This window comes from Streptomyces sp. NPDC008079 (assembly GCF_042957385.1).
Classification (GTDB): Bacteria; Actinomycetota; Actinomycetes; order Streptomycetales; family Streptomycetaceae; genus Actinacidiphila.
The window spans coordinates 57,110-114,780 of sequence record NZ_JBIBIC010000018.1 but is presented as its reverse complement, the minus strand read 5'-3'; the positions used below and the strand labels follow the sequence as shown (position 1 = coordinate 114,780).

50 protein-coding genes, 4 tRNA genes and 1 pseudogene (2 of these 55 running past the window's edge) are annotated in these 57,671 nt (G+C 70.0%); 14 read left to right on the top strand and 41 right to left on the bottom strand.

The annotated features are described in order from the left end of the window. Nucleotides 1–1,061 carry the 3' portion of a hypothetical protein gene (locus ACFZAM_RS29480; RefSeq protein WP_391050420.1) on the top strand. It extends 718 nt beyond the left edge of the window, so the window shows 1,061 of its 1,779 coding nt (coding positions 719–1,779); its start codon lies off the left edge, out of view; its stop codon occupies nt 1,059–1,061. Between the two features lie 206 nt (nt 1,062–1,267). Continuing rightward, complete coding sequence (locus ACFZAM_RS29475) at nt 1,268–3,130, top strand: PIG-L family deacetylase (RefSeq protein ID WP_391050419.1); 1,863 nt, start codon at nt 1,268–1,270, stop codon at nt 3,128–3,130. Between the two features lie 87 nt (nt 3,131–3,217). Here ACFZAM_RS29475 and tuf read toward each other — a convergent pair whose 3' ends face one another. The 14 genes from tuf to ACFZAM_RS29405 all read right to left on the bottom strand — a co-directional run bounded on the left by tuf (nt 3,218) and on the right by ACFZAM_RS29405 (nt 20,756). Then, nucleotides 3,218–4,411: an elongation factor Tu gene (gene tuf, locus ACFZAM_RS29470; protein ID WP_355340236.1), complete on the bottom strand. Its 1,194-nt coding sequence runs from the start codon at nt 4,409–4,411 to the stop codon at nt 3,218–3,220. Nucleotides 4,412–4,595: 184 nt separating this feature from the next. Further along, nucleotides 4,596–6,725 (bottom strand): elongation factor G, encoded by a 2,130-nt coding sequence (gene fusA / locus ACFZAM_RS29465; protein ID WP_355340239.1) that lies wholly within the window; start codon nt 6,723–6,725, stop codon nt 4,596–4,598. A gap of 38 nt (nt 6,726–6,763) precedes the next feature. Further along, complete coding sequence (gene rpsG / locus ACFZAM_RS29460) at nt 6,764–7,234, bottom strand: 30S ribosomal protein S7 (RefSeq protein ID WP_093713199.1); 471 nt, start codon at nt 7,232–7,234, stop codon at nt 6,764–6,766. Between the two features lie 2 nt (nt 7,235–7,236). After that, entirely contained in the window at nt 7,237–7,608 is a 372-nt protein-coding gene (rpsL, locus tag ACFZAM_RS29455; protein ID WP_014144289.1) for a 30S ribosomal protein S12, read from the bottom strand. A gap of 250 nt (nt 7,609–7,858) precedes the next feature. Next, nucleotides 7,859–8,323, bottom strand: coding sequence for a DUF1707 and DUF4190 domain-containing protein (locus tag ACFZAM_RS29450; protein ID WP_366823801.1), 465 nt, complete (start codon nt 8,321–8,323; stop codon nt 7,859–7,861). 72 nt (nt 8,324–8,395) lie between these two features. Further along, on the bottom strand, nt 8,396–12,295 hold the full coding sequence (locus ACFZAM_RS29445; protein WP_355340247.1) for a DNA-directed RNA polymerase subunit beta': 3,900 nt from the start codon (nt 12,293–12,295) through the stop codon (nt 8,396–8,398). 125 nt (nt 12,296–12,420) lie between these two features. Continuing rightward, on the bottom strand, nt 12,421–15,906 hold the full coding sequence (gene rpoB, locus ACFZAM_RS29440; protein WP_355340250.1) for a DNA-directed RNA polymerase subunit beta: 3,486 nt from the start codon (nt 15,904–15,906) through the stop codon (nt 12,421–12,423). Nucleotides 15,907–16,490: 584 nt separating this feature from the next. Next, nucleotides 16,491–16,874, bottom strand: a complete 384-nt coding sequence (gene rplL / locus ACFZAM_RS29435; protein WP_355340253.1) for a 50S ribosomal protein L7/L12 — start codon at nt 16,872–16,874, stop codon at nt 16,491–16,493. An 84-nt stretch (nt 16,875–16,958) separates the two neighbouring features. Next, nucleotides 16,959–17,525, bottom strand: a complete 567-nt coding sequence (gene rplJ / locus ACFZAM_RS29430; protein ID WP_355340256.1) for a 50S ribosomal protein L10 — start codon at nt 17,523–17,525, stop codon at nt 16,959–16,961. A gap of 353 nt (nt 17,526–17,878) precedes the next feature. Next, nucleotides 17,879–18,604, bottom strand: a complete 726-nt coding sequence (gene rplA / locus ACFZAM_RS29425) for a 50S ribosomal protein L1 (RefSeq protein WP_355340259.1) — start codon at nt 18,602–18,604, stop codon at nt 17,879–17,881. 101 nt (nt 18,605–18,705) lie between these two features. Then, nucleotides 18,706–19,140 carry a 50S ribosomal protein L11 gene (rplK, locus tag ACFZAM_RS29420; protein ID WP_355340262.1) on the bottom strand — a complete coding sequence of 145 codons (435 nt, stop codon included), beginning with the start codon at nt 19,138–19,140 and terminating at the stop codon, nt 18,706–18,708. A 160-nt stretch (nt 19,141–19,300) separates the two neighbouring features. Then, complete coding sequence (nusG, locus tag ACFZAM_RS29415) at nt 19,301–20,224, bottom strand: transcription termination/antitermination protein NusG (protein WP_391050418.1); 924 nt, start codon at nt 20,222–20,224, stop codon at nt 19,301–19,303. A 74-nt stretch (nt 20,225–20,298) separates the two neighbouring features. Continuing rightward, nucleotides 20,299–20,577: a preprotein translocase subunit SecE gene (gene secE, locus ACFZAM_RS29410; RefSeq protein WP_391050448.1), complete on the bottom strand. Its 279-nt coding sequence runs from the start codon at nt 20,575–20,577 to the stop codon at nt 20,299–20,301. Between the two features lie 106 nt (nt 20,578–20,683). Further along, nucleotides 20,684–20,756 (bottom strand) — tRNA-Trp (locus ACFZAM_RS29405). 344 nt (nt 20,757–21,100) lie between these two features. Here ACFZAM_RS29405 and ACFZAM_RS29400 point away from each other — a divergent pair. Both ACFZAM_RS29400 and ACFZAM_RS29395 read left to right on the top strand, forming a co-directional pair. Then, complete coding sequence (locus ACFZAM_RS29400) at nt 21,101–22,339, top strand: pyridoxal phosphate-dependent aminotransferase (RefSeq protein WP_355340268.1); 1,239 nt, start codon at nt 21,101–21,103, stop codon at nt 22,337–22,339. A 100-nt stretch (nt 22,340–22,439) separates the two neighbouring features. Continuing rightward, nucleotides 22,440–23,561: an adenosine deaminase gene (locus ACFZAM_RS29395; protein WP_391050417.1), complete on the top strand. Its 1,122-nt coding sequence runs from the start codon at nt 22,440–22,442 to the stop codon at nt 23,559–23,561. Here ACFZAM_RS29395 and ACFZAM_RS29390 read toward each other — a convergent pair. The 8 genes from ACFZAM_RS29390 to ACFZAM_RS29355 all read right to left on the bottom strand — a co-directional run bounded on the left by ACFZAM_RS29390 (nt 23,551) and on the right by ACFZAM_RS29355 (nt 29,358). After that, nucleotides 23,551–24,606, bottom strand: a complete 1,056-nt coding sequence (locus ACFZAM_RS29390; RefSeq protein ID WP_391050447.1) for a UDP-N-acetylmuramate dehydrogenase — start codon at nt 24,604–24,606, stop codon at nt 23,551–23,553. The two genes, ACFZAM_RS29395 and ACFZAM_RS29390, sit on opposite strands and share 11 nt — an antisense overlap. Before the next feature lie 952 nt (nt 24,607–25,558). Further along, nucleotides 25,559–27,004 carry an MFS transporter gene (locus ACFZAM_RS29385; protein WP_355340274.1) on the bottom strand — a complete coding sequence of 482 codons (1,446 nt, stop codon included), beginning with the start codon at nt 27,002–27,004 and terminating at the stop codon, nt 25,559–25,561. A gap of 116 nt (nt 27,005–27,120) precedes the next feature. Beyond that, nucleotides 27,121–27,678, bottom strand: a complete 558-nt coding sequence (locus ACFZAM_RS29380; RefSeq protein ID WP_355340277.1) for a helix-turn-helix domain-containing protein — start codon at nt 27,676–27,678, stop codon at nt 27,121–27,123. Between the two features lie 110 nt (nt 27,679–27,788). Continuing rightward, entirely contained in the window at nt 27,789–28,217 is a 429-nt protein-coding gene (locus tag ACFZAM_RS29375) for a MaoC family dehydratase (protein WP_355340280.1), read from the bottom strand. Continuing rightward, on the bottom strand, nt 28,214–28,726 hold the full coding sequence (locus ACFZAM_RS29370; protein ID WP_391050416.1) for a MaoC family dehydratase N-terminal domain-containing protein: 513 nt from the start codon (nt 28,724–28,726) through the stop codon (nt 28,214–28,216). The genes ACFZAM_RS29375 and ACFZAM_RS29370 overlap by 4 nt, the downstream gene beginning before the upstream one ends. A gap of 190 nt (nt 28,727–28,916) precedes the next feature. Further along, nucleotides 28,917–29,081 (bottom strand): 50S ribosomal protein L33, encoded by a 165-nt coding sequence (rpmG, locus tag ACFZAM_RS29365; RefSeq protein ID WP_004571794.1) that lies wholly within the window; start codon nt 29,079–29,081, stop codon nt 28,917–28,919. 86 nt (nt 29,082–29,167) lie between these two features. Then, a tRNA-Met gene (locus tag ACFZAM_RS29360) sits at nt 29,168–29,240 on the bottom strand. Nucleotides 29,241–29,285: 45 nt separating this feature from the next. After that, nucleotides 29,286–29,358 (bottom strand) — tRNA-Thr (locus ACFZAM_RS29355). A 541-nt stretch (nt 29,359–29,899) separates the two neighbouring features. On the opposite strand from ACFZAM_RS29355, the gene ACFZAM_RS29350 reads away from it, so the two are divergent. From ACFZAM_RS29350 to ACFZAM_RS29340, 3 genes are all read left to right on the top strand, one after another. After that, nucleotides 29,900–31,177 carry an amidohydrolase family protein gene (locus tag ACFZAM_RS29350; RefSeq protein WP_391050415.1) on the top strand — a complete coding sequence of 426 codons (1,278 nt, stop codon included), beginning with the start codon at nt 29,900–29,902 and terminating at the stop codon, nt 31,175–31,177. Between the two features lie 10 nt (nt 31,178–31,187). Then, nucleotides 31,188–31,847, top strand: coding sequence for an NAD(P)H-binding protein (locus tag ACFZAM_RS29345; protein ID WP_391050414.1), 660 nt, complete (start codon nt 31,188–31,190; stop codon nt 31,845–31,847). 491 nt (nt 31,848–32,338) lie between these two features. Beyond that, nucleotides 32,339–33,232 carry an HNH endonuclease gene (locus ACFZAM_RS29340; protein ID WP_391050413.1) on the top strand — a complete coding sequence of 298 codons (894 nt, stop codon included), beginning with the start codon at nt 32,339–32,341 and terminating at the stop codon, nt 33,230–33,232. 94 nt (nt 33,233–33,326) lie between these two features. Here ACFZAM_RS29340 and ACFZAM_RS29335 read toward each other — a convergent pair whose 3' ends face one another. Continuing rightward, on the bottom strand, nt 33,327–34,541 hold the full coding sequence (locus ACFZAM_RS29335) for a restriction endonuclease (RefSeq protein WP_391050412.1): 1,215 nt from the start codon (nt 34,539–34,541) through the stop codon (nt 33,327–33,329). Nucleotides 34,542–35,374: 833 nt separating this feature from the next. Here ACFZAM_RS29335 and ACFZAM_RS29330 point away from each other — a divergent pair. After that, nucleotides 35,375–35,668 (top strand): annotated as a pseudogene (locus tag ACFZAM_RS29330) (site-specific integrase); the annotation flags it as partial. A gap of 17 nt (nt 35,669–35,685) precedes the next feature. On the opposite strand, the gene ACFZAM_RS29325 reads toward ACFZAM_RS29330, so the two are convergent. Next, on the bottom strand, nt 35,686–35,874 hold the full coding sequence (locus ACFZAM_RS29325) for a hypothetical protein (protein ID WP_355340298.1): 189 nt from the start codon (nt 35,872–35,874) through the stop codon (nt 35,686–35,688). A gap of 105 nt (nt 35,875–35,979) precedes the next feature. Beyond that, nucleotides 35,980–36,061: transfer RNA gene (locus ACFZAM_RS29320), tRNA-Tyr, on the bottom strand. 248 nt (nt 36,062–36,309) lie between these two features. Here ACFZAM_RS29320 and ACFZAM_RS29315 point away from each other — a divergent pair. The 4 genes from ACFZAM_RS29315 to ACFZAM_RS29300 all read left to right on the top strand — a co-directional run bounded on the left by ACFZAM_RS29315 (nt 36,310) and on the right by ACFZAM_RS29300 (nt 39,504). Next, a complete protein-coding gene (locus tag ACFZAM_RS29315; RefSeq protein ID WP_188284013.1) occupies nt 36,310–36,798 on the top strand; it encodes a YajQ family cyclic di-GMP-binding protein in 489 nt (162 codons plus the stop codon). Between the two features lie 175 nt (nt 36,799–36,973). Next, the gene (locus ACFZAM_RS29310) at nt 36,974–37,288 is read left to right on the top strand and encodes a hypothetical protein (protein ID WP_355340301.1); all 315 of its coding nucleotides are present in this window, start codon (nt 36,974–36,976) and stop codon (nt 37,286–37,288) included. Then, nucleotides 37,285–38,019, top strand: a complete 735-nt coding sequence (locus tag ACFZAM_RS29305) for a hypothetical protein (protein WP_391050411.1) — start codon at nt 37,285–37,287, stop codon at nt 38,017–38,019. Before ACFZAM_RS29310 ends, ACFZAM_RS29305 begins: the two co-directional genes overlap by 4 nt. Before the next feature lie 3 nt (nt 38,020–38,022). Further along, entirely contained in the window at nt 38,023–39,504 is a 1,482-nt protein-coding gene (locus tag ACFZAM_RS29300) for a putative T7SS-secreted protein (RefSeq protein WP_391050410.1), read from the top strand. 120 nt (nt 39,505–39,624) lie between these two features. Here the strand turns inward: ACFZAM_RS29300 and ACFZAM_RS29295 are convergent, their stop codons facing one another. From ACFZAM_RS29295 to ACFZAM_RS29220, 16 genes are all read right to left on the bottom strand, one after another. After that, entirely contained in the window at nt 39,625–40,344 is a 720-nt protein-coding gene (locus ACFZAM_RS29295) for a hypothetical protein (RefSeq protein ID WP_391050409.1), read from the bottom strand. 182 nt (nt 40,345–40,526) lie between these two features. After that, complete coding sequence (locus ACFZAM_RS29290; protein ID WP_355340313.1) at nt 40,527–41,192, bottom strand: hemerythrin domain-containing protein; 666 nt, start codon at nt 41,190–41,192, stop codon at nt 40,527–40,529. A gap of 134 nt (nt 41,193–41,326) precedes the next feature. Then, entirely contained in the window at nt 41,327–41,782 is a 456-nt protein-coding gene (locus ACFZAM_RS29285; RefSeq protein ID WP_355340316.1) for a peroxiredoxin, read from the bottom strand. 166 nt (nt 41,783–41,948) lie between these two features. After that, nucleotides 41,949–42,854, bottom strand: a complete 906-nt coding sequence (locus ACFZAM_RS29280; protein WP_355340319.1) for a MarR family transcriptional regulator — start codon at nt 42,852–42,854, stop codon at nt 41,949–41,951. 146 nt (nt 42,855–43,000) lie between these two features. Further along, nucleotides 43,001–43,393, bottom strand: coding sequence for a YccF domain-containing protein (locus tag ACFZAM_RS29275; RefSeq protein ID WP_355340322.1), 393 nt, complete (start codon nt 43,391–43,393; stop codon nt 43,001–43,003). Beyond that, the gene (htpX, locus tag ACFZAM_RS29270; RefSeq protein ID WP_188284004.1) at nt 43,390–44,247 is read right to left on the bottom strand and encodes a zinc metalloprotease HtpX; all 858 of its coding nucleotides are present in this window, start codon (nt 44,245–44,247) and stop codon (nt 43,390–43,392) included. Before htpX ends, ACFZAM_RS29275 begins: the two co-directional genes overlap by 4 nt. Nucleotides 44,248–44,443: 196 nt before the next feature. After that, on the bottom strand, nt 44,444–46,048 hold the full coding sequence (locus ACFZAM_RS29265; RefSeq protein ID WP_391050408.1) for a proton-conducting transporter membrane subunit: 1,605 nt from the start codon (nt 46,046–46,048) through the stop codon (nt 44,444–44,446). Continuing rightward, nucleotides 46,048–47,613: an NADH-quinone oxidoreductase subunit M gene (locus ACFZAM_RS29260; protein ID WP_355340330.1), complete on the bottom strand. Its 1,566-nt coding sequence runs from the start codon at nt 47,611–47,613 to the stop codon at nt 46,048–46,050. The genes ACFZAM_RS29265 and ACFZAM_RS29260 overlap by 1 nt, the downstream gene beginning before the upstream one ends. Nucleotides 47,614–47,620: 7 nt before the next feature. Beyond that, nucleotides 47,621–49,615: an NADH-quinone oxidoreductase subunit L gene (locus ACFZAM_RS29255; protein WP_391050407.1), complete on the bottom strand. Its 1,995-nt coding sequence runs from the start codon at nt 49,613–49,615 to the stop codon at nt 47,621–47,623. Beyond that, on the bottom strand, nt 49,612–50,028 hold the full coding sequence (gene nuoK / locus ACFZAM_RS29250; protein ID WP_391050406.1) for an NADH-quinone oxidoreductase subunit NuoK: 417 nt from the start codon (nt 50,026–50,028) through the stop codon (nt 49,612–49,614). Before nuoK ends, ACFZAM_RS29255 begins: the two co-directional genes overlap by 4 nt. Continuing rightward, nucleotides 50,028–50,705, bottom strand: a complete 678-nt coding sequence (locus tag ACFZAM_RS29245; protein WP_391050446.1) for an NADH-quinone oxidoreductase subunit J — start codon at nt 50,703–50,705, stop codon at nt 50,028–50,030. Before ACFZAM_RS29245 ends, nuoK begins: the two co-directional genes overlap by 1 nt. After that, nucleotides 50,705–51,361 (bottom strand): 4Fe-4S binding protein, encoded by a 657-nt coding sequence (locus tag ACFZAM_RS29240; protein ID WP_391050405.1) that lies wholly within the window; start codon nt 51,359–51,361, stop codon nt 50,705–50,707. Before ACFZAM_RS29240 ends, ACFZAM_RS29245 begins: the two co-directional genes overlap by 1 nt. Nucleotide 51,362: 1 nt before the next feature. Further along, the gene (locus tag ACFZAM_RS29235; protein ID WP_355340345.1) at nt 51,363–52,325 is read right to left on the bottom strand and encodes a complex I subunit 1 family protein; all 963 of its coding nucleotides are present in this window, start codon (nt 52,323–52,325) and stop codon (nt 51,363–51,365) included. Continuing rightward, nucleotides 52,318–54,249: an NADH-quinone oxidoreductase subunit C gene (locus ACFZAM_RS29230; protein ID WP_391050445.1), complete on the bottom strand. Its 1,932-nt coding sequence runs from the start codon at nt 54,247–54,249 to the stop codon at nt 52,318–52,320. Before ACFZAM_RS29230 ends, ACFZAM_RS29235 begins: the two co-directional genes overlap by 8 nt. Before the next feature lie 83 nt (nt 54,250–54,332). Then, nucleotides 54,333–54,941, bottom strand: a complete 609-nt coding sequence (locus ACFZAM_RS29225; protein WP_355340351.1) for an NADH-quinone oxidoreductase subunit B family protein — start codon at nt 54,939–54,941, stop codon at nt 54,333–54,335. Next, nucleotides 54,932–55,321, bottom strand: coding sequence for an NADH-quinone oxidoreductase subunit A (locus ACFZAM_RS29220; protein ID WP_188283994.1), 390 nt, complete (start codon nt 55,319–55,321; stop codon nt 54,932–54,934). The genes ACFZAM_RS29225 and ACFZAM_RS29220 overlap by 10 nt, the downstream gene beginning before the upstream one ends. 227 nt (nt 55,322–55,548) lie before the next feature. On the opposite strand from ACFZAM_RS29220, the gene ACFZAM_RS29215 reads away from it, so the two are divergent. Both ACFZAM_RS29215 and ACFZAM_RS29210 read left to right on the top strand, forming a co-directional pair. Continuing rightward, a complete protein-coding gene (locus tag ACFZAM_RS29215) occupies nt 55,549–56,745 on the top strand; it encodes a sensor domain-containing protein (RefSeq protein ID WP_355340354.1) in 1,197 nt (398 codons plus the stop codon). Between the two features lie 167 nt (nt 56,746–56,912). Next, on the top strand, nt 56,913–57,671 hold the 5' portion of the coding sequence (locus ACFZAM_RS29210; protein ID WP_391050404.1) for a sensor domain-containing protein. It continues 573 nt past the right edge of the window; the window shows 759 of its 1,332 coding nt (coding positions 1–759); the start codon lies at nt 56,913–56,915; its stop codon lies beyond the right edge, outside the window.

Genomic DNA, 57,671 nt, shown 5'->3' with positions numbered 1-57,671 from the left:
CCGTCCTGCTGCTGGGCGCGCTGACCGCCCAGACCGTCCTGGCCGCGACCGGCCACCGCTCGTCGGTCCTGGAGTGGATCGAGCTGTGGTCGGGGCCGTGGGGCTGGGCCGCGCAGCCGGTCGTACGGGCCACCGGCGGCTCGGTGCCCGGCTGGCCCGCCGCGGTCGTGCTGCTGGTGGCGCTCACCGCCGTCGCCACCGTCCGCGCGTACGGGGACGCGGCCCGCGTGCCGACCACGCAGCTCAGGGAGCGGGCGGCGACGGCCACCACCGTGTCCTCCGTGATGTGGTCGATGGAGCTGCGCGCCGCCAAGCTGGCGATCATGGAGGCGGGCGGCGCGTCCACCGCCCGCGGGCTGCGGCTGCGTCCGCCGCGCGGGCGACTCGGCCGGCACTTCGTCGTCGAGTGGCGCGACCTGCTAGCGCTGCTGCGGGCCCCCGGGCGGCTCGGCAAGGCCGCCGTCTGGACCGCGTGCGGCGCCGCTACCGCGGGGCTCGGCGTGGACCTCGGCGGGGAGCGGCGAGTCGTCGGCCTCGTCCTCGGCCTGCTCTTCGGCTACATGGCGGTCGGCGCGCTCGCCGAGGCCGCGCGGCTGGAGACCGACGATGTGCGGCGGGCCGCCTGGGCGCCGTTCCGCTTCCGCACGCTGATGCTGCACCACGCCGTCGTGCCCGCCGTCCTCGGCGCGCTCCTCGGCCTGCTCGCCGCGGTCCCCTTCGCCGTAACCGGCACCCCCTCGGCGCTGCTGCTCATGCCCCTGTGCGCCCCGCCCTTCACCGCCGCCGCACTCTTCTCCGCGTGCCGCGGCCCCGCCCGCACCCAGCTCCTCTTCCTCGGCGGCGGCTCCCCCGTCGGCGGGCCCGGCCCGCTGATCTTCCTCGCCTGGTACGCCGCCGGGCCCCTCGTCTCCGTCACCGCCCTCGCCCTCCTCCTCGACCCGCCCCTCGTCCACGGCCTCCACCCCGGCTCCGCCGCCCAGCTCCTCCTCCCCACCGCCCTCCTCACCGCCCTCCTTCTCCTCCTCACCACCCGCGCCGCCGACCGCCTCATCCGCCACTGACCCCTCCGGGGGGTTCCCCAAAAAAGCCGGCGCCCTCGCGCAGGGCCAGGTCTTCAGGGGCGCGAGGAACTGCGCGCTCAGCCACGACGCTCCCGCACGTCACCACCCGCCCCAGCGGGGCAGACCGGTTGTCCCCGGACCACCGGCCCGGTGGGGCCGGGCCGCGCAGTTCCCCGCGCCCCTGACGAGGCACCGTCCTGCGCGAGGTGTCGGCGGAGGAGGGAGGCAACCTGATCGCCGCGAAGCGGCTCTTAGCGGGCGTGAAGGACCACCACAGCCCAGACCACCCCTCCCGCCGCTCCCTGCTGACGGCAGCGGTGGCGACGGCGGGAGCGACGGCCGCGGCAGCGGCCCTGAGCGGCTGCACCTCCCAGGCCCAGGACACCGCCCCGCGCCGGCTCCCGGCCCCGGCGGACCCGCTGGCGACGCAGCCGTACCGCCCGCAGGGCGACCCGCTGGTGCTCCAGGTGATGGCGCACCCGGACGACGACCTGTTCTTCATGAACCCGGACACGCTGCACTCGTTCCAGGCGGGCACGCCCGTGGTGTCGGTGTACGTGACGGCGGGCGAGTCGACAGGCGTCAACCACGAACCGTTCGGCCCGCGCAGGCGCCACCGCAGGGACCAGGCCGCGTACTCCTCCTCCCGCCACCAGGGCCTGCGGCAGGCGTACGCGACGATGCTGGGGCTGCCGCACTTCACCCGGTGGACCACCGACGTGATCGACGTCGGCGGCGGTCTGCACGCGGAGGTGGACGAGCTGCGGCACGGCGCGATGCACGCGCGCCTGGTGTTCCTCCAGGTGTCGATGCACGAGCTGAGCTCCAGCGCGAGCCTGCCGATGATGTGGGAGGTGCCGGGCACCGTACTGTCGTACGTGGTGGCGCAGAACGCGCCCGCGCCCGCCAACGGCCGCGGCACGTACACCCACCAGAAGCTGGTGGACGTCCTGGCCGGGCTGATGGAACGTTTCCGCCCGACGGAGATCAGGACGCTCGACCCGGACCCCGACATCCAGGTGCACGACAAGCGGCATCCGGCCGCCAGTGAGCAGCCCGGCTTCTCCGACCACCGGGACCACACCGCGACGGCGCTGTTCACCTGGAAGGCGATGGCGCAGTGGGTGTCGGAGTCGGCGAACGGCCCCGGCCGGGCGGTGCCCGCCTTCAGCACCACCGCGTACCGCGGCTACTACAACCACCACTGGCCGTACAACCTGCCGCCCGCGACCGTGGCGCTCAAGGCGCGCTTCCTCTTCCAGTACGGCGGCAACCAGGCGTGGCGCTGCGGGAATCCGGGCGGCTGCGGTGACTACGGCCAGGGCGAGAACGAGCCGCTGGCCAACCCCAAGGGGTGGATCCGCTCGACGCACCGCCGCTATCCGGGGGCGCGCCGGATCGTGGTCGGCGGGGCCGCGTACGAAGTGCTCGGTACGCGGGCAGTGCGGCGCGAGGAGACCCGGCCGGGCAGCGGGGTCTGGGGGCCGCCCCAGGATCTCGGCGGCGGGACGCTGGCCCCGGCGCTGTCCTGCGTGCGGACCCGCGACGGCGGCACCCTGCTGTTCGCGCTGCGCTTCGCCGTCCTGGAGGGGCACGGCGGGCCGAACACCCGCGACATCGTGATGTGGCGCGACGGGGGCTGGTCCTCGCTCGGCAGTCCCGAGACGCACCCGGACCGTACGCGCAGGACCGGTGCGCCGGTCGCCGTCGCGGCCCCTGACGGCACCGTGCACCTCTTCGCGCGCAACGCGGCCAAGGGGGTCAGCACCCGGGTGCTGACCGCCGGCGTCTGGAGCCCCTGGCGCGATCTCGGCGGCGCCGAGGTCCAGGACGGGCTGGCCGTCGTCACCGACCGCCGTGGCCGTATCCACGTCTTCGCCTCCGGCCACACCACCGTCCACCACTGGGCCCAGCCCAAGCCGGGCGGCGCCGTCGCCTACGCCCCCCTCCCGGCCCTCCCCGCCCCCGGCGGCCTCCCCTCCGCCGCCCTCACCCCCTCCGGCCCCCTGTCACTCCGCTACACCCTCCCCGCCACCCCCCGCGTCTTCCACCAGTCCCTCGCCCTCTAGGGCCTGACGGGGCGCAACGCAAAGGTGCCCCGGATCGCGGGAAGCGATCCGGGGCACCCTCGTTGGCTCAGAGCGAGCCGCAAGCCACTACTTGTTGATCTTCGTGACCTGACCGGCACCCACCGTGCGCCCACCCTCACGGATGGCGAACTTCAGGCCCTCTTCCATGGCGATCGGCTGGATGAGCTGGACGCTCATGGCCGTGTTGTCGCCCGGCATGACCATCTCGGTGCCCTCGGGGAGGGTCACGACGCCGGTCACGTCCGTGGTGCGGAAGTAGAACTGCGGACGGTAGTTGTTGAAGAAGGGGGTGTGACGGCCACCCTCGTCCTTCGACAGGATGTAGGCCTGGGCCTCGAACTCGGTGTGCGGGGTGACCGAACCGGGCTTGATGATGACCTGGCCGCGCTCGACATCCTCGCGCTTGATGCCACGGAGGAGCAGACCGACGTTCTCACCGGCCTGGCCCTCGTCGAGCAGCTTGCGGAACATCTCGATGCCGGTGACCGTGGTGGTGGTCTTGTCCTGCTTGATGCCGATGATGTCAACGGTCTCGTTGACCTTCAGCACACCACGCTCGATGCGGCCGGTGACGACGGTGCCACGACCGGTGATCGTGAAGACGTCCTCGATCGGCATCAGGAACGGCTTGTCGACGTCACGCTCGGGGGTCGGGATCGCGGTGTCCACGGCCTCCATGAGGCCGAGGAGCTTCTCGCCCCACTCCTTGTCGCCCTCAAGCGCCTTGAGCGCGGAGACGCGCACGACCGGCAGGTCGTCGCCCGGGAACTCGTACTCGGAGAGCAGCTCACGGACCTCGAGCTCGACGAGCTCCAGGATCTCCTCGTCGTCCACCATGTCGGCCTTGTTCAGGGCGACGACGATGTACGGCACGCCGACCTGGCGGGCCAGGAGCACGTGCTCCTTGGTCTGCGGCATCGGGCCGTCGGTCGCGGCGACCACCAGGATGGCGCCGTCCATCTGCGCCGCACCGGTGATCATGTTCTTGATGTAGTCCGCGTGACCGGGGCAGTCGACGTGCGCGTAGTGACGCGACTCGGTCTGGTACTCGACGTGCGCGATCGAGATGGTGATACCGCGCTGGCGCTCCTCAGGAGCCTTGTCGATCTGGTCGAAGGCCGAGGCCTCGTTCAGGTTCGGGTACGCGTCGTGCAGCACCTTGGTGATCGCCGCGGTAAGGGTCGTCTTACCGTGGTCGATGTGACCGATGGTGCCGATGTTGACGTGCGGCTTAGTCCGCTCGAACTTCGCCTTCGCCACTGGGGTCCTCCTGGGGAGTGGATCTGTACGCCTTGCTTCATCGGCGCCAGGTGATCTTTGCTGGAATGCGGACTGCCGGGGCACCCGCCGCGCACCGTCCGGTACACACCTTCCGGTTTGCGGCGGATTGCCCCGAAGCCTGCTGTCAAGCCTAAAGGGTGAAACGCGCTGAGGATTTCAGGCGTTACTCGCCCTTGGCCTTCGCGATGATCTCCTCGGCGACGTTCCGCGGAACCTCGGCGTAGGAGTCGAACTGCATGGAGTAGCTGGCCCGGCCCGAGGTCTTGGACCGCAGGTCACCGACGTAGCCGAACATCTCCGACAGCGGAACCAGGCCCTTGACGACACGGGCGCCGCTGCGCTCCTCCATGGCCTGGATCTGGCCACGGCGGGAGTTGAGGTCGCCGATGACATCGCCCATGTAGTCCTCGGGCGTGGTGACCTCGACGGCCATCATCGGTTCGAGGAGCACGGGGCTCGCCTTGCGGGCACCCTCCTTGAACGCCTGCGAACCGGCGATCTTGAATGCCAGTTCGGAGGAGTCGACCTCGTGGTAGCCGCCGTCGATCAGGGTGACGCGGACGCCCACCATCTCGTAACCGGCCAGGATGCCGAACTTCATGGCCTCCTGCGCACCGGCGTCCACCGACGGGATGTACTCGCGGGGGATGCGGCCACCGGTGACCTTGTTGACGAACTCGTAGGTCGCGTCGCCGCCTTCCAGCGGCTCCAGCATGATCTGCACCTTCGCGAACTGACCGGTACCACCGGTCTGCTTCTTGTGGGTGTAGTCAATGCGCTCGACCGTCTTGCGAATGGTCTCGCGGTACGCGACCTGCGGCTTGCCGACGTTGGCCTCGACCTTGAACTCGCGCCGCATACGGTCGACCAGCACCTCGAGGTGCAGTTCGCCCATACCGCCGATGATGGTCTGGCCGGTCTCCTCGTCCGAGTGGACCTGGAAGGAGGGGTCCTCCTCCGAGAGCCGCTGGATGGCGACACCCAGCTTCTCCTGGTCACCCTTGGACTTGGGCTCGATCGCGACCTGGATCACCGGCGCCGGGAAGTCCATGGACTCCAGGATCACCGGGCTCTTGTCGTCGCACAGCGTCTCACCGGTGGTGGTCTGCTTCAGGCCCATGACGGCGATGATGTCGCCCGCGCCCACCGACTCGATCTCCTCACGCTTGTTCGCGTGCATGCGGTAGATCTTGCCGATGCGCTCCTTCTTGCCCTTGACGGAGTTCAGCACAGCCGAACCCGCGTTCAGGCGGCCCGAGTAGACCCGGACGAAGGTGAGCTTGCCCAGGTGCGGGTCGCTCATGATCTTGAACGCGAGGCCGGAGAACGGCTCCTCGTCCGACGGCCGGCGCTTGATGATCTCGTCGGCGTTGCCGACGGCGTGGCCCTCGATGGCCTCGACGTCCAGCGGCGACGGGAGGTAGCGCACGACCGCGTCGAGCAGGGGCTGAACGCCCTTGTTCTTGAACGCGGTGCCGCAGAACACGGGGGTGACGGTGACGGAGTCCTTGGTCCCCTTGGAGGCCAGGGTGATCCGGCGGATGGCCGCGATCAACTGGTCCTGGTCGGGCTCCTGGCCCTCCAGGTACAGCTCCATCATGGCGTCGTCGTGCTCGGCGACGGCCTCGAGCAACTTGCCGCGCCACTCGTCGGCCGCTTCGACGTGGGTGTCCGGGATGTCGACGGTGTCGTACATCTCGCCCTTGGTCGCTTCCGCGGACCAGACCAGCGCCTTCATCTGGACGAGGTCGACCACGCCCTTGAAGTCGGCTTCCGCGCCGATCGGGAGCTGCATGACCAGCGGCACCGCGCCGAGGCGGTCCACGATCATGTCGACGCAGCGGTGGAACTCCGCGCCGGTGCGGTCGAGCTTGTTGACGAAGCAGATGCGGGGCACGCCGTAACGGTCGGCCTGACGCCACACCGTCTCGGACTGCGGCTCCACACCGGCGACACCGTCGAACACCGTGACGGCGCCGTCGAGGACGCGGAGCGAACGCTCCACCTCGACGGTGAAGTCGACGTGACCGGGGGTGTCGATGATGTTGATGGTGTGGTCGACATCATCGAGCGGCCAGTGACAGGTCGTCGCGGCCGACGTGATCGTGATGCCGCGCTCCTGCTCCTGCTCCATCCAGTCCATGGTGGCTGCGCCGTCGTGGACTTCACCGATCTTGTAGGAAACACCGGTGTAGAACAGGATCCGCTCGGTGGTCGTCGTCTTGCCCGCGTCGATGTGGGCCATGATCCCGATGTTGCGGACCCTGGCCAGGTCAAGCGAAGTGGTGGCCATGTGGCTCAGTCTTCTCTCGGTTTCGATGTGGGTGGTGACTACCAGCGGTAGTGCGCGAAGGCCTTGTTGGACTCGGCCATCTTGTGCGTGTCCTCGCGGCGCTTCACGGAAGCACCCAGGCCATTGCTGGCGTCGAGGATCTCGTTCATCAGACGCTCGGTCATCGTCTTCTCGCGACGGGCGCGGGAGTAACCGACGAGCCAGCGCAGCGCCAGCGTGTTCTGACGGCCCGGACGGACCTCGACCGGCACCTGGTAGGTCGCACCGCCGACGCGGCGGGACTTGACCTCAAGGGTCGGCTTGATGTTCTCCAGCGCGCGCTTCAGCGTGATGACCGGGTCGTTGCCCGACTTCTCACGAAGGCCCTCAAGGGCGCCGTACACGATGCGCTCAGCGGTGGAGCGCTTGCCGTGCAGGAGGATCTTGTTGACGAGCGACGTCACCAGCGGGGAGCCGTAAACCGGGTCGATGATGACCGGGCGCTTCGGGGCGGGGCCCTTACGAGGCATGCTTACTTCTCCTTCTTGGCGCCGTAGCGGCTACGAGCCTGCTTACGGTTCTTGACGCCCTGCGTGTCGAGGGAACCGCGGATGATCTTGTAACGAACACCCGGAAGGTCCTTCACACGACCGCCGCGCACGAGCACGATCGAGTGCTCCTGGAGGTTGTGGCCCTCACCCGGGATGTAAGCCGTGACCTCGATACCGCTGGTCAGCCGTACGCGCGCGACCTTGCGCAGCGCCGAGTTCGGCTTCTTCGGGGTGGTCGTGTACACACGCGTGCAAACGCCACGACGCTGCGGGGAACCCTTCAGCGCGGGCGTCTTGTTCTTCTCGACCTTGTCCTGCCGGCCCTTTCGGACCAACTGCTGGATCGTAGGCACCGTTTCTCCGGTTTCTGTGTGCCGATCTCGATAAATCTAACCTGGGGACCGACCCACGCGGTCGGGTGTGTCGCGGACCCCACACGAATCCGAACCAACGGAGAAGTGCGTATGTCGGGTGACGCGGCCTCGGTGCCCTCTCGCGGTCGCATGGCACGCGCGAGGACCCGGGCACACCCCAGGCACAAGGTCAGAGCGTACCTACCGCATCGGCTGCGGTCAAAACAAATGCAAACGCGCAGGCCGGTGACTACTCGAAGATTGCCACCACCCAGATCAGCGCCCAGAAAGCCAGCCCGAGATAACCGATCACCAACCCGGCGGTCGCCATCCCGTCACCCTGCTCACCGCGCTCGCGGATCTGCCGCTTCGCGGTGTGCCCGAGCACGACCGCGCCGATCGACGCCATCCCGAAGATCGGCGACCCGACCAATGAGCACACCAGTGCCCCGATCGCCGCCCCGTTCGTCTTCGGCACGGGCGCCACCGGCGGCGCGTACCGGAACGGCTGCGGCGCCCCGAACGTCGGAGGCACCGGATACGGCGAGGACGGCCGCGGAATGTCCGCTGTCAGCCGGTCCAAGTCCCCGTACGTACGCGCCGCGTAGGCACGCCCCAACCGGTCCTCGTACTCTTCCTGCTTCAACCGCCCCTCGGTGAACGCCTCGTTCAGCACGTTCACCGCGCGCTCTCTGTCCGCATCCCCGGCAAGCATGTATCCATAATGCCGCAGAGCGGCCATCCCCGAGAGGGATGGCCGCCCTGTGTGACAGCAACGGGACGAAACTCAGCCGTTGTACGGACCGTAGTCGTAGTCCTCCAGCGGAACGGCCTGGCCGGAGCCGGTGCCGAACGGGCTGTAGTCGATGTCGTCGTAGCCGACGGCCGAGTACATCGCGGCCTTGGCCTCCTCGGTCGGCTCCACCCGGATGTTGCGGTAGCGGGCGAGGCCCGTACCGGCCGGGATCAGCTTGCCGATGATGACGTTCTCCTTCAGGCCCAGCAGCGAGTCCGACTTGGCGTGGATCGCCGCGTCGGTCAGCACCCGGGTCGTCTCCTGGAAGGAGGCGGCCGACAGCCAGGACTCCGTGGCCAGCGAGGCCTTGGTGATACCCATGAGCTGCGGACGACCCGAGGCCGGGTGACCGCCCTCGGAGACCACACGCCGGTTCTCGGTCTCGAACCGGCCGCGCTCGACCAGCTCGCCGGGCAGCAGCTCCGCGTCGCCGGACTCGATGATCGTCACCCGGCGCAGCATCTGCCGGATGATGATCTCGATGTGCTTGTCGTGGATCGACACGCCCTGCGAGTTGTAGACCTTCTGGACTTCCTGCACCAGGTGGATCTGCACCTGGCGCTGGCCCAGAATGCGCAGCACGTCGTGCGGGTTGGTGGCACCGAAGGTCAGCTTCTGGCCGACCTCGACGTGGTCGCCCTCGCCCACCAGGAGCTTGGCGCGCTTGGAGATCGGGTAGGCGATCTCCTCGGCACCGTCGTCCGGGGTGACGACGAGCTTCTTCGTCTTCTCGGTCTCCTCGATCCGCACCCGGCCGGACGCCTCGGAGATCGGGGCGACACCCTTCGGGACACGGGCCTCGAACAGCTCGACGACACGCGGCAGACCCTGTGTGATGTCGTCACCGGCCACACCACCGGTGTGGAAGGTACGCATCGTGAGCTGGGTGCCGGGCTCACCGATCGACTGGGCCGCGATGATACCGACGGCCTCGCCGATGTCGACGAGCTTGCCGGTGGCCAGCGAACGGCCGTAGCAGTACGCGCAGGTGCCGACGGTCGACTCGCAGGTGAGGATCGAGCGGGTCTTGACCTCCTCGACACCGTGCCGCACGAGCTGGTCGATCAGCACGTCACCGAGGTCGACGTTGGCGGGCGCGATGACCTTGCCGTCCACCACGACGTCCTCGGCGAGCATGCGGGCGTACACGCTGGTCTCGACGTCGTCCGTCTTGCGCAGCGAACCGTCCGCGCCGCGCTCGGCGATCCGCAGCTTCAGACCGCGCTCGGTGCCGCAGTCCTCCTCGCGGATGATCACGTCCTGCGAGACGTCCACCAGACGACGGGTCAGGTAACCCGAGTCGGCGGTACGCAGCGCGGTGTCGGCCAGACCCTTACGGGCACCGTGGGTGGAGATGAAGTACTCCAGCACGGACAGGCCCTCACGGAAGGACGCCTTGATCGGACGGGCGATCGTCTCGTTCTTGGCGTTCGACACCAGGCCACGCATACCCGCGATCTGACGCATCTGCATCATGTTTCCGCGGGCCCCGGAGTCCACCATCATGAAGATGGGGTTGGTCTTCGGGAAGTTCGCGTTCATCGCCACGGCGACCTCGTTGGTCGCCTTGGTCCAGATCGCGATGAGCTCCTGAGTGCGCTCGTCCTTGGTGATCAGACCGCGCTCGTACTGCTTCTGGACCTTCTCGTCCTGGGCCTCGTAGGAGGCGATGATCGCCTTCTTGGCCTCGGGCACCACGATGTCCGTGACGGACACGGTGACACCGGAACGGGTCGCCCAGTGGAAGCCCGCCGCCTTCAGGTTGTCGAGCGTCGCCGCCACGATGACCTTCGGGTAGCGCTCGGCGAGGTCGTTGACGATCTCGGAGAGCTGCTTCTTGCCGACCGCGTAGTCCACGAACGGGTAGTCCTCGGGCAGCAGCTCGTTGAAGAGCGCGCGGCCCAGGGTCGTCCGCAGCCGGAACGTGTCGCCGAGCTGGTACGGCTCCTCGCCCTCGGTGGGCTCCGGCGGCACCCAGCCGCGCGGCGGGACGGTGCCCACCGGGAAGCGGATGTCGACCGGCGCCTGCATCGACAGCTCACGGCCGTCGAACGCCATGATCGCCTCGGCGGTCGAACCGAACGCCCGGTTCTCCCCGATGACCTCGCGCTCCTCGGAGTCCGTGGTCAGGAAGAACAGACCGAGCACCATGTCCTGGGTCGGCATGGTGACCGGACGGCCGTCGGCCGGCTTGAGGATGTTGTTCGAGGACAGCATCAGGATGCGGGCCTCGGCCTGCGCCTCCGCGGACAGCGGGAGGTGCACGGCCATCTGGTCGCCGTCGAAGTCCGCGTTGAACGCGGTGCAGACCAGCGGGTGGATCTGGATGGCCTTGCCCTCGACGAGCTGCGGCTCGAAGGCCTGGATGCCCAGACGGTGCAGGGTCGGTGCGCGGTTGAGCAGCACCGGGTGCTCGGCGATGACCTCTTCGAGCACGTCGTACACGACCGTACGGCCGCGCTCGACCATGCGCTTGGCCGACTTGATGTTCTGCGCGTGGTTCAGGTCCACCAGGCGCTTCATCACGAACGGCTTGAAGAGCTCCAGCGCCATGGCCTTGGGCAGGCCGCACTGGTGCAGCTTGAGCTGCGGGCCGACGACGATCACCGAACGGGCGGAGTAGTCGACGCGCTTGCCGAGCAGGTTCTGCCGGAAGCGGCCCTGCTTGCCCTTGAGCATGTCGGACAGCGACTTCAGCGGACGGTTGCCGGGGCCCGTGACCGGGCGGCCGCGACGGCCGTTGTCGAAGAGCGCGTCGACGGCCTCCTGGAGCATGCGCTTCTCGTTGTTCACGATGATCTCGGGGGCGCCGAGGTCGAGAAGCCGCTTCAGGCGGTTGTTGCGGTTGATGACACGGCGGTACAGGTCGTTGAGGTCGGAGGTCGCGAAGCGGCCACCGTCGAGCTGCACCATCGGACGCAGGTCCGGCGGGATCACCGGGACGCAGTCCAGCACCATGCCGTTGGGCTTGTTGGTGGTCTGGAGGAAGGCGGAGACGACCTTGAGGCGCTTGAGCGCCCGGGTCTTCTTCTGGCCCTTGCCGGTACGGATGATCTCGCGGAGGCGCTCGGCCTCCTCCTCCAGGTCGAAGGACTCCAGGCGCTTTTGCAGCGCCGCGGCACCCATCGAACCCTGGAAGTACGTACCGAAGCGGTCGCGCAGCTCGCGGTAGAGCAGCTCGTCGCCCTCCAGGTCCTGGACCTTGAGGTTCTTGAAGCGGGCCCACACCTCGTCGAGCCGGTCGATCTCGCGCTGCGCACGGTCGCGGAGCTGCTTCATCTCGCGCTCGGCGCCTTCGCGGACCTTGCGGCGGACGTCGGCCTTGGCGCCTTCGTTCTCCAGCTCGGCCAGGTCGGCTTCCAGCTTCTTCTGCCGGCCCTCGACGTCGGAGTCACGGCGCTGCTCGACCTGCTGGCGCTCGACGGAGACCTGGGCCTCCAGCGACGGCAGGTCGCGCGTGCGGCGCTCGTCGTCCACCCACGTGATCATGTACGCCGCGAAGTAGATGACCTTCTCCAGGTCCTTCGGGGCGAGGTCGAGCAGGTAGCCGAGGCGCGACGGAACGCCCTTGAAGTACCAGATGTGCGTGACGGGCGCGGCCAGCTCGATGTGGCCCATCCGCTCACGACGCACCTTGGCGCGAGTGACCTCGACGCCGCAGCGCTCACAGATGATGCCCTTGAAGCGGACCCGCTTGTACTTCCCGCAGTAGCACTCCCAGTCCCGGGTCGGGCCGAAGATCTTCTCGCAGAAGAGCCCGTCCTTTTCCGGCTTGAGCGTGCGGTAGTTGATGGTCTCCGGCTTCTTCACTTCGCCGTGCGACCAGGTACGAATGTCGTCCGCGGTGGCAAGGCCGATCCGCAGCTCGTCGAAGAAGTTGACGTCGAGCACTTGTCGTCAATCCCGCCTTCGGGTTCCACCCGACCAAAAAACGCGGTCGGGGTCGATTGTCAAACATGGTCTGAACGGTCCTGGGAGAGGCCGCCCGGTCCTGGAGGGACCGGGCGACCGGCCCGTCAGACCTCTTCGACGCTGCTCGGCTCCCGCCGGGACAGGTCGATACCGAGTTCTTCCGCGGCGCGGAAGACGTCCTCGTCGGTGTCACGCATCTCGATGGACATGCCGTCCGAGGACAGCACCTCCACGTTGAGGCAGAGCGACTGCATTTCCTTGATGAGCACCTTGAAGGACTCGGGGATGCCCGGCTCGGGGATGTTCTCGCCCTTGACGATGGCCTCGTAGACCTTCACGCGGCCGAGCACGTCGTCGGACTTGATGGTCAGCAGCTCCTGGAGGGCGTAAGCGGCGCCGTACGCCTCCAGCGCCCACACCTCCATCTCACCGAATCGCTGGCCACCGAACTGCGCCTTACCACCCAGCGGCTGCTGGGTGATCATCGAGTACGGACCGGTGGAGCGGGCGTGCAGCTTGTCGTCCACCAGGTGGTGCAGCTTGAGGATGTACATGTAGCCGATCGAGATCGGCTCAGGGAACGGCTCGCCGGAGCGGCCGTCGAACATCCGCGCCTTGCCGGACGGCAGGACCATGCGGTCGCCGTCGCGGTTCGGGATGGTGGACTCGAACAGACCGCGGATCTCGTCCTCGCGGGCGCCGTCGAAGACCGGGGTCGCGACATTGGTGCCGGCGGCGACGACGTCCGCGTCGATCGCCTGGAGGCGACGCGCCCACTCCTCGCCGATACCGGAGACGTCCCAGCCCTGCTTGGCGAGCCAGCCGAGGTGGATCTCCAGCACCTGTCCCGGGTTCATGCGGGACGGGACGCCGAGCGGGTTGAGGATGATGTCGACCGGGGTGCCGTCCTCGGTGAACGGCATGTCCTCGACCGGCAGGATCTTCGAGATGACGCCCTTGTTGCCGTGACGGCCGGCGAGCTTGTCGCCGTCGGTGATCTTCCGCTTCTGCGCCACGTACACGCGCACGAGCTGGTTGACACCGGGCGGCAGTTCGTCGCCCTCCTCGCGGTCGAAGACCCGGACGCCGATGACCTTGCCGGTCTCGCCGTGCGGCACCTTCAGCGAGGTGTCACGGACCTCACGGGCCTTCTCGCCGAAGATCGCGCGCAGCAGGCGCTCCTCCGGGGTCAGCTCGGTCTCGCCCTTGGGCGTGACCTTGCCGACCAGGATGTCGCCGGCGACGACGTCGGCGCCGATCCGGATGATCCCGCGCTCGTCGAGGTCCGCGAGGACCTCCTCGGAGACGTTGGGGATGTCCCGGGTGATCTCCTCCGGGCCGAGCTTGGTGTCACGGGCGTCGACCTCGTGCTCCTCGATGTGGATCGAGGAGAGGACGTCGTCCTGGACCAGCCGCTGGCTGAGGATGATCGCGTCTTCGTAGTTGTGGCCCTCCCAGGGCATGAACGCCACCAGGAGGTTCTTGCCGAGGGCCATCTCGCCCTCGTCGGTCGAGGGACCGTCGGCGAGCACCTGGCCGACGACGACCCGGTCGCCCTCGTTGACGACGACCTTCTGGTTGAAGGACGTGCCCTGGTTGGAGCGGGAGAACTTCGCGACGCGGTACGTGGTGTACGTGCCGTCGTCGTTGGTGATGGTGACGTAGTCGGCGGAGACCTCCTGGACCACACCGTCCTTGTCCGCCTTGATGACGTCACCGGCGTCGACCGCGCAGCGGTACTCCATGCCGGTGCCGACCAGCGGCGCCTCCGCCTTGATCAGCGGCACGGCCTGGCGCATCATGTTCGATCCCATGAGCGCGCGGTTGGCGTCGTCGTGCTCCAGGAACGGGATCATCGCGGTCGCGACCGACACCATCTGGCGCGGCGAGACGTCCATGTAGTCGACGTCGTCGCCGGGGATGTAGTCGATCTCGCCGCCGCGGCGGCGGACCAGCACGCGGGACTCGGCGAACCGCAGGTCCTCGGTGAGCGGCGCGTTGGCCTGCGCGATGACGAAGCGGTCTTCCTCGTCCGCGGTCAGGTAGTCGACGTCGTCGGTGACGACGCCCTCGACCACCTTGCGGTACGGGGTCTCGACGAAGCCGAACGCGTTGACCCGGCCGTAGGAGGCGAGCGAGCCGATCAGGCCGATGTTCGGGCCTTCGGGGGTCTCGATCGGGCACATGCGGCCGTAGTGCGACGGGTGCACGTCGCGGACCTCGAAGCCGGCCCGCTCACGGGACAGACCGCCGGGGCCCAGCGCTGACAGGCGGCGCTTGTGGGTCAGGCCGGACAGCGGGTTCGTCTGGTCCATGAACTGGGAGAGCTGGCTGGTGCCGAAGAACTCCTTGATGGAGGCGACGACCGGCCGGATGTTGATCAGGGTCTGCGGCGTGATCGCCTCGACGTCCTGGGTCGTCATCCGCTCGCGGACCACGCGCTCCATACGGGCCAGGCCGGTACGGACCTGGTTCTGGATCAGCTCGCCCACGTTGCGCAGGCGGCGGTTGCCGAAGTGGTCGATGTCGTCGACCTCGACGACCATCGAGGAGCCGTTCTCCCCGGTGGTCTCGGTCTCACCGGCGTGCAGCTTCACCAGGTACTTGATGGTGGCGATGATGTCGTCGGTGGTGAGCACACCGGCGTCCAGGGGCGCGTCGCTGCCGAGCTTCTTGTTCACCTTGTAGCGGCCGACCTTCGCGAGGTCGTAGCGCTTGGGGTTGAAGTAGAGGTTCTCCAGCAGGGTCTGCGCGGCCTCCTTGGTCGGCGGCTCGCCCGGACGCAGCTTGCGGTAGATGTCGAGCAGCGCGTCGTCCTGGCCCTGGGTGTGGTCCTTCTCCAGGGTGGCGCGCATCGACTCGTAGTCGCCGAACTCGTCCAGGATCTGCTCGGTGCTCCAGCCGAGCGCCTTGAGCAGGACGGTGACCGACTGCTTGCGCTTGCGGTCGATGCGGACACCGACCATGTCGCGCTTGTCGATCTCCATCTCCAGCCAGGCACCCCGGGACGGGATGATCTTGGCGGAGAAGATGTCCTTGTCGGACGTCTTGTCGATCTGGCTGTCGAAGTAGACACCCGGCGAGCGCACGAGCTGCGAGACGACGACACGCTCGGTGCCGTTGATGCAGAAGGTGCCCTTGTTGGTCATCAGCGGGAAGTCACCCATGAAGACCGTCTGGGACTTGATCTCGCCGGTCTCGTTGTTGGTGAACTCGGCGGTGACGAAGAGCGGGGCGCCGTACGTGAAGTCGCGCTCCTTGCACTCGTCCAGCGAGTTCTTCGGAGGCTCGAATCGGTGGTCACGGAAAGTGAGCGACATCGACCCGGAGAAGTCCTCGATCGGCGAGATCTCCTCGAAGATCTCCTCCAGACCCGACTTCCTGGGGACGTCCTGCCCACTGTCCAGGGCCGCCTCGACACGGGCCTTCCACGCGGCGTTGCCGAGCAGCCAGTCAAAGCTCTCGGTCTGGAGCGCGAGGAGGTTCGGAACTTCGAGCGGTTCACGGATCTTCGCGAAAGAGATGCGCAGCGGGGCGGTGCTTGCGCCGTTGTTCGAATTGGTGGTCGAGGCGTTGCGCGAGGCGGCCAAGAGGGGGTCCTTCCGAGGGCTCGGACTCACTACGCGCATACCGGTCCGCCCCTGAGCGTAAGAAGAAAGCCCTGATGGCGGACTTCTTCAGCAGTGCTCAGACGTGGGCATGCTCCTGGTGACGGGCCAGGCAGCAGCTAACAGGCAGCGCAAAGGGTCAGTGTAGCCACTCGGCACACTGATGTCCAGAGCAGAGATTCGGAGTACCGAATCATCGCCCCCTCGTCCGTCCTGCGGATCCCGCCTCGGAACCGGATCCGCGCCTGCGCCATGCATTCCCGCATCTCCCCCGATCCATGCATCCAACCCGGATCGAAGTGTCGACGCGTCCTGAGAATTGCGCGCCGCGTGCGGTTCGTCAAGGCCCTGGCCTGGCAGAGATGCTCACAGCCCCGCGCCCGGCCCCCCTGCCGGATGGCTCCCGGAGCAGGTCCCGTGCGGGAACGATCACCTTATCCGGACGGTGGCACCGCCCCGCCACAAGGACGCGGGAACGCCGTAGGGCGGCCACCCGGATGGGTGACCGCCCTACGGCTGTCCGGCCCTGTGCGGGCCGTACGGGGACTGCTGGGTGCCGCTCGGTGTTACTTGACCTCGACCGAGGCGCCGGCGGCCTTGAGGGACTCGGCGGCCTTGTCGGCGGCAGCCTTGTCGACCTTCTCCAGGACGGGCTTCGGGGCGCCGTCCACGAGGTCCTTGGCCTCCTTCAGGCCGAGCGAGGTCAGCTCACGCACGACCTTGATGACCTGGATCTTCTTGTCACCGGCGGCGGTGAGGACGACGTCGAACTCGTCCTGCTCCGGGGCGGCGTCCGCGACGGCGGCCGGACCGGCGACACCGGCGGCGGCGACGGGGGCGGCGGCGGTGACGTCGAACTTCTCCTCGAAGGCCTTCACGAACTCGGAGAGCTCGATGAGGGTGAGGGTCTCGAACTGCTCGAGCAGCTCGGCCTGGCTGAGCTTCGCCATGATGGCGGTCCTTCCACTAATTCGGCTGGTGCCGGTTGTCGATGTCGGCGGGCGTACTCGGAGCCCGCTGGACTGCGGGAGTGGTTACTCCGCAGCCTCGGCGGGAGCCGGCGTACCGGCACCGCCCTGCTCTGCCTGCTCGGCCTGCTTGGCACGAAGCGCCTCCGCGGTGCGGACGAACTTCGAGGGCAGCGCCTGGAAGAGCGCGGCAGTCTGCGACTGCTTGGCCTTCATGGCGCCCGCCAGCTTGGCGAGCAGAACCTCGCGGGACTCGAGGTCCGCGAGCTTCTTGATCTCGTCGGCGGACAGCGCCTTGCCGTCAAGGACACCGCCCTTGATGACGAGAGCGGGGTTGTCCTTGGCGAAGTCGCGCAGACCCTTCGCCGCCTCGACCGGGTCACCGGCGACGAAGGCGACGGCCGACGGACCCGCGAACAGGTCGTCGAGCGTGCTGATCCCGGCCTCGTTGGCCGCGATCTTGGTCAGCGTGTTCTTCACCACGGCGTACGTGACGTTCTCACCGAGCGAACGGCGCAGCGTCTTGAGCTGCGCCACGGTGAGACCGCGGTACTCGGTCAGCACAGCGGCGTTCGAGGAGCGGAACTGATCCGTCAACTCGGCAACCGCGGCAGCCTTATCGGGCCTCGCCATGAGTCTCGGCCTCCTTCCGGGTGATTGCGGACCGCACGGAATTGAAGGAGGGGACTTGGCAAAAACGAACGCCCCGGCGCAGGCGCACGGGGCGTGACTCGACGGAATCGACTTCCGCTCGGCGGAAATCTCTTCCGGAGTTCATCCACGATCACCTGCGCGGGCCATCCGCAGCTAGCGGATCCTTCGGCCGCCACGCCCTTTTCGGGGCACGGCAACGACCAGCGGTCTTTGGCTTCTCGGGAAGCGTACGGGACGGGTCCTGACAACACCAAATCCGGCCCCCGTGCGGTGTGCACGGAGGCCGGACTTCGGATGGTGCCGCACGCCTTACGCGTGGCCCCGCGTCGTCATCAGACGGACGCCGGGTCCTCCTCGACGAGGAGGTTGCGGGTGCGGTTGGGGTCGACCTGGATGCCGGGGCCCATGGTGGTGCTCACGGCGGCCTTCTTGATGTAACGACCCTTGGCGGCGGACGGCTTGAGACGCAGGATCTCGTCCAGGGCCGCCGCGTAGTTCTCCACCAGCTTGGTCTCGTCGAAGGAGACCTTGCCGATGATGAAGTGCAGGTTCGAGTGCTTGTCGACGCGGAACTCGATCTTGCCGCCCTTGATGTCCGTGACAGCCTTCGCCACGTCCGGGGTGACCGTACCGGTCTTCGGGTTCGGCATCAGGCCACGGGGACCGAGCACGCGGCCCAGACGGCCGACCTTGCCCATGAGGTCCGGGGTGGCGACGACGGCGTCGAAGTCCAGACGGCCCTTCGACACCTCGTCGATCAGTTCGTCGGAGCCGACGATGTCGGCTCCCGCGGCTTCCGCGGCCGCAGCACGGTCACCGGTCGCGAAGACCAGGACCCGGGCGGTCTTGCCGGTGCCGTGCGGAAGGTTCACGGTGCCACGGACCATCTGGTCGGCCTTGCGCGGGTCGACACCCAGGCGGAAGGCGACCTCGACGGTCGAGTCGAACTTGGTGGTCGCGGTGTCCTTGGCGATCCGGACGGCCTCGAGCGGGGCGTACAGGCGCTCCGCGTCGATCTTGCCGTCGGCAGCGCGAAGGGACTTGCTGCGCTTGCTCACTTACTGCTCCTGTTGGTGAAGGGGAGTCGTGGTACGGGCCGAGCAGGCCCTGCCACAGATGAACCGGCGGGGCGTCAGCCCTCGCCTCTGTCGCTCGGGCGTCAGCCCTCGACCGTGATGCCCATGGAGCGGGCGGTGCCGGCGATGATCTTCTCGGCGGCGTCCAGGTCGTTCGCGTTCAGGTCGGGGAGCTTCGTCGTGGCGATGTCCCGAACCTGGTCGCGGGTGAGCTTGGCGACCTTCTTGACGTGCGGCTCGCCGGAGCCCTTCTCGACACCCGCGGCCTTGAGGATCAGCTTGGCCGCCGGCGGCGTCTTGGTGATGAAGGTGAAGGAACGGTCGTCGTAGACCGTGATCTCCACCGGGATCACCATGCCGCGCTGCGACTCGGTCGCCGCGTTGTAGGCCTTGCAGAACTCCATGATGTTCACGCCGTGCTGGCCCAGCGCGGGGCCGACCGGCGGCGCCGGGTTGGCCGCGCCGGCGTTGATCTGGAGCTTGATCAGCCCCGTGATCTTCTTCTTCTTGGGAGGCATTGCTCTCTCCGGGTCCTGTTGAGAGTGTTCGTGCCTGCGTACAGGCATACCGCACCACTTTAGCGGGTATTGGCCCGCATCCTGAAACCGGCCGGTGGCCGGGGGACACAGCGACCCCCGGCCGACGGAAATCCGTCGAACGGGGGCCGCTGGAAAAGTCTCAGTTCTTCTGGATCTGGTCGAAGCTCAGCTCGACCGGGGTCTCGCGGCCGAAGATCTCGACCAGGCCCTTGACCTTCTTCGAGTCGGCGTTGATCTCGTTGATCGTCGCCTGGAGCGTCGCGAAGGGGCCGTCGGTGACGGTGACCGAGTCGCCGACCTCGAAGTCCAGCACCTGGACCTCGACCTTGCGCGGCTGGGCGGTGCCCTCGGCGATGGCGGCGGCCTCGGCCGCGGCCTCCACCTCCGGGGCGAGCATCTTCACGATCTCGTCGAGGGTCAGCGGGTACGGGTCGTACGCGTTGCCGACGAAGCCGGTGACACCGGGGGTGTTGCGGACGACGCCCCACGACTCGTTCGTCAGGTCCATGCGCACCAGCACGTAGCCGGGGAGCTTGTTCTGCCGAATGGTCTTGCGGTCGCCGTTCTTGATCTGGACGACTTCTTCCTGGGGCACTTCGGCCTGGTAGATGTAGTCCTCGACGTTGAGCGAGACGGCGCGCTGCTCCAGGTTGGACTTCACGCGGTTCTCGTAACCGGCGTAGGTGTGGATCACGTACCACTCGCCGGGCAGGGTGCGAAGCTCCTCGCGGAAGGCGGCGACCGCGTCCACGACCGGCTCGGACACGGCGGCCTCGCCGTCGTCCTCGTCCGCTTCGTCCTCAGCCGCTTCGTCCTCAGCGGCGACCGCCACGTCCTCGTCGGACTCGTCGTCCGCCTCGTCGTCGTCCGCCTCGTCCGTGGCGGCCTCGGCGGCTTCCTCGTCCTCGTCCTCGTGGACGGCGGCCTGCTCGGCGGCTTCGCCGGCGTTCAGGTCGGCAGCCTCGGCCTGGTCGATCTCGCCGTCGGCGGCCTCGACGATGTCGAGCGCGGTGTCGTCGCCCTCAACGGTTTCGTCGGCGTCGTACACGTTCGGGTCAGACACGGTGACTGCTTCTTCCTGACTTCAAGGGGTGGAACATGCGGACAGGCGCCCGTGGACCGGCGCCCACCGCGGGATCAGCCGAAGACGTACGAGACGAGCTTCGAGAATCCCCAGTCAACCACGCTGACGAGACCGATGACGACGACAACGAAGACAATCACCACTGTGGTGTAGGTGATCAGGTCGTTGCGGCTCGGCCAGACGACCTTGCGGAGTTCCGCGACGATCTGGCGGTAGAAGAGCGCCAGCCGACCGAGGGGGCCCTTCTTGCCGCGCTTGCCGCCGCGGCGGGGCTTCCGACTCTCGTCGTCCTCAGACGTGTCAGGCTCAGGGGCCTCGATGGAGTCCGTGATCTCAGTCACTACGTCCTCACCTGACTCCGGGTCGTGGCCGTGTCGCGCCCGTCGCGCGGTACGGCGAGTGCTTTACCTGCCCACGTCCGTCGGGTGACGTGTGGAGCAGGGTCGGAGGGACTCGAACCCACAACCGCTGGTTTTGGAGACCAGTGCTCTACCAATTGAGCTACGACCCTTTGCGACTCCCCCAACGTACCGCAGCATTGCAGAACCGCGGTGCCGGTGGGAAGGCCATCGACGGATGAGTGTACGTGTTTCGCGGCCCTCCGTCGAACGCCTTGCGTCCGATCAGGTTCCGGCCGCGTTCCGTTGACGTTTTGACGCGGTGTCGATGGGGTGCCGGTGGGGTGCCGAGGAGGTTCCGGCGGGGTGCCGGCGAGATTCCGGCGAGGCGCTGGTCAGGTGCCGGTCGGGTGCCGACGGGGCCGCGGACCCCCGGCGCGCACCGGGTGTGTTCACAGTCCGGACAGGTCCGCAAACCTGGGTGCCGGGCCTCCCCCGCGTCTGGGACCATGCAGTCATGAGCGCAGCTACTCCCCCCGTACAGTCTCCCACCGACCGTCGGGTGTCGGCCCGCGTCGGGTCGATCTCCGAGTCCGCGACGCTGGCCGTCGACGCCAAGGCCAAGGCCCTCAAGGCCGCCGGGCGCCCGGTCATCGGATTCGGCGCGGGAGAGCCCGATTTCCCGACGCCCGGCTACATCGTCGAAGCCGCGGTGGAGGCGTGCCGCAACCCGAAGTACCACCGCTACACCCCGGCCGGCGGTCTGCCCGAGCTGAAGACGGCGATCGCCGCCAAGACGCTCCGCGACTCCGGCTACGAGGTCGAGCCGTCGCAGGTGCTGGTCACCAACGGCGGCAAGCAGGCCATCTACGAGGCGTTCGCCGCGATCCTCGACCCGGGTGACGAGGTCATCGTGCCCGCCCCGTACTGGACCACCTACCCCGAGTCGATCCGGCTCGCGGGCGGCGTGCCGGTCGAGGTCGTCGCGGACGAGACCACCGGTTACCGGGTCTCGGTCGAGCAGCTCGAAGCGGCCCGCACCGAGCGCACCAAGGTCGTGCTGTTCGTCTCGCCGTCCAACCCCACCGGCGCCGTGTACAGCGCCGCCGACACCGAGGCGATCGGCCGCTGGGCCGTCGAGCACGGCCTGTGGGTGCTGACCGACGAGATCTACGAGCACCTGGTGTACGGCGACGCGACGTTCACCTCGCTGCCGACGGCCGTGCCCGAGCTGCGCGACAAGTGCATCGTGGTCAACGGCGTGGCGAAGACGTACGCCATGACCGGCTGGCGGGTCGGGTGGATCATCGGCCCGAAGGACGTGGTCAAGGCCGCGACGAACCTCCAGTCGCACGCCACCTCGAACGTCTCCAACGTCGCGCAGGTCGCCGCGCTGGCCGCCGTCTCGGGGAACCTGGACGCGGTCGCCGAGATGCGGACCGCCTTCGACCGCCGCCGCCGCACCATCGTGCGGATGCTCAACGAGATCGACGGCGTCGTCTGCCCGACGCCCGAGGGCGCGTTCTACGTCTACCCGTCGGTGAAGGCGCTGCTCGGCAAGGAGATCCGCGGCAAGCGCCCGGCCGACTCCGTCGAGCTGGCCGCGCTGATCCTGGACGAGGCCGAGGTCGCGGTCGTGCCTGGTGAGGCCTTCGGCACCCCGGGCTACCTGCGGCTTTCGTACGCGCTCGGCGACGAGGACCTGGAAGAGGGCGTCTCGCGGCTCCAGAAGCTGCTGGGCGAGGCGAAGGACTGAGCCCCTTCGGACGCTGCGGCGATCCGTTTTTGCATTCGGGCAAGCCCCCGTTCGGAGAAAGTGGTACCGGACGGGGGCTGTCGTATAGCAGGATCTTGGAATGGCACGCGAGGTCCGTCAGCTCCCCAAGGCACATCTGCATCTGCACTTCACCGGCTCCATGCGCCCCGGCACGCTCCTGGAACTGGCCGACCGGCACGGCGTGCACCTCCCCGAGGCGCTGACCTCGGGCGAACCCCCCAAACTCCGGGCCACCGACGAGCGCGGCTGGTTCCGCTTCCAGCGGCTGTACGACATCGCCCGCTCCTGCCTGCGCACCCCGGAGGACATCCAGCGGCTGGTCCGCGAGGCCGCCGAGGAGGACGCGGCGGACGGCTCCGGCTGGCTGGAGATCCAGGTCGACCCGACCTCGTACGCGCCGCGGCTCGGCGGGCTGATCCCCACGATGGAGATCGTCCTGGACGCCGTGCACACCGCCTCGCGGGACACCGGGGTCGGCATGGCCGTGGTCGTCGCCGCCAACCGCATGAAGCACCCGCTGGACGCCCGTACGCTGGCCCGGCTCGCCGTCCGGTACGCCGACCGCGGCGTGGTCGGCTTCGGGCTCTCCAACGACGAACGGCGCGGTCTGGCACGGGACTTCGACCGCGCCTTCGCCATCGCCCGCGACGGCGGCCTGCTCGCGGCCCCGCACGGCGGGGAGCTGGCGGGGCCCTCCAGCGTCCGCGACTGCGTCGACGACCTGTACGCGGGCCGTATCGGGCACGGGGTGCGCGCCGCCGAGGACCCGCGGCTGCTGCGCCGCCTCGCCGAGAAGGGCATCACCTGCGAGGTCTGCCCCGCCTCCAACGTCGCGCTCGGCGTGTACGAGAAGGCCGAGGACGTACCGCTGCGCACCCTGTACGAGGCGGGCGTGCCGATGGCGCTCGGCGCCGACGACCCGCTGCTCTTCGGCTCCCGGCTCGCCGCCCAGTACGAGATCGCCCGCGCCTCGCACGACTTCACCGACGCCGAACTGGCCGAGCTGGCCCGGCAGTCCGTACGGGGCTCCCGCGCGCCGGAGGACGTACGCCGGCGGCTGCTGGCGGGGATCGCCGAGTGGGAGGCGACACCGGAGGGGGCCGGGGGCTCTCGTGAGGGGGTGGGCTCTCCCGAGGGGGCGGTGGGCTCCGCCGAGGGTGCGGTGGGCTCTGCCGAGAGGGTCGTCGGGTCTACAGGCTGACGCCCACCAGGACCGGCTCGTTGACCAGCGTCACGCCGAACGCCGCGTGGACGCCGTCGCGTACCTCGCGGGCCAGCGCCAGCAGATCCTCGGCGGTCGCGCCGCCGCGGTTGGTCAGCGCCAGCGTGTGCTTGGTGGAGATCCGCGCCGGGCCGCTGCCGTACCCCTTGGTGAACCCCGCCTTGTCGATCAGCCAGGCCGCCGAGAGCTTGGTGAGGCCCTGACCGGCCTCACCTGCCGGGTACGACGGCGGCGCCGTGTCCTGGCCGAGCCGCTCCTTCGCCCGCTCCAGGAACGCGGCGTGCTCCGGGGCGGTCAGGATCGGGTTGGTGAAGAAGGAGCCCGCAGACCAGGTGTCGTGGTCGGCCTCGTCCAGCACCATGCCCTTGCCCGCGCGCAGCGCCAGCACCGTCTCCCGCGCCTTTTCCAGGGGCACCCGGTCGCCGGGTTCCACGCCCAGGGCGCGTGCCGTCTCCGCGTACTTCACCGGGGCGGAGAGCCCGCCCGCGTCCTCCAGTCCGAAGCGGACGCGCAGCACGACGTAGCGGTGCGGCTCCGCCTTGAAGCGGCTGTGGCGGTACGAGAAGGCGCACGCGTCGTTCGCCAGCGTCACCGTCTCGCGGGTCCGGCGGTCGTACGCGACGACCTCGGTGATCGTCGTCGACACCTCTTGGCCGTAGGCGCCGACGTTCTGGATCGGCGTCGCCCCCGCCGAGCCGGGGATGCCCGCCAGGCACTCGATTCCGGCCAGGCCGGCGGCGACGGTCCGCGCCACGACGTCGCTCCAGGTCTCGCCCGCGGCGACCTCAAGCGAGGTGCCGTCGAGGGTCACGCCGCGGGTGGCGATCCGTAGCGCCGTTCCCTCGAAGCCGCGGTCGCCGACGACGAGGTTGCTGCCGCCGCCGACGATCAGGAGGGGGTCGCCGGTGGTGTCCGCCGCGGCGACGGCGGCGATGACGTCGGCGTCCGAGGCCGCCGTGATCAGGCGGTGCGCGGGGCCGCCTACGCGGAAGGTTGTCAACGGGGCCAGCGGCGCCTTCTCCATTACGTCCACCCCCTCACCCTAGGGGCCCGCCGCCTCCCTTCTTTTCCCGGCCCGCTTGCGTGGGGGGGCGTCTTTGCCCACCCGCCCACCCGTGCGGGTGCTTTCTTCGTCTGCGGGTGCCGCTTGTGCCTGGTCGGTCCCGGCCCGGGGCACCTCCTCGGGCGACGAACCTGCGGCCACCTGCGCCTGCTTCTGCCCCTGCCCGTTCGTCCCCCTGCGGGGGCACCCCGCACCGACCCCTCCCCGCCCGTCGGCGCCCGCCTGTCCGCTGTAGCTGAGGATGGAGGGGTGGCAGGGCGTACGGGCCCTGCGCAACTCCCCCCCCGGCCAATCCGAAAGGACCGCCCCCCCAGAAGTGAAGGCCCCGAGCCCCCCGCCCGCCAACCAACCAAAGGCCCCCCACTCCCCACGCCCCGCCACCCGCACCCGTACCAAAAGGGCCGCCCCCACCCCCACCACAAACACCACCCGCACCCGTACCGAACGAGCCAGTGCCACCGCCCCCCACCCCGCACCCCTCGCCCACGGCGAACCGTCACCCGCAGCCGTACCGGAGGAGCGGAAACCCACCCACCCCCCTCCGCCCACCCCACGGCGAACCGTCACCCGCAGACGGGCCGGAGGGCCCGGAACCCACCCACCCCCCTCCGCCCACCCCACGGCGAACCGCACCGCTAGCCCCCCACCCACGGCGAACCGCCCCCACCCCCTCCCCCCACCCACCACGAACCGTCACTCGCAGACGGGCCGGAGGGGACGGGGCGGGGTGCCCCCGCAGATTTGCGTGCCGACAGGGCGGGGACGAATGGGAAAGGAGCAGGCAGCACGCAGCTCGAGGAGGTGCCCCGGCCCGGGACCGACACCAGGGACAGGGCGGTGGAAGAAAGGGCTGACCCCCGCACCCAAAAAGCCGGGCACGGGGGTCAAGAGGGCCAGGACGGCCAGGAAAGGGCTAGGCGGTGGGCTGGAGGTCGCGGGGGGAGGAGGACGGGGTGGAGTCGAGGGAGGTGGGAGAGGGACGGCGGGGAAGGAGGAGGGCCGCGACCGTGGCGACACCGAGCACGGCGGCACCAACCCACAGCGCAGGCGTCAACCCGTCGACAAAGGCGTCAGCCGACCCGTACCCGCCCTGCGCGGAAAAGATCGAGCCCAGCACCGCGATCCCCAGCGCTCCCCCCACCTCACGCAGCGCGTTGTTGGCCCCCGAGGCGATCCCCTGCTCCGCCCCCCGCACACTCCCCATCACCAACGCCGTGGCCGGCGCCACGAACAGCGCCATCCCGGCCCCGCTGATGATCAGCGCGGGAAGCTGCGCCAGATAGGAGACGTCCGGCGAGATGATCGTCGCGAACCACCCGAGCCCGATCGCCTGAAGGGCGAGCCCGGCCGCGACCACCGGCCGCCCCCCGATCCGGTCGGAGACAATCCCGGCGATCGGCGCGACGATCATCGGCATACCGGTCCACGGCAGCATGCGCAGCCCGGCCTCGGTCGGCGAGTAGCCGACGACGTTCTGCAGGAACTGGCTGAGCAGGAAGATCGACCCGAACATCCCGGTGAACATCAGCATGCTGGCCGCGTTGATGGCCGAGAACCCGCGGCTGCGGAACAGCCGCATCGGCAGCATGGCGTTCGGCGAGGTCGCCCCGTGCCGGATGAAGGCCGCGACGAGCGCCGCGCCGCCGATGAGCCCGCCGAGCACCGGCCCGCTGGTCCACCCCTTGGTCGTGGCGTTGACCAGCGCGTAGACGACGCCGAACAGCCCGAGGCTGATGAGCGCGGTGCCGCGCGGGTCGAGCCGGGCGCCGGGCGCGGTGGACTCGTTGAGGCGCAGCCGGGCCAGCGGGATGAGGGCGATGCCGAGCGGAACGTTCAGCCAGAAGATCCACTGCCAGGAGATGTGTTCGGTCAGGCTGCCGCCGATGAGCGGCCCGCTGGCGACGGCGAGGCCGTTGACGGCGCCCCAGATCCCGAACGCGGCGCCTCGCCGCTCGGCAGGCACCGCCGCGGTGAGCAGCGTCAGCGTGAGCGGCATCATGATCGCGGCGCCGACGCCCTGGAGCGCGCGGAAGGCGATGAGCATGGAGATGGTGGGCGCGAGGGCCGCCGCGGCGGAGGCGCCGGTGAAGATCGTGAGGCCGGTGAGGAAGAGCTTGCGGCGGCCGAAGCGGTCGCCCAGCGCCGCGCCGAACATCAGCAGGACGGCGAAGGTGAGCGTGTAGGCGTTGACCGTCCATTCGAGGTCGGACAGCGCCCCGCCGAGGTCCTTGCGGATGGACGGCAGCGCGGTGGTGACCACGAGATTGTCGAGGGCCGCCATGAATCCGGCGACGCTGGTGATGATCAGAGCCCAGGCGGCGGTGCCTGGCCTGCGGCCTTCTGCTGCTTGCTGGGTCATGACTCCCCCTGTGGAGTGCGTACTGCGACGGCTTCGAGCCGTACGGTTAGTTATGGATGACTAACTTCAGCGGACAGAAAAAACCGATGGCTCCGCGCCCCGAAAGGCGCGGCGCCTCACTCGGGACGGGCCGTCTCGTACAGCCCTTCCCAGATGCGGTGGTCGGCCGGGAAGCCCAGCGACACCAGGGTGTTGATCAACATTCCGTAGGCGAGGAACTGCGTGGTCTGCTCGACGTCCGCGCCCAGCTCCAGATGCAGGGTCTCCCACAGCGCCTCCCACCCCTCACGGATGGAACGGCCGAATTCGTGGTCCCCGGACGCCTCGGCGGCGGCGACCGCGACATACATCTGCATCTGCATCAGCAGCCGCTCGGGGTCGTCGGAGATCAGCGTCTGATACGCGTTCCCCATCGCCTTGAGCTTGCCCTCGTGGTCCGTCTCGTCCTCGGCCACATCGGCGAAGACCTGGCGCGTCGATTCCAGGCAGTAGGTGGCCGCCGCCAGGAACATGGCCTCCTTGTTCGGGAAGAGGCGGAAGAGATACGGCTGCGAGACGCCCACCCGGCGGGCGATCGTCTCGGTGGACGTGCCGTTGTAGCCGCCGCGGGCGAATTCGCTCATCGCCGCGCGGATGACGCTCTCGCGCCTCTCCTCTGCGCTCATCCTGACCATACGAGTAAGTTAGTGGTCCATAACTAACCTGTCAACCGCGATACGGGAGACACGGGCAAACGTAAGGGGCACCCACCTGGATGGGCACCCCTTACCTGCGCTTCTACGTCTCAGGCGAGCCGGACCACGGCGCGGGACATGCCCAGCACCTTCTGGCCCGCGGACGTCGCGGTGAGGTCGACCCGCACCCGCTGGTCATCCAGTTTGGCGGCGACCTTCGCGGTCACCTCGATGAGCGCGCCCTGCTCGTCGTTGGGCACGACGACGGGCTTGGTGAACCGTACGCCGTACTCGACGACCGCCCCCGGGTCGCCGGCCCAGTCCGTGACGACCCGGATCGCCGAGGCCATGGTGAACATGCCGTGCGCGATGACGTCGGGCAGGCCGACCTCGCGGGCGAACTTCTCGTTCCAGTGGATCGGGTTGAAGTCACCGGAGGCGCCCGCGTACTGCACGAGCGTGGCGCGGCTCACAGGGAAGGTCCGCGCGGGCAGTTCGGTGCCGACCTCGACGTCCGCGTAACCGATCGTCGCCGTCATGCCGCGCCCTCCCCGTTCGCCGAAGCGTTCCCCGAGCCGTTCCCGCTGCCGCCGCGCGGGTCGTCCTCCGCCGCGCGGGCGACCAGCTTCGTCCAGGCGGTCACCACGTGCTCGCCGGACTCGTCGTGGACCTCGCCGCGGATGTCGATGATGTCGTTGCCCGCCAGGGACTTGATCGCCTCGATGGTGGAGGTGACCGAGAGCCGGTCACCGGCCATGACCGGGCGCGTGTACGCGAACTTCTGGTCGCCGTGCACGACCCGGCTGTAGTCGAGGCCCAGCTCCGGGTCCTGGACGACCTGGCCGGCGGCCTTGAAGGTGATCGAGAAGGCGAAGGTCGGCGGGGCGATCACATCGCGGTGCCCGAGCGCCTTGGCCGCGTCCGCGTCCATATACGCCGGGTTGGTGTCCCCGACCGCCTCGGCGAATTCGCGGATCTTCTCCCGGCCCACCTCATAGGCGGCGGTGGGCGGATAACTCCGCCCCACGAAGGACTGGTCCAGAGCCATCGGCACCTCCGGTGCGGGAAGCGGGCGGGATCGGGGGCAGCGTACGACATACGTACGGAAGTCGTACGGGCGCGGGGGGTCGCTAGCGGTGGCGTAACGGTTCAGCTGATCCGTACGGCTCCCACCGGCCAATACGTCGAGGCCGCCCCCGGTGACGGGGACGGCCTCGCGGTACTGCTACGGCCTGGAGTCAGCGCGTTTCGCGGTGCGCGGTGTGCGCGTTGCAACGCGGGCAGTGCTTCTTCATCTCAAGACGGTCCGGGTCGTTGCGCCGGTTCTTCTTGGTGATGTAGTTCCGCTCCTTGCACTCCACGCAGGCCAGCGTGATCTTCGGGCGGACGTCTGTGGCGGCCACGTGAGTGCTCCTTGACGAACGGGGGTGATTTGAACATGAGAATAGTAGCCGACTGAGGGACCGATCCCACAATCGGCTACGGTGAGTAGCGGCGACCGGACTTGAACCGGTGACACAGCGATTATGAGCCGCTTGCTCTACCGACTGAGCTACGCCGCTTTGACGAACTGGTCCCCGCCTGGCGGCGGGGAACCGATCCATCTGAGCCCCAATACGGAATCGAACCGTAGACCTTCTCCTTACCATGGAGACGCTCTACCGACTGAGCTATTGGGGCGAGCGAGGAAGACATTACACGGTCCGCCGCGATACGTGAAATCCGTATCGGGCAGGGCACATCGGGCGTCGCGGGGCGTCACGCCCACCCCCTGATCAGGACGTGATCACCTCCCGGCCGCCGCGCGCCGGGTGGCCGACGGGCCCCGTACGAGGGCCTGTTCGCACCGCCGCGACCGCCGGACAGGAGGGCCTGTTCGCACCGCCGCCACGAGGGTCCGCCCGCGCCGCCGCGACCGCCCGCGCCGCCGCGACCGCCCGGGCCGCGCCTGCCAGGAGCCGTACCCGCCCTCGCTCTCCGCGCGGAACCGCGTCCGCCCGCTCCCGCGAATCGCGCGCCGGCGCGTACGAGTTCCGGGCGCACCGGAACGCGAGCGCGTCCGCTCCCCCGCGCGGCGCCGGCCGTACCGTGTGCCCCGTCTCACGACCCCCACCGGTACGACTAATGCCCTCCTGTCAGGTGTGTGCCGTGCTGACCCCTAAGCTCGGCTTTGCGTGATCTTGCCTCCCGCCGCCCGCCCTGCACGCACCGGAGGAGCGCGATGACCGACAGCCCTCGCGACAGTGCCCGCACCGCCGCAGAAACCGCCACCCTGCTGCTGTGCGGCGCCCGGCTGACCGACGGCCGGACCGTGGACGTACGGCTCAGCGGCCCCCGGATCGAGGCCGTGGGCACCGCCGGCAGCCTCGCGCCCGCCGCGGGCCGTACCGCCGACGGGTCACGCCGTCCGGCCGACGGCACCCGTATCGACCTGCGCGGATATCTGCTGCTGCCCGCGCCCGCCGAGCCGCACGCCCACCTCGACCTGGCGCTGACCGCGGGCGCCGCGGGGCCGCCGTCCGACGACCCCGCCGATGTGCAGCGGCGCGCCACCGAGGCCGCGCTGCTCCAACTCGGCCACGGCGCCACCGCTTTGCGCAGCCATGTGCGGATCGGCGACGTCCAGGGGTTGCAGGCGCTCGAAGCCGTGCTCCAGGCGCGGCGGGCGCTACGCGGGCTCGTCGACCTGCACACCGTCGCCGTACCGCGGCTGCTGACCGGCGCGGCGGGCGCGGACGGGCTCGCGATGCTGCGCGACGCGCTGAAGATGGGCGCCGCGGTGGTCGGCGGCTGCCCCGATCTGGACCCGGACCCGAGCGGGTACGCCGAGGCCGTGTTCTCGCTCGCCGCCGAGTTCGGGCTCCCGGTCGACCTGCACACCGCCGCCGACGACCCGGCCCGGCTGGCCCGGCTCGCCGCGATGGCGGGCGGTCTGCGGCCGGGCGTCACCCTCGGCCCGTGCCACGGTCTCAGCGCGCTGCCGCCCGAGGCGATCGACTCCGCCGCGCAGCGGCTGGCCGCCGCCGGGATCTCGGTCACCGCGCTCCCCCAGGGCGGCTGCGGCGCGCTGGACTCCGTACGCCGCGGCGGCGGTCCGCACACCCCGGTCCGCCGACTGCGCGCGGCGGGCGTCCGGGTCACGGCGGGCAGCGGGGCGCTGGGCGACCTGGCCAATCCGGTCGGCCGCGGCGATCCGCTGGAGGCCGCCTTCCTGCTCGCCTCCTACGGCGAGTGCGGCGCGGCGCAGGCGTACGCGGCGGTCAGCGGCCGGGCGCGGGCCGTGCTCGGGCTGCCGGAGGTACGGGTCGAGGCCGGTTTCCCGGCCGAGCTGCTGGCGGTGCGCGGGGAGGGGGTCGAGGCGGTGCTCTCCCTGGCGTACAGCCGGATCGTCATCCACCGGGGCCGGGTGGTCTCGCGGACGAGCGCGGTGCGCGAATACTGCGACTCGGCGAGCGAGGCCGCGCTCGACCTCCCGCGTCAGTCGCACCGCGAGGCGTAGCGTCACGTCCATGCGCATGGTGATCGCTGGTGGACATGGACAGATCGCGTTGCGGCTTGAGCGGTTGCTCGCCGAGCGCGGTGACAGTGTGGTCGGGCTGATCCGTAACCCGGCCCAGGCCGACGACTTGCGGGCGGCGGGCGCCGAGCCGGTCGTCCTGGACCTCGAATCGGCGACGGTCGCGGAGGTGGCCGCCGTCCTGGAGGGCGCCGAGGCGGCCGTCTTCGCGGCGGGCGCGGGTGCGGGCAGCGGGGCCGCCCGCAAGCACACCGTCGACCACGCGGCGGCCGTGCTCTTCGCCGACGCGGCCGAACAGGCGGGCGTACGGCGCTATCTGGTGGTCTCCTCGATGGGCGCCGACGCCCGGGCGAGCGGGGACGACCCCGTCTTCACCGAGTACCTGCGCGCCAAGGGCGCGGCCGACGACGACATCCGCGCGCGTACGGACCTGGACTGGACGATCGTGCGCCCCGGCGCCCTGACCAACGACCCGGGCACCGGCCGCGTCCGCCTCGCCACCTCCACCGGCCGCGGCTCCATCCCCCGCGACGACGTCGCCGCCGTCCTGGCCGGCCTCCTGCTGACCCCCTCGACCGCCGGCCTCACCCTCGAACTCGTCTCTGGCACCGACACCATCCCCGAAGCCCTCCGCACCGCCGCCCTCCCCTAACCCCTCCCCCTCCCCCGCACACACACCAAAACGGCCCCCCTCCCTGCTCTCCAGCAGGCCGGGGGGCCGTTCTCATCATGTGGCGGCACGTGGATTCGAACCACGGTAGGCATAGCCGACGGATTTACAGTGCGCCGATTTCACCCCATCCGAGCAGCAGTTTTGGTTTCAGGAGGCCCCGTTGGGACACACACGGGGGATGATCATGGAATTGGCGTTGGTACGGCCTCAGCGGACAAACCTGCCTCCCGCTGACATGAGCTGGCTCCGCTGAAACCTCCTCCGCCCCACCCGTGCAATCCCCTCTGCATGGCCCGAACAGTCGGTCCTGCATCCATCTCGCCGCCGGAAAACCAGCAGTCGGGAGAGCAGTCCGGCGGCGGTAAAGTACCCAAAGGCGCAGCTCTGAGGCCGTTTGAGACTCTGTCGCGCCTAGGCGGCATGACAGAAATGCGTTGCCAGGCATCATGCCGCCCTCCTACAATCTCTCGTTGTCGGCACTTCAATCGGCGTTCGTCAGGGAGGCGCGAGTGACGGCCATAGGTGAGGCTGCGGAACGGCCACTGCCAGAGTGGGACAGCCCGGAGATTGAGGCGCTGTTTTCGAGCCGGGAGACGGCCGAAGCATGCCGCTTCTTGCTGCAGCGCCGCGACGATCCGCCGACCATGGATGAGTGGGTCGAGCGCTCTCGTGACGTTTTCGGGAAGGGCAACGTACAAGCCCAGCGCCGCCTACGGGAGGTCCGTGACCACTTCACAGTGACTTCCTACCGGCGGGAAGGAGACGGGAAGTGGGTCTACCGGCTCGACGCGTGGAGTGAGACGCCGGCCAGCGACTCAGGGAGGATCAGCCCGCGGCTTCAGGCAGAGGTTTTCACCGTGAAAGGGCGTTTCTGCGCGATGTGCGGTGCCGGGCCGCAGGATGCCCGGCTCCAGATCGATCACATCGTTCCGCGGTCCTGGGGCGGGGAGACGGAGCTGGACAATCTGGAACCGCTCTGCCAGCCGCACAACAACGGCAAGCGCGCCTTCTTCAAGTCTCTGGCCCCCTACAGAGAGGCGTTCGGACAGGCCATCTACCGCACCAACCCCTGGGAACGGATCGGAGAGCTCCTCAAGGCCTTCGCGAGCAGAGGGGAGGCAACCCCAGTGGAGCTCATCCACATCGTGGCGCGCGAGACGCACCGGGGAGACCCGATGAAGCGGCTGCGCGAACTGCGGTTCATCCTGGGGTGGGAGATCATTGCCCACCGGTTCAAGGAGAACGGCGTGACCTCGGTGACCTACGAGCTGCGCTCCTGGGAACCGTGGCCTCCCGAAGGAGCACCTGCCGCGGTCAAGGCATACGAGCGCGAGCGGAAGCGCCGCAAAGCAGCCGGCGACTAGCTGTCTGCATGCCTCACCGGATGGCGTCGAAGTTCTGCCCCCCGGCCGTTATATGCCGGGGGGCAGAACTTCGCCCGAGATGGCCACGTGCCTGCTATAGCCGGGGGAAGCTCTGCTGGAGCCAGTCACGCACCGAAGCGACGGTGGCCCTGCCGTGCTGCCGGAGTGCGTCCGCGATGTCGCGCCCGCAGACAAGCGCGATCGGGTGTCCGTCTTCCTGGACCTCGCTCTGTACCTGCCGGTTGAAGTAGGACGTGGTGACCAGCACGCCGAAATTGCGGTGACGGATTCGCGAGATCAGACGCGAGACCTCGCGGACTCCAACGCCGTTGCCCGGGCCGTAGCACTTGGCCTCAAGTGCGAAATCGATGCTGATCGGGTTTGCCGGAGCGCCGAGCACGTAGACGCCTACAGCGTCACGACCGCCGTCGCGGCTGGGCCGCGTCACATCGACTGCGCCAGTAGACGGGGCAATCAACCGCCAAACGGCCACTGCGCACGCCTCGAAGTCACTTTCCCTCCCGCGGAAGTGCTGCCGGATCTCATCCAGCACAGCCTGCCCTGTCTTGTCAGAAGGGAGCTGGTCCGCAGTGGAACGGATGGCAGTCGTGGCCGGCGCCAGCAGCGGCCGGTAGACACGACTCTGCACCCATGCCTTCCACGCCTCAGGGCACTCTCCTCCAAGCACATCGCCGCCTCCCAGGACGTGACCGATCCAACTGCGGGGGACCAGCTCGACATCCAGCACCGTGAAGCGCGAGCGGTAGTTCTGGAATCTCTTCCCCTCAGTTGACCGCCAGATCGCCGCCAGTTCGTCATCCGCGGTCAGAGTGGGTCCCCCCGGGGCAAGCAGGCCTCGGAAGCGCACCGCCCGCCCTTTGGCTCGGGCCTTCTCGAAGAGCAGGAAAGGCGGCACCTTGGCACCCCGGACCAGGGCCGTCCCGTGGGAGTGCTCGAAGGCATCCCGCAGGAGAACATTGCCCTTGCGCGGAGTCTCATGCAGGCCCTTGCCCGGCGTCTTGTTGTCGCCGTAGTAGGTGAATGTCCCTGTCCCGGTGTCCAGATAGTCAGGCCAGTCCACCTCTCCCCCGCTGGTGTACAGAACGACCAGCCGGACAGTCCCCTTGGCCGGCGAGCCGGCGTAGCGGAACCCACCCTGGTTACCAGTACCTGGCAGCAACTGAGCGAGCGCGTCGTCGCCGGAGTGCCCTGACGCTCCGCCGGCGTAGACAGCGTCCACCGCGAGATCAGAGTGCTTGAGCTGGTCGAAGGGGACGTCCTGGCCTGGTGTTTGCGGCGAGAGAGGCATACAAGTACTTCTACCAACCCAGGCTGACATTCATCAGAGTCGACCTGCGGTCGTCGCAAGAGGTTCGTAGCTCTTCAATCACAACTGCGCTGGCGCAGGGTTGGAAGGGCGACGCCAGTGTCAGATTCTCCAACTACGGTGGCGTAGTGGGCGAGCCGGTTGCGGCACTAATTCTGTGTCAAGTGGAGCACCTCGTCGGTACCGCTGAGGTGGTGCATGGACCTGAGGGAAAAGAGGCGCCGCGGTGCAGGACCCGGTGCCCGTCGCCACTTATTCAATCGAGAGCTGCCATGTACCGGCGCACTGTCGATCCATCCCTCAGTACTGCTCTGAGGCTGGACGAATCCATGATCCTCGTGACCGAGACGATTGTGTCGATCTGCAAGGTGCTCACTGCCACCAGCGACACACGTCCCTGGCAAGAGCGAATTCTGGGTCGGCGTAGTCATCCACCTGCAGTGGCGTGCGCATCACGCGACGATGCGCGCCAGCCGTACTTGCCCCGCGTGCCGGACCGTGCGGCCGTACGTGATCTCCACTCGGCACCGCTTGTGCGTCCCGTGCGTGCGGGAGGCCGACGATGCGGCCTGATCCCCGGTGCTGCCCGCGCACTCCCTAGTGCTACACGGCATGGGCCGAACGCCCCGTCGAGCAGCGCCGGCGCGCCCACCCGGCCGACCGGATCAAGGCCCGTGAGACGTAGCGCTGGCCGCCGCCGAATGCGGTTGGCCGGCCAGGCCAGTCTGGGTCGCGGCCCACACCGTCCCTGTCAGCGCCCTGGACGACCCGCTGTTGCTGCGGAAGGTGCTGACTGGCTTCACGCTCCGGCTCGACGGCAAGCAGGCGGCGGCATCGTCCAGGAAAGCGGGTACGGCGAGGTGTGGGCGCGGGCCCGGAAGCAGTCGTTCACGCCGGACCAACTGGCGTCGCCTCTCGGTGCCCGCCCGTATGACTTGCGCCACGCGTGTGTGTCGCTGTGGCTGAACTCCGGCGTCGACCCTGTCGAGGTCGCACGCCGCGCCGGCCACTCGGTCGCCGTGCTGCTCAAGGTCTACGCCAAGTGCCTGGACGGAGCCACCAGCATGGCGAACGACCGGATCGACGCCGCTCTGATGCGCTGGCGGTAGCTGATCAGGTGGGACGGCTACCGCTTCAGCGCCCGGTAGCGCTTCATGAGTGCGGTGATCCTGCCGGGGTCGGCCCCGCCGTTGAGTTCTGCCGTGAGGTCGTCCGGGCACAGCTCATAGAGGTCGCCCCACCAGCGTCGCCCCTTGTTGTCCCAGATGCGGTATCCACCCGGGACACCCCGCGCCACATACCGCCGCTTGCTCATGCGATGCCCCCCGTCAGCTCTCACCATTCCGGCACAGCAGTCGTCGAGAACGACTGAGGGGCCTGTGTCCAGCGAAGATGCTGGTCACAGGCCCCTCAGGCAGCGTGGCGGCACGTGGATTCGAACCACGGTAGGCAGAGCCGACGGATTTACAGTCCGTTCCCATTGGCCACTCGGGCATACCGCCATGGGATGAAGCCGCGGATCCGCTGGGTGCGGGGTGCCGTGGCGACGACGTAAACGATACCCGATCCGGAGGGGTGGTTCGCCACCGGATTGATCACCGCCTCCCCCTTGTGTCCGCACGCACCGGACACCGCTCCTTCCCCGCGGAGATCCACACGACAGGCCCTAGTCTTTGGGGATGGTGGTCCGGGGATCGGGCCGCGGATGTGATGGAAGACAGACAAGCGATACCCAAGGAGCCCACTGAAGATGGCCGACTCCAGTTTCGACATCGTCTCGAAGGTCGAGCGGCAGGAGGTCGACAACGCCCTCAACCAGGCCGCCAAGGAGATCTCGCAGCGGTACGACTTCAAGAACGTCGGGGCCTCGATCGCCTGGTCGGGCGAGAAGATCCTGATGGAGGCGAACTCCGAGGAGCGCGTCAAGGCGATCCTGGACGTCTTCGAGACCAAGCTGGTCAAGCGGGGAATCTCGCTGAAGGCGCTGGACGCGGGCGAGCCGCAGCTCTCCGGCAAGGAGTACAAGATCTTCGCCTCGATCGAGGAAGGCATCTCCCAGGAGAACGCCAAGAAGGTCGCGAAGATCATCAGGGACGAAGGTCCCAAGGGCGTCAAGGCCCAGGTCCAGGGCGAGGAGCTGCGCGTCAGCTCCAAGAGCCGTGACGACCTCCAGTCCGTCCAGGCCCTGCTCAAGGGCAAGGACCTCGACTTCGCCCTCCAGTTCGTCAACTACCGCTGATTCCACGCCGGGAGGCCGCGGCCCGCGTCGCGGCCCTCCCGCCGGTTTCCCCCGTGGACGCCGCATCCCTGTGGCCGCCCCCATCCCCGTGGCCGCCGAATCCCTGTGGCGCCCGCGCCCCCGGCGATAGGCTGCCTGGCCAAGACAGGCAACGGGGAACGGGGAAGTACCAGGCATGTCCGCCAAAGGAGATCTGACGATAAGTCTGATCGGGCTCAGCGACCTGGCGACGGGGCTGAGATCGGTCAAGACGCGGATGGACGACACCGGGCAGGTCGATCGCGCCCTCGGCAACGGGGAGTTGGGCTCGTCCAGGGCGCATGACGCGCTCGACGGTTTCATGCACGGCTGGAAGGACGGCCGTAAGGAGATCGACAGCGGTCTGGAGAGCGTCGCGAAGATGGCGCAGGCCGTCGTGGACGAGCTCACCAAGACCGACCAGGAGCTGAAGGACGCCCTGGCCAAGCACGAGGGCGGCGGTCAGCCGTGACCGTGTCCTCTTCCGCCCCCTCCGGCACGTCGCCGGTGCGCGGGGTGAACATCCTGGTGCCCAGCTCCTGGTACGAGTTCGACATCCATCCGGCCACGCGCGACGCGTCGATACGTGAGGTCGTACGCGAACGGGTGCGGGAACGGCCGGAGTTGGCCGACTCCAGGACGGCGCTCATCCGCACGCTGACCCGTACGGCCGACGAGGCATGGCAGACCGGGGTGCTGTACTTCGGCGCGCTGGCCGACCTGAGCGACGAGGCACCGCTGACGGCGAGCGTCACGATCGCGGTCCTGGAAGCCGACGACCGGGCGGACGGCACGGCGGACGGCGATCGGCCCGGCGGCGGGGCAGGAGGGGCAGGCGGGGCGGGCGGCAATCTGGCGGCGCTGGTGGCGGCGCTCAAGCCGGTCGCCGCGGGCCGCAGGCCGACCGACCCGTGGCGCCGGATCAAGCTGGCGGAGCTGCCGGACGCGGGTTCCGCCGCGCGCAGCGAGGGGATCGACGACATCGAGCTGCCGGACGACGACCGTACGGTCCGGATGGTGCTGATGCAGACCTTCGTACCGTTCCCCGGCGGCGACCCTCGGGTCGCGGTGATCAGCGGGGCGACCTCCCAACTCGCCCTCGCCGAGCCGATGCTGGAGCTGTTCGACGGCATCACCGAGACCTTCCGCTTCGTGTACGCCGACGACGACCCCTCCGCCGGGTCCGCCGAGAGGGTGAGCTGAGCCGTGACCCGACCCACCGACTGGCACAATCTCGACCTCGACAGCGACCCGACTCCCGGTGACGTCTACGAGATCAGGGCCGAGGGCAGGCGCTTCCAGACCTTCGCCGAGGACGTGGCGACCGTGCACTCGCTGCTCAGCAGAGCGGCCAAGGACCAGGCGCTCGCCGAGTGGAACGGCAAGGCCGCCGAGGCGTTCCGCGGCCAAATAGGCAAGCTGCCCGGGCAGTTGGGCAAGCTCCACGACTCCTACGGCGCGGCCGGCGACGCCCTGGTGACCTTCGCCGACTCGGTGGAGACCGAACAGTCCACCGCTGACGGCGCGTTGTCCCAGGCGCGTCTGCTGCGCAACGATCTGGCCGCGAAGCAGACCGAGTTGGCCCGCGCGCAGGTCGACGCGACCACGGCGGGCGAGGCCAAGGCGAAGCTCGACGGCTCCAAGGGGTCAGCCGGAAGCGCCGGCGGGAACGTACCGCCGCCCGACCCGGACAAGGTCCGTCAGGCGGTCCGCAACGCCCAGCAGGCCGACGCCCACAAGAATCAGGTCGCGGGCCAGGTCTCCGGGATTCAGCAGCAGTTGGCCGAGCTGCGCAAGAAGGCGCAGGACGCCGGGACCAACCACGGCACGGCGGTGGACGTCCTCAAGAAGGACCTCGACCACGCCTCCGACGTCGGCATCCACAACAAGAAGTGGTACCAGAAGCTCGGGGACTTCCTGGTCAAAGCGTGGAGCGTCATCCTCCCGATCCTCAAGGTGATCGTCGCCATCGGCGGCATCCTGCTGCTGTTCATCGGCGGTCCGCTGGCCTGGATCGTGCTGGCCGCGGCCTTGCTGGTCTTCGCCGACACCTTGGTGAAATTCATTCAGGGCAAGGCGGGTTGGGGCGATCTGCTGTTCGCCGCGCTGGACTGCATCCCGGTGATGGGCAAGGTCAGCATGCTGGTCAAGGCGGGTGAGATCGGCAAGCTGAAGTGGGCGGTGAAGATCCTCCAGGCCGAGCGGAAGTACCAGAACGTCATCAAGGTGTGGAAGTACGGCGAAGACCTCAGCGGATTCCGCAAGGTCGCCTTCGGCTTCGCCAAGGGCCTGGGCAAGGACACCCTCAAGGACGCCATGAACGGCGGCTGGACGAACGTCAAGAAGAACTTCCTGGCCAACGTCGCGGGCAACACCATCGGCGCCGGGCTCTCCCCGCTGGTCGACAAGGGCTTCGCCAAGATCCCCCGGCTCTACTACAGCGGCCCGATCTCCGCGATGTCGGGCGCCGAACGCCGGGCGCTGGGCCACCTGTCGATGGACATGAACGGCCTGACGCAGCGCGGAAAGACGCTCATCGGCGCCACGAAGGGGCTGGTGACGTCGGTGACGAAGGAGACCGTCAAGAGCACGGTCTTCGGCAAGGACTTCACCATCGAGAACATCGGCTTCGGCACGCTCACCGGCTTCGGCAACTCGGGCGGCGGCTACCGCACCGGCCGGCACTGAACGGGGAGGTTCACCCGAGCGGGCCGGGTCCGGTTCACCGCCAGGAGCCGGACAGACCGGGGGCCGGACGGACCGGGGGCCGGACAGACCAGAGGCCGGACAGACCAGGACCCGCGACCGCTACGAGCCGCGCCGTACGGCCACGTCGTACCGCGGGTCGCCGAAACCGGCGGCCCGCGCCCGGCGCAGCGCCTCATCGCCGATGTCCCGGATCGCCGGGCCGCCGCCGCGGGCCTCATCGGTCCGCTCGGCGGCTCCGGCGGCCCCGCCCTGCCTGACCAGGCTCACCCCGCGCGGCCCCGGCAGCGCGAGCACTCCCCCGATCCTGGGGTCGCCCGCGAACCAGACCTCGCGCTTGGCGTTCTCTCCGAGCACCCGCCGCCAGCGGCGGACGTCGGGGAAGCGGACCCGGATGCTCACGTCCTTGTCCGGGTTGTCGGGCACGGGCAGCCGGAAGAACGGCACGCCGTTATCGGCCACTTGGGCGACGCCGTCCAGGCGCTGCCAGGGGTAGACCTGAAGGACCCGCCAGTACCGCTTGTAGCGCGGCTGTATCAGGGCCCACCAGCCGAGGCCGAGCATCGAGGCCGTCATGAGGACGTACGCGAGCCAGGTGACGTCGATGTCGAGGAAGACGTCGAGGAAGGCGAAGACCAGGGCCCAGCCGGGGATGCCCGCGGCGCTGACGATCAGCAGCGCCCGCAGCCGCCCGCGGGACCGCGCGCACCACTCGCGCGTCGCCGGTTCCGCGACCGCGCCCTCGTACGTCACCCCGTCGTACGTCGCGCTCTCGTACGTCACGCCGTCGCGCGGCGCACCCTCGTAGGCCCCAGCAGGCACGGGAATTCCCCCTCGGGTGTGGGTGCGGCCATCGGGTCCGGCCGTCGGCGTTCGACCCTAGCAGTGCGGGTCTCCGGCGGCGCGGGCTCAAGCGAGGGCGCAAGCGAGGGCTGAACCGCGGGCTGGACCGAGGGGCTCAAGCGACGGGCCGGGCCGAGGGGCTGAACCGACGGCGCGGTATGTCACGGCTTGCCGTAGTCGGCCGCCCACGGGTTGAGTTCGGCGTACTGCTGCTTCCAGGCCGTGCGGTACTGGGCCGCCAGCGGCGGGGGGAAGATCGCCAGGACTTCGGCGACGCGCTCGGGGGTGGCGCCGTCGAGCAGCCACGGGATGTAGCGCGGCGCGAGGCCGAGGCCGATCTGATTGCGCTGGCTGTCGGCGAACAAGGCCCAGTCGGCCGGAGACAGTTCGCGCTCGATGAGCGGGAGCGCGTCGCTCTCCTCGTGGCTGAGGTGGGCGTTCAGTTCGGTGGCGAAGGCGTCGGCGGCGTCGCCGAGGGCGGTGTGGCCGCCCTGTTCGTCGGCGAGCGCCGCGTCGATCGCGGCGATCAGCGGGTCGATCCGGTCGTGTTCCGCCTCCATCGCCTCAAGGAGTTCGAGGTCGTCGGGGCGGTCGGCGAACTGGCCGCGCAGCTTCGGCCACAGGACGTCGTCCTCGGCCGTGTGATGGATGGTCAGGAACCGCTTGAACAGATCCCACCCGAAGTGGGTGGCGGTGAGCCGGGACGGGTCGTCGCCCGTGACGGCGGCGGACTTGGCGATGATCGCCACGTCGCGCCGCAGTCCGTCGTGGAAGGCGTACATCATCGTCAGATCGACGGTCTCGCCCGGCTGGTGCGGAGTGGTCATCAACGTGTCTCCCTGGAACTAGGTGAACCAGTGGATCAGGAGGAATCGCCACACCGAGGCTATAGTCAGCCTGCCGAATCGTCAATCCGTATATCTATCCGGGAGTTGAACCATTTCCGGGCCGAACCGAGCGGCTACTGAAGCTCCTTGACCACCTTCAGCGCGTCCCCGATGTGCCCGCCGATGTTCATCATCGAGGAGAACGCGTGCCGGACGACGCCCTCGCGGTCGATGACGAAGGTGACGCGGCCGGGCACGACGCCCAGGCTCGTGGCGCCGTACTGCTTGCGGACGGCCTTGTCGGTGTCGGCGAGCAGGATGAAGGGCAGTTCGTGGCGGCCGGCGAACTTCTCGTGCGTCTCGACCGAGTCGGAGCTGACGCCGATCACCTCGGCGCCCGCGTCGGTGAAGCTCTCGTAGCTGTCACGGAAGCTGCACGCCTCGGTGGTGCAGCCGCTGGTGTTGTCCTTCGGGTAGAAGTACAGCACCACGACCTTCTCGCCCAGCACATCGCTGAGCGTGACGGGCTTGCCCGTCTGGTCGGGAAGGGTGAAGTCCGGTGCCTTGGCGCCGACGTGAAGAATGGCCATGACGTCTCCTCGGTGGGATGCGGTCGGGAATGCGGTCGGGGATGCGGGCCGGGGATGCGGGTCGGGAATGCGGTCGGGGATGCGGGTCGGGGGACACGGTCCGCGAGGGGCGTCGGGGGCGGAAACGGTACGGCGGTACGGGCGGCCCGCGCGCGACAGCCGGTGGTCAGACGTCCGCGCGCAGCATCTTCGTGAGCAGCGCCTTCAACTCCGCCCGGCCGTCGGTGCCGAGCCTCGTGCCCATGTCGGTCTCGGCGGCCTCGACGGCCCGCCGGGCGGTGGCCAGCGCGTCGCGCCCCGCGTCGGTCAGCCGCAGCGCGTACCGCCGCCGGTCGCGCGGGTCGCGCTCGCGCACCACCCGGCCCGCGCTCTCCAGGTCGTCGACGATCTGGAGGATCGCCTGCTCGCTGATGCCGAGCCGCCGGGCGAGCCGCTGCTGCGAACTCGCCTCGTCGGCCAGGACGGTGAGCGCGCCGAAATGCCGCGCCTGGAGGCCGACGTCGGTCAGCGCGTCCTCGATCCGGCGCCGTACGAAATGGTGCGCCTGGGCGATCAGCGGGCTCGTACGCCGTACACCGCGCTCGGGCGGGGTACGGGCCAGCAGGGTGCTCAGCAGCGCGTCGAGGCGGACGCGTTCCGCGGCGGTCAGGGCCGCGGTGAGGTGGTCGTCGCCCGCGGCCATCGCGGGTTCCATGGCCTTGACGGCGCTGCGGCCGTCGTCGGTGAGGGCGAGGACGTACGAGCGGCGGTCGCCGGGGTTGCGGGCGCGGGTGACCTGGCCCGCCTGCTCCAGCCGGTCGATCAGCTTGACCATGGTGGTGCGGTTGATGCCGAGCCGCTCGCCGAGATCCTGCTGGGAGTACGTGACGGGGGCGTCGAGCGCGTCGAGTATCTGGAAGTCGCGCGCGCCTGAGGCGCCTTGGCCCGCCGCGACGCCGAATTCCGGGGCGAGGTGATCGGCGACCCGGTTGGCGCGGATGTGTGCGCGGCGCAGAAGATGCGCCGCGTAGACGGCGAGGGCGGGCGGCAGTTCGGCGTCCGCCGTCTCGACACTGAGCGCGTAGTCGTCCACCCGGCACCTCCGCAGGTGAGGGTAGCAGGGACGGCCACCTGACCGGCCGTCAGGTACGGCGGACGGCCGGAAGGCGCTCGGCCCGAAGGCACTCGGCCCGAGGGGCGGCCCGAAGGCGCTCGGTGCGACGGACGGCCGGAAGGCGCTCAGCGCGAGGCGAACGGCCGGTCGGTCGGCACGATCTCCTTGCCCAGGGGCATGAGCGACAGCGGGATCAGCTTGAAGTTGGCGATGCCGAACGGGATGCCGATGATCGTGACGCAGAGCAGCACGCCGGTGACGATGTGGCCGAGGGCCAGCCACCAGCCCGCGAGGATCACCCACAGCACATTGCCGACGAAGGAGCCCGTGCCCGCGTCCCGGCGCTCGACCGCGGTGTAGCCGAACGGCCAGAGCGCGTAGACGCCGATGCGGAAGGCGGCGATGCCGAACGGGATGCCGATGATCGTGACGCAGAGGAGTGCCCCTGCCAGGACGTAGCCGAGGAACATCCACACACCGCAGAGGATGAGCCAGATGACGTTCAGGATGGTCTTCACCGGTGGCCTGCCATGTCTTCGAGGCGGGAGATGCGTTCTGCCATCGGGGGATGGGTCGAGAAGAGCTTGGAGACGTCGCCCGCGCGGAATGGACTGGCGATCATCATATGGCTGGCGGTCTCCAGGCGCGGTTCGGGCGCGAGGGGCCGCTGCTGTGTGCCCGTTTCGAGCTTGCGCAGCGCGGAGGCCAGGGCCAGCGGGTCGCCGGTCAGGCGCGCGCCCGAGGCGTCGGCCTCGTACTCCCGCGAGCGGGAGACGGCCAACTGGATGACCGAGGCGGCCAGCGGGCCGAGGATCATCAGCAGCAGCATGCCGAGGATGCCGGGGCCCTCGTCGTCGTCGGAGCGGCCGATCGGGATCAGCCACGCGAAGTTGACCAGGAACATCACCACGGAGGCGAGCGCGCCCGCGATCGAGGAGATGAGGATGTCGCGGTTGTAGACGTGGCTCAGCTCGTGGCCGAGGACGCCGCGCAGCTCGCGCTCGTCGAGGATGGCCAGGATGCCCTGGGTGCAGCAGACCGCCGCGTTGCGCGGATTGCGGCCGGTCGCGAAGGCGTTCGGCGCCTCGGTGGGCGAGATGTACAGCCGGGGCATGGGCTCGCGGGCGGTGGTCGAGAGCTCGCGCACGATCCGGTACAGCTCGGGCGCCTCGAATTCGCTGACGGGGCGGGCGCGCATCGCGCGTAGAGCCAGCTTGTCGCTGTTCCAGTACGCGTACGCGTTCGTCCCCACCGCGATGACCAGGGCCACGATGAGTCCGGTCCGGCCGAAGAAGCTGCCGATGACCAGGATGAGGGCCGACAGACCGCCGAGGAGTACGGCGGTCTTCAACCCGTTGTGCCGGCGGTGCACGGTGCGCCCTCCAAAGTGTGCGTCGGGGGGAACCTCTCCCCCTAGGAGAACCTCCTGCCCACAACAACGCCACCCGAGCGCCGCTAGTTCCCTTATGCGCACGCAGCGCTACCGGCGCGGGGCGTACGGATACGGCCCCCGGCCGGTCGGGGCCGGGGACGGACGTGCTGGTCAGAGGGCCGGAGGGAGGACCCGGTCAGAACAGCGAGCCCTGCGCGTACCGCAGGACGAGCTGCGGCGCGCCGGAGAGTGCGACCCCGGCCAGCGCGGTCAGCGTGATGGCGGCGACGAGGCCGACGGGCGTACGGGTGACGGGTACGGCCGCGAGCGCGCCGCCGGTCGTGATGCCGCTCGTGACGCCGCTCGCGCCGCCGGTCGTGACCGCGCTCGGGGATTGCTCGGGGGCGCCCTCGGGGCGGGTGAAGAGCAGCGCCGTCCAGCGCAGGTAGTACACGAGCGCGATGACGACGTTGACGGCCATGATCACCGCGAGCCAGCCGTGCTGCGTGCCGACGGCGGAGGAGAAGACGGCGACCTTGGCGAACAGGCCGATGACGCCGGGCGGCAGTCCGGCCAGGCACAGCAGGAAGAAGCCGAGCGCGAGGGCGGCCAGCGGGCGGGTCGCGTACAGGCCCCGGTAGTCGCTGAGCCGGCCCTGCGGGGCGGAGCGCGAGACGAGGGCGGCCACGGCGAAGGCGCCGAGGTTCACCACCGCGTACATCAGGGCGTACGCGACGGTGGTGCCGATCTCGTGCGCCGGGTCGGCGGCGGAGGACGCGGCGGCCAGCGGCACCAGCAGATAACCCGCCTGGCCGATGGACGACCAGGCCAGCAGGCGTACGGCGCCGCGCGGCACGCCGGGCCGCTGCCGGAGCGCGCCGACGTTGCCGACGGTCATGGTGAGCGCGGCCAGTACGCCGAAGGCCGGGCCCCACACGTCGTGGTAGGGCTTGAAGGCGATGACCGACACCAGGATCAGGCCGGAGAAACCGGCGGCCTTGCCGACCACCGACAGATACGCGGCGACCGGCAGCGGCGCGCCCGCGTAGGTGTCGGGCACCCAGAAGTGAAAGGGAGCCGCGGCGAGTTTGAAGGCGAACCCCACCAGAGTGAGGGCCGCGCCGACCTTCGCCACGGTGACGAGTTGCGCGGGCGCGTGCGTGAGGCCGTCGGCGACGGCGGCCAGGTGCATGGTGCCGGTGGCCGCGTAGACGAAGCTGATGCCGAGCAGTGAGACGGCGGTCGCGGTCACCGAGGACAGGAAGAACTTGAGCGCGGCCTCGCTGGACAGCTTGTCGCCGCGCCGCAGGCCGACCAGCGCGAAGGCGGGCAGGGTGGCGACCTCGAGGGCGACGATCAGGGTCGCCAGGTCGCGGGAGGCGGGCAGCAGCGCGGCGCCGGAGGCGGAGGCGAGCAGCAGGAACCAGTACTCGCCCGCCGGGAGGTCGTCCTGGGTGTTGACCGAGAGCAGGGCCGTGAGCAGCGCGCCGCCGAGCACCAGGGCCTGGATGACCAGGGTGAAGTGGTCGGCCGCGTACGAGCACCCGCCGCCGCCCGCGGGGAGGTCGGCGGCGGTGCCGGGGTGCACGACCGTCACGCAGAAGGTGGCGTGGCGGCCCGCCCGCAGCGGGATCAGGGCCAGTGCGGCCAGGACGAGCCCCGCGACGGTGGTCCAGGCCAGCAGTTCCTTGCGGGCCTTGGGCAGGAAGAGGTCGGCGACCAGGACGACGAGGGCGAGGACCGCCGGGATGGCGGCGGGGGCGAGCGCCGTCCAGTCGACGGACTGCACGAGGGACGGCATCAGTTGCCTCCGAGGAGGGTGTGCACGGCCGGATCGGTGAGGCCGAGCAGGACGGCGGGCCACAGTCCGGCCAGGACGGTGAGCGCGGCGAGCGGCGTCCAGGCGGCGAATTCGTACGCCTGGACGTCGGCGAGCGCGGGCTGCGCGTCGACGGTCTCGCGGTCGCCCATGCAGACCCGGCGGACCACGACCAGCAGGTACGCGGCGGTGAGCAGGGTGCCGAAGGCGGCGACGGCGGTGAAGGTCAGATACGCGGGGCGGCTGAGGCCCGCGGCGGGTTTGAAGGCGCCGAACATCGACAGCATCTCGCCCCAGAATCCGGCCAGGCCCGGCAGTCCGAGGGAGGCGACGGCGGCGAAGGCGACCAGGCCGCCCAGGCGCGGCGCCTTGCCGTAGAGCGCGGCTCCCGTGGCGCCGGCGAGGGTGTCGAGGTCGCTGGAGCCGTATCGGTCCTTCAGGGCGCCGACCAGGAAGAACAGCAGGCCGGTGATGAGGCCGTGGGCGATGTTGGCGAAGAGCGCGCCGTTGACGCCGGTGGGGGTCAGGGAGGCGATGCCGAGCAGGACGAAGCCCATGTGGCCGACGGAGGAGTACGCGATCAGCCGTTTGAGGTCGCCGCCGTTGCCCCGGCGGGCCAGCGCGAGGCAGGCGAGCGAGCCGTAGACGATGCCGACGACGGCGAAGGCGGCCAGGTAGGGCGCGAAGGTGTGGATGCCGTCGGGGGCCATCGGCAGGACGATCCGGACCAGGCCGTAGGTGCCCATCTTCAGCAGCACGCCCGCGAGCAGCACCGATCCGACGGTGGGGGCGGCGGTGTGGGCGTCGGGCAGCCAGCTGTGCAGCGGCCACATCGGGGCTTTCACGGCCAGGCCGAGGCCGATCGCGAGGACCGCGATCAGTTGCGTGGAGTGACTGAGTGATGACCCGTTGTCAGTGGCGAGTGCCACCATGTCGAATGTGCCCGCCTTCACGCCGATGAGGAGCAGGCCGAGCAGCATGATCACGGAGCCGAGGAGGGTGTAGACGATGAAGCGCAGTGCGGATCGCTCGCGGTCCCCGCCGCCCCAGCGGGCGATGAGGAAGTACATCGGGATGAGGACCGTCTCGAAGGCGAGGAAGAACAGCATCAGGTCAAGCACGGCGAAGGTCGCCAGCGTGCCCGCTTCCAGGAGCAGCAGCAGGGCGACGAACGCCTTGGGGCCGGGGCCCGCGGGCATTTTGAAGTAGCTGTAGAGCGCGCAGAGGAAGGTCAGCAGCGCGGTCAGGACGAGGAGGGGGAGCGAGATGCCGTCGACGCCGAGGTGGAGATGGATCTTGAGCGCGGGGATCCAGTTGAGGTCGGTGGTGGCCTGGGTCCTGGCGGGGTGGTCGTGGTCGAAGCCGGCCGCGAGGACGATCGCCAGGACGAGTACGGCGCCGGTGACGGTGACGCCGTGCCGCAGGACGGCCTGGCCGGGGTCACGGCCCTTCAGGCCGGGCGGCGGCGGGAGCAGGGCGCCGACCGCGCCGAGCAGCGGCAGCACGAGGAGTGCCGCGAGGACGTACTGGAGGGCGGTGTCGTTCACTTCGGGCTCAGCCTCCGACGGCGACGAGGACGGCGAGGACGACCGCACCGGCCAGCAGCGCGCTGAGGTAGGTCTGGACGTTTCCGGTCTGGGCCTTGCGGACGGCCGCGCCGAGCAGCCGGGGGGTGCCGCCCGCGCCGCGGACGTAGGTCTCGATGACCTCGCGGTCCAGGAAGCGGACGAGTTGCGCGGCGGCCAGCACCGGGCGGACGAACAGCGCGGTGTAGAGGGCGTCGAGGTGGAAGCCGTGGGCCGCGTGGCGGTGCAGCCTGCCCAGCAGCAGACGGCCGGGGTCGCCCGGGTCGTCGGCGGACGCGATGTCGCCGTAGATCGCCTCGTGGGTGGCGGTGGCCTCGGCCTCGACGAGGGCGGGTTCCGCGCCGGGGTCGCCGTCGGCGGTGACGACGGCTCCGACGGGGACGGCGAGCCGGGTGGCGGTGGCCGCCTTCCAGGCGCCGTAGGTGATCAGGACGCCGACCAGGGCCAGGCCGGTGCCGAGGACGGAGGTGATCAGGGTGGGGCCGAGCGGGGCGCCGCCGAACCAGTCGGGCAGCTCGCGGTAGGCGAGGCCGCCGAAGGCGATGGTGGGGACGGCCAGCACCCACAGCACGGAGGTCATCACGACCGGCTGCCTGCCGTGGTCGGGGGCCTCGGGGCCGCTGCCGCGGAAAGCCAGCAGGAACAGCCGGGTGGCGTATCCGGCGGTCAGGACGGCGGCGGTCAGGCCCGCGACGAAGACGGTCCAGCCGACGGCCGAGGGGACGTGCGCGGTGTGCCCGGCCGAGGCGTGCTCGGCGGCGCGCAGCACGGACTCCTTGGAGAAGAAGCCGGACAGCGGAGGGAGGGCCGCGAGGGCGGCGAGCGCGATGCCCATCGTCCACATGGCGTCGGGGACGCGCTTGGCGAGCGAGCCCATGCGGGACATCGCGGTGAGCGAGTTGGTGCCCGCCGCGTGGATGACGACGCCCGCGCCGAGGAAGAGCAGCGCCTTGAAGGCGCCGTGCGACAGGAGGTGGAAGACGGCGGCGTCGCGGTCGGCGACGGCCAGGGCGCCCGCCATGTAGCCGAGCTGGCCGATGGTGGAGTACGCCAGCACGCGTTTGATGTCGTCCTGGGCGAGGGCGGCCAGGCCCGAGCCGATCATGGTGACGGCGGCCATCACGGCGAGGACGGCCAGCGCGGCGGCGGACGCGGTGAACACCGGCAGCAGCCTGGCCACCAGATAGATGCCGGCGGCGACCATGGTGGCGGCGTGGATCAGCGCGGAGACCGGGGTGGGACCGGCCATCGCGTCGGGCAGCCAGGTGTGCAGCGGGAACTGCGCGGACTTGCCCGCGACCCCGGCGAGCAGCAGCAGCGCGATCACCGTGGGGTGGCCGAGCCGGCCGTCCGCCGCGGCGGAGAGGATGCCGCTGATCCGGAAGGTCCCGGCGTCGGCGGCGAGCGCGAACACCCCGATGAGGAAGGGGACGTCGCCGAGCTTGGTGACCAGGAACGCCTTGATCGACGCCGTCCTGGCGGCCTCGGTCTCCCAGTAGTGCCCGACCAGGAAGTACGAGCAGATGCCCATGATCTCCCAGCCGACCAGCAGCACCATCAGGTCGCCCGAGTAGACGACGAGGAACATGGCGGCGGTGAACAGCGAGACGAGGGCGGCGTACGAGGGATAGCGCGGATCGTCGCGCAGATAGGCGGTGGAGTAGAGCTGGACGCAGGTGGCGACGAGGCCGACGAGGACGGCGATCAGGACCGCGAAGCCGTCCAGGTGCAGGGCGAGGTAGACGGGCGCGGAGCCGGTGTCGGTGAGCTTGTGGACGGCGTCGGTCGGCGCGCCGGTGCCCTGGCGGGCGGCGACGACCGCGGCCAGCACGAAGGCGGTGGCGGTGGGCAGTACGGCCAGCGGGCGTACGAAGCCGGGTGCGCGCCGGCCGAGCAGGAGTCCGGTGACCGCGCCGAGGAAGGGCAGGAGGGGGACGAGCGCGGCAAGGGCGGTCAGGGTCACGCGGCGGCCTCGGCCTTCTTGTCGGCGGCCGTGCCGTCCGGGTCGGACGCGGTGTGCTCGGACGACGCGTGCTCGGCTGACGCGTGCTCGGCTGACGCGTGCTCGGGCGGCTCGGCGAGGTCGGTGAGCCGGTCGATGTCGGAGCTGCCGCGGTTGCGGTACACGAGCAGCACGATCGCCAGGCCGAGACCGATCTCGGCGGCGGCGATCGTGATGGTGAACAGGGTGAGGGCCTGGCCGGAGTGGAGGGTGTCGCGCAGCCACACGTCGAAGGCGACCAGGTTGAGGTTGACGGCGTTGAGCATCAGCTCGACGGACATCAGGACGAGGATCGCGTTGCGGCGGGCGAGGACGCCGTAGACACCGACGCAGAAGAGGAGGGCGGCGAGGACGGCCGGGTAGACGAGGTGCATCAGTTCTCCTTGCCCTGGCCGGTGGGGGTGCCGCTGGGGGTGCCGGTGGGGGTGCCGGTGGGGGTGCCGGTGGGGGTGCCGGTGGGGGTGCCGGTCCCGGTGCCCTTAGAGGTCCCGGTGCCCGCGCGGTCCTCGGCGGTCTCGCGGCGGGAGAGGACGATCGCGCCGACGAGGGCGGCGAGCAGCAGCACCGACAGCGCCTCGAAGGGCAGCACCCAGAAGCGGAACAGGGTCTGCCCGGTGGCGTGCGAGGAGCCCTGGACCACGCCGTGCAGGTCGATCCAGGTGGAGCGGAAGGCGTCCACGACCACCCACACCAGGGTGACCGCGGCGGCGACGGCGACCCCGAGGGCGACCCAGCGGTTCTCGGAGTCGGCGTCCGGCGAGCGGCCGATGGGCGCTCTGGTCAGCATCAGTCCGAACAGCAGGAGGACGACGACGGAGCCGACGTAGATCAGCACCTGCACCCAGGCGATGAACTCGGCCGTGAGCAGCAGGTATTCGACGGCGAGGCCGCCGAGGGCGACGACCAGCCACAGGGCCGCGTGCACGAGCTGCCGGGTGGTGACGGTCAGGACGGCCGCGCCGAGAGTGACGAGGCCGATGAGGAGGAAGGCGATCTCGACGCCGGTGGGCGAGAGGAAGCCGCCCTGGCTGTGGATGGTTTCGTGGACGATCACGAGTCGCCCTCCCCCGGCGCGGAGGGTCCTTCGGTCGCCGGGTCGGCCGCTGGGTCGATCGCCGTCGGGGCCTGCGGCCGGGCCTCTGTTTGGGCCTGCGCCTCCGCCTGGGCCTGGGCTTCCGCCTGGGCCTGGGCCGCGATGAGCTTGTCGGCGGCCTTGCGGGCGGCGGCGATCTCCTTGGGTTCCTCGGCGGCCGGGTCGAGCGCGGGAGGCGCGGGCACCGTCCACATCCAGTCGCGCAGCTTGTCGCGCTCGTGGGTGAGTTCGAGGATGTCGGTCTCGGCGTACTCGAACTCCGGCGACCAGAACAGCGCGTCGAAGGGGCACACCTCGATGCAGATGCCGCAGTACATGCACAGCGAGAAGTCGATGGCGAAGCGGTCCAGCACATTGCGGCTGCGCTCGCGCCCGCCGGGGGCGGCGGCCGGTGTCGTCTCCTTGTGGGAGTCGATGTAGATGCACCAGTCGGGGCACTCGCGGGCGCACAGCATGCAGACCGTGCAGTTCTCCTCGAACAGCGCGATCACACCGCGCGAGCGCGGCGGGAGTGCGGGCAGCGCGTCCGGGTACTGGTCGGTGACGGAACGCTTCGTCATCGTCCGCAGGGTGACGGCCAGGCCCTTGGCGAGGCCGGTTCCGGGGATGGCCATGCTAGGAGATCACCACCTTGACGACGCCGGTCAGGGCGATCTGGGCGAGGGCGAGCGGGATGAGTACGGTCCAGGCGAGTTTCTGGAGCTGGTCCTCGCGAAGGCGCGGGTAGCTGACCCGTAGCCAGATCACGACGAAGGCCAGCAGGCCGGTCTTGACCAGCGTCCACAGCCAGCCGACGCTGCCGGACCAGGGGCCGTGCCAGCCGCCGAGGAACAGCACCGTGGTCAGGGCGCACAGCACGACGATGCCCGCGTACTCGGCGAGCAGGAACAGGGCGAAGCGCAGGCCGGTGTATTCGGTGTACGCGCCGAAGATGATCTCGGAGTCGGCCACCGGCATGTCGAACGGGGGCCGTTGCAGCTCGGCGAGGCCCGCCGTGAAGAACACGAGGCCGCCGATGAGCTGCCAGGGGGTCCACCACCAGTGGTACTCCCCCACGATGCCCGGCAGTGACAGCGTGCCCGCCGCCATCGCGACCGACGCGGCGGTGAGCAGCATCGGCAGCTCGTACGCCATCAGTTGCGCCGCCGTGCGCAGGCCGCCGAGCAGGGAGAACTTGTTCGCCGACGCCCAGCCCGCCATCAGCGAGCCGAGCACGCCGATACCCATCATGGCCAGGACGAAGATCAGGCCCGCGTCCAGCGCCTGGCCGACGAAGCCGTGCGGTCCCACCGGGATCGCGATCAGCACGACGAGGTAGGGCAGGAGCGCGACGGCGGGGGCGAGTTGGAAGATCCGCCGGTCCGCGTCGGCCGGAACCACGTCTTCCTTCTGCGCGAACTTGACTCCGTCCGCCACCAGTTGGGCCCACCCGTGGAACCCGCCCGCATACATCGGCCCCAATCGGCCCTGCATATGCGCCATCACCTTGTGCTCCGCCTGCCCCACGACCAGCGGAAACACCAGGAACACAACGAGCACGCCCACAAGCCGCAGCCCGACGTCCACGACGTCACCCACGCCCCTCACCTCCCCGCCCACCGTCTTCGCCTGCGGCGCGCTCGTCAGACGACGCGGACCCACCACCCCGGCCGGGGGTGCCACCTGCGGCGGGCTTCTCGCTCGCAGCGGGCGGTTCGCTTGCAGCGGGTGTCTCGCCTGCGGCGGCCTCGTCGGACGACGCGGGCTCACCACCCCGAGCGGGGGTTCCACCTGCGGTGGGCCTCTCGCCTGCGGCGGGCGGTTCGCTCGCAGCGAGCGGTTCGCCTGCGGCGGCCTCGTCGGACGACGCGGGCCCACTACCCCGAGCGGGGGTGCCACCTGCGGTGGGCCTCTCGCCTGCGGCGGGCTTGTCGGACGACGCGGGCTCACTACCCGGAGCGGGGGTGCCACCTGCGGTGGACGTCTCGCCTGCGGAGGGCTCGTCGGACGGCGCGGGCTCGCTACCCGCAGCGGAGCTGCCGCCAGCGGCAGGCTTCGCCGACGGCGCGGGGCCGCTACCCCCGGCGGGGGTGCCACCTGCGGTGGACTCCTCGCCTGCGGCGGGCGGTTCGCTCGCAGCAGGCGCCTCGGACGACGCAGCGTCGCTGCCCCCGTCGGAACTGCCGCCAGCGGCAAGAGTCTCAGACAGTGCGGGGCCGCCAGCCCCGGCGGGGCTGCCACCTGCGGCGGGCCCCTCGTCTGCGGCGGACGGCTCGCTCGCAGCAGGCTCGCCGCCCCCGGCCGAACTGCCTCCTGCTGCGGGCTTCTTTGACGGCGCGGGCTCGCCACCCCCGGCAGGGGTGCCACCTGCGGTCGGCTTCTCGCCAGCGGTGGAGGGTTCGCCTGCGGCGGGCTCGTCGGACGACGCGGGCTCACTACCCGCAACGGATCTGCCGCCAACGGCAGGCTTCTCCGACGGCGCGGGTCCGCCACCCCCGGCGCGGGTGCCACCTGCGGCGGGCCCCTCGCCTACGGCGGGCGGTTCGCTTCCGGCGGGCGGTTCGCTTCCGGCGGGCGTCTCGCTTCCGGCGGGCGTCTCGCTTGCAGCGGGCGATTCGCCTGCGGCGGGCTCGTCGGACGGCGCGGGCTCGCTACCCGCAGCGGAGCTGCCGCCAGCGGCAGGCTTCGCCGACTGCGCGGGCTCGCCGCCGTCGGCGGAGGTGTCGCCTGGGGCGGGCGGTTCGCTTGCGGCGGGCTTCTTGGTCGGCGCAGCGTCGCCGCGCCCCGCGGGGGTGGCGGCTGGGGGTTGTTCCCATGGGGCGTCGGGGACGCGCTTGCGTGGGGGCGCGGGGGTGTCGCCGGAGGGGGCCCCGGCAGGGGGTTGGTTGGCGGGGCTACCGGCAGGGGTTTGGCTGGTGGAGCCTTCGGTCACGCTGCGGGTGCGGCGGGCCGGGCGGTCGGCCGACGGGGTTGTACGCGCCGGGCGGTCGGCTGGGGAGGCCGTTGGGCGGGGGCCGCGGGCGGGGCGGGCGGGGGGCGGGGGGAGTTGGCCTTTTTGGGGGCCCCAGTCGTTGGGGTCGGGGACGCCGGGGGGCTGCATCTGGCGGCGCTTGGGGCCGCCGTCGTGGGACTCGCCGGGCTCCTTGGCACCGGGCCACGCCTTGGCGACGCGGGCGGCGAGGACGAAGTCCTTGCGGAGGGGGTGCCCCTCGAACTCGTCGGGGAGCAGGAGGGGCGCGAGGCCCGGGTGCCCGGTGAAGTCGACGCCGAACATCTCGTGGGTCTCGCGTTCGTGCCACGCCGCGCCCGCGTAGACGCCGGTGGCGGTGGCGAGGACGGGCGCGTCGTGCGGCACGGTCGTCCGCAGCAGCAGCCGCCGGACGCCGCCGTCCAGCGCGACAACGTGCGCGCAGACCTGGAAGCCGGTGCCGGGCTCGTCGACGGCGCTCAGCCAGTCGAAGTACGTGCAGCCGAGCGCGTCCCGCGCGGCCGTGAGCGAGGCGACCCACTCACCGGCCGGCACATCGACGGTCAGGAGGTCGTACGCCTCCTGCGCGACGGCGCCCTCGCCGAAGATCTCCGCGGCCTCCCGCGGCAGCCAACCGGTCACCTCGGCCCCTCCGGCGGAGTGACGAGGCCGCTCGTCAAGGCGGCGACGGACGGGCGCGGGCCCGCGGCGGAGCCGTACCGCTCCGCCAGCGACTCGCGCGCGATCTTCTCCTGGAGCTTGAGGATGCCCTGGAGGAGCGCTTCGGGGCGCGGCGGGCAGCCGGGCACGTAGACGTCGACGGGGATGATCTGGTCGACGCCCTTGGTGACGGAGTACGAGTCCCAGTAGGGGCCGCCGCAGTTGGAGCACGCGCCGAAGGAGATGACGTACTTCGGCTCGGGCATCTGCTCGTACAGGCGCTTGACGGCGGGCGCCATCTTGTCGGTGACGGTGCCGGAGACGACCATGAGGTCGGCCTGGCGCGGTCCCGGCGCGAAGGGGATGACGCCCAGCCGGATGAAGTCGTGCCGGGACATCGACGCGGCGATGAACTCGATGGCGCAGCAGGCGAGGCCGAAGTTGAAGACCCACAGGCTGTAGCGGCGGCCCCAGTTGAGCACCACCTTCATCGGCTCCGGCGCCAGCCGGGACAGCACGCCGAGACGGCGCGGCTCGGGAAGGTCCTGCGCAGGGGCCTCGGGAATCGCCTGCGGGTTCACGTCCATTCGAGGACGCCCTTCTTCCATGCGTAGAGCAGCCCGATCGCGAGGAAGCCGATGAAGACGAACATCTCCACCAGCGTCGTCGCGCCGAAGCCGGGCGCGGCGAAGACCGTGGCCCACGGGAACAGGAAGATCGCGTCGACCGCGAAGATGACGTAGAGGAAGGAGTACACGTAGTACTTGACCTGGGTGTGCGCCCAGCCCTCGCCGACCGGGTCGACCCCGCACTCGTACGTGAGCATCTTCTCGCGCGTCGGCACGACGGGCCGCAGCAGGCGGCCGGACGCGAAGGCGACGGTCACGAAGAGCACACCGACGACCGCGACCAGGCCGACGACCGAGTAGCCGTGGAAGTAGTCCACGTCCGTCCGCCCCTCGTTCACTCGTTGACCGGTGGTGTCCAGCGATCCTTGTGGATCTCTTTAGACGATCTATACGGGAGGGAGTCTAGGCCCTGGCCTCACAGGCGCACGCCCCCCGTGCGGGCACCGGTGCGCGCATCGGCGGCGGCCCCGCCGGACGCCCTCGCCCGTACCGGGGGATAACCCCACCGCCGCCTGACCTACGCACCCCATGGCGCGCCCCGCCGCTTCCCCGGCAGGCTGGACTCATGAACACCTCGCCCGCGTCCCGTCAGCCCGCCGCCCCCGCCCCGCTGCCACCCGTGCGCTTCGCGTACGACCGCGTGACGTGGCGGGAGATCGGGTATCTGCTGCTGAATCTGCCGGTGTCGATCATCGGCTTCGTCTACGTCGTGACGGTCGTGACGGTGGGCCTCGGCCTGTCGGTGACGGTGATCGGGTTGCCCCTGCTGGCGTACGGACTCGCCGGGTGCCGTTTGCTGGGGCGGGTGGAGCGGAGCCGGGCGCGCGACCTGCTGGGCGTGCACATCGACGAGCCGCGCCCGCTGAAGCGGGGCACCTTCGGTTTCCTGCCGTGGCTGTGGGCGTCGCTGAAGGACCCGGTGGCGTGGCGGCACGCCCTCTATTACGGCATCCGGCTGCCGTGGGGCATCCTCACCTTCACTTTGACGCTGGTCTCGCTGTTCGTGTTGTGGCCGGTGCTGCCGTTCCTGGCGCGCGGGCTGACGATGGTCGACCGGGCGATGGTCCGCGGGCTGCTCCAGCCGTCGGACGAGCTGGAGCGGCGGATCGAGGAGCTGGAGTCGGACCGCGGGGTCGTGGTCGACACGGCGGCGGCGGACCTGCGGCGCATCGAGCGCGACCTGCACGACGGCGCGCAGGCGCGGCTGGTGGCGCTGGCGATGGACCTCGGCCTGGCCAAGGAGAAGCTGCTGGAGGACCCGGAGGCGGCGGCCAAGATGGTGGGCGAGGCGCACGGCGAGGTGAAGGTGGCCCTTCAGGAGCTGCGGGATCTGGCGCGCGGCATCCATCCGGCGATCCTCACCGACCGCGGCCTGGACGCGGCCCTGTCGTCGGTCGCGTCGCGCTGCACGGTGCCGGTCGCGGTGACCGTGGACCTGCCCGCGCGGCCCGCGGAGGCGATCGAGGGGATCGCGTACTTCACGGTCTCCGAGCTGTTGCAGAACGTCAGCAAGCACAGCAGGGCACGGCACGCCTCGGTGGACGTGTGGCGCGCCGACGACCGGCTGATGGTGCAGGTACGGGACGACGGGCGCGGCGGCGCGGACGTGTCGGGCGGTACGGGTCTGGCCGGGCTCGGCGAACGGCTGCGGTCGGTGGACGGGCTCTTCGTGGTCAGCTCACCGGAGGCGGGGCCGACCGTGGTCACGGCCGAACTGCCGTGGCGCGACCGGGAGTTCCGCAAGGCCGGGGCCAGGCGCTGAGCGGAGCCAGGCGCTGAGCGGAGTCAAGCACCGCGCGGGGCGCTGGGCGCGGAAGCCGGGGCGGTAGGGCTAGCCCCACCCCCAAGACGCCGATCCGCACCATGGGGATGGGTGCACGCACCGGCCAGCATGGAGTCACAGAGAAAAGCAGAGAGGACGGACCGACCATGGCTTACGGCTTCCCGCCCGCCGAGCGCGCGCACGAGCGCGAGCGCGAGCACCGCCTGCCGACGGCGCTGCGCGCGCCGGTCGAGGCACGCGCCTGGCGCGAGTTCGCCTACCTGCTGATCAATCTGCCGATGTGCATCGTCGGCTTCGTCTGGACCGTGACGATGTTCTCGCTCGGCGCCGGGCTGCTGGTCACCTTCATCGGGCTGCCGGTGCTCGTGCTCGCGCTCGGCGGCTGCCGCGCGATCGGCGCCGTGGAGCGGGCCCGCGCGCGGTCGCTGCTCTGGCTGGACGTGGAGGACCCGCGGCCGGTGCGCGGCAGGAACGGCGGTTTCCTGTCCCGGCTCGGTGCGCAGCTCGGCAGCGGCGTCAACTGGCGGCACGCCGCCTACACCCTGGTCCACTTCCCGTGGGGGATCTTCACCTTCTCCGTCGCCATCAGCTTCTTCACGTACGGCTGGGGCCTGTTGACGTATCCGCTGTGGCGCTGGGTCTTCCCGGTCTACTTCGGGCAGGACGGCCTCCAGATGTACGGCGACGGGCACGGGCACGGCTGGTGGCTGCACACCCCGGCCGACATGCTGCTGTGCGTCGTGGTCGGCGGCGCGCTCGTACTGAGCAGCCCGTGGGTCTACCGGGGCATGGCGCACGTGGACCGGATTCTGGTGAGCGGTCTGCTCGGGCCTTCGCGGCTGGCGGAGCGGGTCACCGAGCTGGAGTCGGACCGCGGGGTCGTGGTCGACACGGCGGCGGCGGAC

Excerpts from the sequence above, each read along its gene's own strand:
- rplJ (WP_355340256.1), bottom strand. The coding sequence starts at position 17,525 with ATGGCGAGGCCCGATAAGGCTGCCGCGGTTGCCGAGTTGACGGATCAG.
- ACFZAM_RS29315 (WP_188284013.1), top strand. The coding sequence starts at position 36,310 with ATGGCCGACTCCAGTTTCGACATCGTCTCGAAGGTCGAGCGGCAGGAG.
- ACFZAM_RS29225 (WP_355340351.1), bottom strand. The coding sequence starts at position 54,941 with ATGGACGTGAACCCGCAGGCGATTCCCGAGGCCCCTGCGCAGGACCTT.
- ACFZAM_RS29400 (WP_355340268.1), top strand. The coding sequence starts at position 21,101 with ATGAGCGCAGCTACTCCCCCCGTACAGTCTCCCACCGACCGTCGGGTG.
- ACFZAM_RS29240 (WP_391050405.1), bottom strand. The coding sequence starts at position 51,361 with ATGGCCATCCCCGGAACCGGCCTCGCCAAGGGCCTGGCCGTCACCCTG.
- rpsG (WP_093713199.1), bottom strand. The coding sequence starts at position 7,234 with ATGCCTCGTAAGGGCCCCGCCCCGAAGCGCCCGGTCATCATCGACCCG.
- ACFZAM_RS29335 (WP_391050412.1), bottom strand. The coding sequence starts at position 34,541 with ATGCCTCTCTCGCCGCAAACACCAGGCCAGGACGTCCCCTTCGACCAG.
- ACFZAM_RS29345 (WP_391050414.1), top strand. The coding sequence starts at position 31,188 with ATGCGCATGGTGATCGCTGGTGGACATGGACAGATCGCGTTGCGGCTT.
- ACFZAM_RS29380 (WP_355340277.1), bottom strand. The coding sequence starts at position 27,678 with ATGGTCAGGATGAGCGCAGAGGAGAGGCGCGAGAGCGTCATCCGCGCG.
- rplL (WP_355340253.1), bottom strand. The coding sequence starts at position 16,874 with ATGGCGAAGCTCAGCCAGGCCGAGCTGCTCGAGCAGTTCGAGACCCTC.
- nuoK (WP_391050406.1), bottom strand. The coding sequence starts at position 50,028 with ATGCACCTCGTCTACCCGGCCGTCCTCGCCGCCCTCCTCTTCTGCGTC.
- ACFZAM_RS29395 (WP_391050417.1), top strand. The coding sequence starts at position 22,440 with ATGGCACGCGAGGTCCGTCAGCTCCCCAAGGCACATCTGCATCTGCAC.
- ACFZAM_RS29325 (WP_355340298.1), bottom strand. The coding sequence starts at position 35,874 with ATGAGCAAGCGGCGGTATGTGGCGCGGGGTGTCCCGGGTGGATACCGC.
- ACFZAM_RS29370 (WP_391050416.1), bottom strand. The coding sequence starts at position 28,726 with ATGGCTCTGGACCAGTCCTTCGTGGGGCGGAGTTATCCGCCCACCGCC.
- ACFZAM_RS29385 (WP_355340274.1), bottom strand. The coding sequence starts at position 27,004 with ATGACCCAGCAAGCAGCAGAAGGCCGCAGGCCAGGCACCGCCGCCTGG.
- fusA (WP_355340239.1), bottom strand. The coding sequence starts at position 6,725 with ATGGCCACCACTTCGCTTGACCTGGCCAGGGTCCGCAACATCGGGATC.
- ACFZAM_RS29285 (WP_355340316.1), bottom strand. The coding sequence starts at position 41,782 with ATGGCCATTCTTCACGTCGGCGCCAAGGCACCGGACTTCACCCTTCCC.
- ACFZAM_RS29375 (WP_355340280.1), bottom strand. The coding sequence starts at position 28,217 with ATGACGGCGACGATCGGTTACGCGGACGTCGAGGTCGGCACCGAACTG.
- ACFZAM_RS29265 (WP_391050408.1), bottom strand. The coding sequence starts at position 46,048 with ATGCCGTCCCTCGTGCAGTCCGTCGACTGGACGGCGCTCGCCCCCGCC.
- ACFZAM_RS29390 (WP_391050447.1), bottom strand. The coding sequence starts at position 24,606 with ATGGAGAAGGCGCCGCTGGCCCCGTTGACAACCTTCCGCGTAGGCGGC.
- ACFZAM_RS29450 (WP_366823801.1), bottom strand. The coding sequence starts at position 8,323 with ATGCTTGCCGGGGATGCGGACAGAGAGCGCGCGGTGAACGTGCTGAAC.
- ACFZAM_RS29215 (WP_355340354.1), top strand. The coding sequence starts at position 55,549 with ATGAACACCTCGCCCGCGTCCCGTCAGCCCGCCGCCCCCGCCCCGCTG.
- ACFZAM_RS29310 (WP_355340301.1), top strand. The coding sequence starts at position 36,974 with ATGTCCGCCAAAGGAGATCTGACGATAAGTCTGATCGGGCTCAGCGAC.
- rplK (WP_355340262.1), bottom strand. The coding sequence starts at position 19,140 with ATGCCTCCCAAGAAGAAGAAGATCACGGGGCTGATCAAGCTCCAGATC.
- ACFZAM_RS29290 (WP_355340313.1), bottom strand. The coding sequence starts at position 41,192 with ATGACCACTCCGCACCAGCCGGGCGAGACCGTCGATCTGACGATGATG.
- ACFZAM_RS29350 (WP_391050415.1), top strand. The coding sequence starts at position 29,900 with ATGACCGACAGCCCTCGCGACAGTGCCCGCACCGCCGCAGAAACCGCC.